Consider the following 56767-nt stretch of genomic DNA (forward strand, 5'->3'; position numbering starts at 1 on the left):
CCTGAGGCCCCGCCGCGCTACCCGGTGGCTGGTGAGCATCCCCGAGGACGAGCAGGTCTGAGACAGGTTCTCCGGTGATCGGGTGACACCGGGCAGCGGCACGTCATGCCGGACCTGCGGCGCGGTTAGGTATGCGGGCATGACATGTGACTTCCCACCGAAGAACACCGGATTTCTCCGTACCCAGCGCCTCCGTGCCGCCGGCGCCGCCGGCGTCCTCCTGGCCGCGGCCCTGCTCACGGGCTGCGGCCAGGACAGCGGCGACACCTCGACCGGCACGGCCACCTCGGAGGCCGCGCGCGCCGTACCGGAGCGGACCGTGACCCCCTCGTACAGCGCGAGCAAGAGCGCGTCGCCGAGCGCCGCGCTGACCGAGGACCAGAAGGACCGCAAAGCACTCCTCGGCTCCACCAAGATCACCTTCGACAAGGCCGTCACGACGGCCGAGGGCGCCGTCAGCGGCGGCAAGGTGATCGAACTCGACCTGCGGGGTCCGGGGGAGTCGGACGACGACACCGACAAGGAGAGCGCGTCGCCCACTGCGAGCGCCTCACCGTCGGGCAACAGCGCCTCACCGTCCGGGAGTGCGAGCCCCTCCCCGACCGGCACCGCTGCCTCGCCCAGCGGCGCGAGTGCCTCGCCCGCAGCCACCGGCCCGGAATGGGTCGCGACGGTCGCGGTGAAGGACGGGACCGAGCACTTCGTGCGCATCGACGCCGTCTCCGGCAAGGTGGTCAAGTCCACCGAGGACTCCGAGCAGGACGCCGAGGAGAAGAGCCGTACGGCCGACTGGATCGCCAAGGCCAAGCAGACCCCGCAGCAGGCGGCCAAGGCGGCGACGGACAAGAAGAAGGGCACCGTCACGTCCCTGGAGCTGGACGCGAACGACAAGAACGTCCTCGTCTGGTCGGTGGACGTCGTCGACAAGGGATGGAACGAGACCACGGTCGACATCGACGCTGCCACCGGCTCCGTCACCGCGGAGGAGACCGACACCGACTGACCCGGGTACGCCCGGCCCCCGCCGTACGCACGCCTGCCCCCGGTTCGCACGGACCGGGGGCAGTCTCGTTGCGCCGGATACCGGGCTCAGCCCCCGATCATGCTCGGGTTGTCCGCCGAACTCACCGTGTGCCCGGCATACTTCTGAGCCGTCGCCGAACCCGCGCTGCGTTGCGGCCGCGAAAGCTCAAGGCCCGCTCACCCCTCACCCACTGGTCGGCCCGCACCTCAGCGGTCGTGAACGGACAACGCCGTCGAGCACGGCGTGAACACCTCCGGCACCGGCGGACTCGTCGCACTCGGCTGGATGGAGCAGAGCCGCGCGCAGCTTGCGGACCGACGGGCGAAGCTGGACGTTCCACGTGCTCACGTCTCAGGAGTCCTTCCGTGCTGCTTCCCGGCTTCCCGCAGGTCCGCCTGCCCCTCGTCGCCCTGTTGGCCGCTGCCTGCGTGGCCGGGCCGGTGCACGCCCCGGCCCATGCCGAGGAGGCCCCCGCCGACCACGACCGCGCACTGCGACGGCAGTTGCAGGAACTGACCACCGCGCCCGGAGGCCCGCCCGGAGCGATCGCCGTCCTCAAGCGAGGCTCCCGCACCGAGGTCATCCGGGCCGGAGTGGCCGAGACGGGCACCGGCCGTGCGATCGCTGCCACGGACCACATGCGCATCGCCAGTACGGCCAAGGCGTACAGCGGCGCGGTCTCCCTCCAACTCGTCGACCGCGGGAGGCTGCGCCTGAACGACACCATCGGCCACGTGCTTCCCCGGCTGCCGCGCGCCTGGCACCGGGTCACGCTGCGCCAGCTCCTGAACCACACCAGCGGACTGCCGGACTACACCGAGGACCCGGAGTTCCTGGACCTGCTGACCGCGAACCCGCGCCGCCACTTCGACTCCCGCCGACTGCTGGACTTCGTCGCCGCCGAGCCGCTCGCGTTCCGCCCGGGGGCCAAGTACGCCTACTCCAACTCCGACAACATCGCCGTGGCACTGATGGCGGAGGCGGTGACGGGCCGCCGCTACGAGGATCTGCTCGCCCAGCTCGTGTATCGCCCGCTGGGCCTGCGCAGCACCACCTTGCCGCAGGGCTACCGGATGCCCGAGCCGTACATGCACGGATACGACGTCACCCCGCCGGACCCGCCCGAGGACATCAGCGAGGCGCTGAGCGCCTCGGGCGTGTGGGCGTCGGGCGGGATCATCTCGACGCCGAAGGACATGACGGCTTTCATCCGCGGCTACGCCGGCGGGAGGCTGATCTCCGACCGGACACGCCGACAGCAGCTGAACTGGGTGGACGGCGCGTCCGAGCCCGCAGGCCCGGGCGAGAACAAGGCCGGTCTGGCGATCTTCCGCTACACCACCCGCTGCGGTGTGGTGTACGGACACACGGGCAACTTCCCCGGCTACACACAACTGGTCGCGGCCACCCCGGACGGCAAGCGGTCGCTGACCTTCTCCCTGACCACCCAGGTCAACAAGACGAACAAGCCTGAACTGCTGGGGCGAGTGCGGGCCGTGGAGGAGAACTTCGTCTGCGCGCTGTTGCGCAAGCAGTAGCACGGATGTGGGCGGGACCCCCGTTTCCGCCCCGGCCTTGTCCCGCCCCTGCCAGGAGAACGTGCCCATGGGCGCCACGGGACCTGCCCTCACCCGGCGATCCGTCGCGCATCGCTCGGTCCGATCGCGTCATGCACGGGCTCCACGACACCTCTGGGCGCGCCGTGTACAACCATCCGCGCCGCCCGTGGGTCACAACAAGTGGGAGTATTCCGCTCTCAAAGACACAAGGGGGATAAATGGGAAGCATGCGTAATATCGCAGTCGCCGGGGCGTTGAGCACACTGGTCGTGGGCGCCACGGTCGTGTGCAGCACGGCCGCCTCCGCCGCACCGAACGTCACGCCGCAGGGCGTCTGCGGCAAGGCCTACAAGACCGTGAACTCGGTGCCCGTCGGTTCGCTGGGCACCGTCTACCTGACCTACAACTCCTCGAACGGGAAGAACTGCGTCGCGACCATCCGTGCCAACCCGGGCACGGCCAAGGAGGTGTCCACGTACATCTACGTGCCGGACACCGACGAGTGGGCCGGGGACTCCGGGAACTACACCTCGTATGCGGGGCCGGCCTACGTCTACGGAAAGGGCCACTGCGTGAGTTGGGGTGGCAGCATCGCCAACGTGTACGTGTCGGTGGAGAACTCCAACTGCGCGGCACGCATCGAACGCCGGGTCACCGAAATCCGCTGATCCGGGCGTCCCGAGGCGGTCCGCCGACCCTGTGGGAGGTGGGACGACGCCGGTCTTCCAGGAGGCCGGCGGGCCGCCGTAGCCGGGGTCACGGCCGCCGCCGGATCCCTCCCGGTCGACGAGGTGCGGGGCGGTGGTGACGATGCCCGTGGCCCGGCGGCCCCTTCTTCGAGGACCGTCCGCTACAGCTCATCACCGAAGGCCTCGGCCAGAGCGCGCCATTGGGCTCGCGGCAGGCCGGCGCCGCCCTCGTCGGCGGTGAGCACCTGAAGCGCGACGTGATCGGCGCCGGCGTCGAGGTACTGCCGGGTCCTGGCCCTCACCTGCTCGGCGTCGCCCAGGGCGAAGAGGGCGTCGAGGAGACGAATGCTGCCGCCGCCTTCGAAGTCGCTCTCCGTGAATCCCAGGCGCAGCAGGTTGTCGGTGTAGTTGGGCAGGCGGAGGTACATCGCCAGCATGTTCCGCGCGGTGGTGCGGGCCCGGTCGAGGTCGGTGTCGAGCACGACGGACAGTTCCGGGGCGAGCAGCGCTTCGGGGCCGAGCGCCTCGCGGGCTTCCGCGGTGTGCTCAGTGGTGACGAGATAGGGGTGGGCGCCGAGCGCCCGACCGGTCGCGAGCTTCAGCATCTTCGGACCGAGCGCCGCCAGTACACGATGTCCGGAGTCCACGGGCGGGGTGGCGGAATCCAGCGCATCGAGGTAGGCGACCATCGCGCTGTACGGTTTCGCGTACTGCGGGACCATCGGGCCGTGGCTGACCCCCAGACCGAGGACGAATCGCCCGCGGGCGCTCGCGTCGAGCGTCGCGATCCGGGCCGCCACCTCCGCCGCGGTGTGGTCCCAGATACTCAGGATGCCCGTGGCCACCGTGACCGAACGGGTGGCGGCGACGACAGCGGCCGCGTCGTCGGGCGAGGGGCTGCCCCCGATCCAGAGCGTGCCGTATCCCAGGTCTTCGAGCTCGGCGACCGCCTCCGCGATCGCCGCCCTCCCCGCGTCGTCCGCCCGTGACCAGTGCAGGGCGCTGCTCCAGATGCCGACCTGTCCGAACGTCTCACGTGTCTCAGAAGTCATAGTGTGATCAACAGCGACGCGCGCCCACTATTCCTGCCGCAGCGCAGCGGTGCCGACCGTCCGGCCTCCGCATGCTGCTGGGCTGCCCTGCTGCCCGCGTGGGCGGCGTGGCCTTCGGGCCTGGGTGGGGGACGGACGGGGTTCGAGCGGTGGATCAGGCAGCTCCTGCCCGGGCCTTGCGGGCGAGCAGTTGAACCTCCTGGAACTGCCGCCGGTCGGTGGGCTGCGGCTCGCGGACCATCCGGCCCACCTCGGTCAATCCGCACGTGTGCAGCATCGCGGCGAGGTGATCGGGCCACCACCGATAGGCGGGCGCGACGGTGTGATCGAAGACCTGCGCCGGCTGAGACGGATCGTCGCTCGCCGAGAAGCCGATCAGGAGGTGGCCGCCAGGTGCCAGTACACGATGGAACTCATCGAGGACGAGGGGGAGCTCCTGCGGCGGAGTGTGGATGATGGACCAGCGCGCGAGTACGCCGCCCAGCGCGCCGTCAGCGATGCTCAGACTGAACATCGAGCCTACTTCGAACCGCAGGTGAGGATAGGCCTGCCGAGCCAACTCGATCATCGCTGGAGAGGCGTCAACGCCGAATGCCTTCAGGCTCAACTCGTGCAGATGGGCGGTGATATGACCCGGTCCACACCCCAGATCCGCGACCTGGTCATCCCCACTCGCACTGACGAGTTCGGCGAAGGCGCCCAGGATCGCACGGTCCAGGGGGCTGTCGTTCAGCGTGTCGCGGAACAGTTGCGCATAGGTGAGCGCGACGGCGTCGTAAGCCTCGCGGGTGGCACTGAGGGCATTGTGTTCGACCATGCACGCGACAGTAGTTCCTGCCCCGGAGACGAAGCAGGGTGAACCGCGGTCTTCCCTCCGCTCCAGGCGGACCGGCTGCTGAAGACCGAGGTCCGTACCCACTGGTGCTTCGGAGGGGCAGTAGGAGGCGGCAGGCCCCGGAGAAGCCGAAAAACAGCCGGGGCATTCGGATTCCGGACCCGGTGACGCTGCCGGCCGAGCGGAGTCTAATTCCCGTATTCCAGAGGGAGAAACGCTTGATTTCGAGTGCATGAAGGGCGCCGGTCAGGGCACACGATGTTCTGGAGGTTGATAACTATGGTTCCCCTGCTTCTCGTTCTGTTGCTCGCTCTCGTCCTTTTCGGTGCCGGATTCGCTCTGAAGGCTTTGTGGATCGTGGCAGTGATCGTGCTGGCCGTCTGGCTGCTCGGCTTTGTCATGCGTTCCGCCGGAGTGGGTGGCCGCCGTGGCCGTTGGTACCGCTGGTAGGAGTTGGCCGCCGGTCAGCAGCGCGGGGTGGCCCCGACATTCAGTCGGGGCCACCCCGCGCGCGGGCGTCCGGGGGCGCTTGTACGTGGTCCGGCCCGCACAGGGATGGGATTGACGGCGGATGTCCCGCCTCGGCATCGGTAAGTCCCTGCATGAATTTCCGCAAAGAGCGTAGATGCGCTGTCGTCCGGTCCGCATCCCGTCGGAGACGGGTGCATTGCAGGACGTGTCCACGCGATGCGGTTTCCGCCGGAGGGCTTCAGGAATTTGACCGTCCTGTCCGAATCCTGGCTCAGATCTGGTGGTCGTTGCTGTGGCGGCCGAGGCCTCGGCCGAAGCGTTCGGCAATGGCCGGCATCAGGCTCTCGCCGTCGGCTGGACGGTCCAGGCCGAAGACGTAGCCGGGGAAGTCCAGGGTCTTCTGCACCGCCCAGATTTCCTCGTGGTCCGCCGGTGAAAGGATGCGCACCGGGTCACCGACGGCGACCCATCCGATGGGCACCATCGAGTCGGCGGGCAGCACGGTGCGCAGATGCACGATGCCGTTGATACGCACCTCGGAGCGGGCCCCGATCAATGCCCCGTTGAAGACGCGGCTCCCGGTGGCCAGGAAGACCTCGTCCTCGACCCGGCAGCCGGTCAGGTAGGCCGTGGGGCCCACCAGCACCTGTCGTCCGAGAAGCAGCGGATCCTGCCGGGTTCCACGCAGCACCGCGTTCTCCATCACGATGCTGCCCTCGTCCAGCACCACGGGGCCGCCCTCGGCGGTGAGCACCGCACCGAACAGCACCCGGCAACCCGCCCCCACACGTACGTCCCCGCACAACGTGGCGGTCGGAGCGACATAGGCCGTGGGGTGGACGGTCGGCGAACAACCCTCATGAGCGATCAGCATGACCGCGATCATGCCGGGCGCTGGGCCTCGGCGCACGCCGTTCCACCAGGCAGGACCGGTGCCGCCTTCGGTGTGCGCTCCCTCGTCCGCCTTCTGCGCATGACAACCGGGTGGGGGCGAGGAGCCCGCGTACCTGCTGGGTACCGGCCGCTTCGGGTCAGCCCGCCGGATGTCCCGGGGTGATGCCGAGGCCGTCAGACAGTGACAGGAGACGGAGACCGTCGTCCGCGGGGTGTTCCGCCGCCTCCGGGACAAGCAGGAACCCGACGTGGTCGCCGCCGGCGACGCGGCTCTCGACGCGGCCGACGAACCAGGCGGGCGCGTCGTCCAGGACCGGGGCTCCGCCCGGGCCCGGGTGCCAGGCGGTCCGGGCGAACTTGTCGGTACTGTCACCGGTCTCGCCGCCGAAGAGGCGGGCCAGGTCCCCCTGTTCATGGCCGAGCAGGTGTACCGCAAGCCGGTCGGCACGGGCGGCGACGCGGTAGGTGTGGTTGGCCTTCGACAGCCACACGATGAACCGGACGGGCCGGATCGAGCACTGCGATGCGAAGCCGACCAGGCAGCCGGCCCGTTCACCGTCTACTTGCGTGGTCACGACATACAGCGGGTAGTCGAGGGCGTCGGTGAACGGATCCAGGTCGGCCACGGTTCTGGGCTCCTTGTCCACGAGATCTGGTCACGGGGTCACGTTCAAGGGCTGCGACGGGCAGACGGTTCAGATCGAGGAGCTCCATCCTGGGCCGTCACGGGCGAGGGGGCCACCGGTGTCACCCGCACACTGCGGAAGCGGTGCGGCCCCGGGCTCACGGAACGGCTGCCGGCGGCATGGAACAGCGCTTGCCCGTGGCGGCACGGGCGGGTCGCGAGGGTTTGCTCGCGAGGCCGGGTCCGGGCTCCGTCTCGCCCGAACAGCGGACGAGCACGTGGAGGAGCGGGTGGAGTGGGGGATCGTCTCCCGCAGCCGCCGCCTCACCCCAGCGGGCAGTGCGCCGACAGCACTGCCCGCTGGGTCCAGACTCTGCGCCCCGCCCCGCGTATGTCGGCTGATTCGGGACAAGCGGGGGCTGTACGGCGGCGCGCCTTGCGCTGAGGAGTCGGGCAGAATGACGAAATATTCCTTTCGTCTATGTTTGACATCATTCAATCCGGGCTAATCGAGCTAGCGCGGCGCCGTTCCGCCCCCTCTGGTGTGACCGGTGATGCACTCACAGCAACTGATGGAGGGCAGCCTGATGACCGACGCTTCACGTGAGCCGACCACCACCGATTCCGGGGCCCCGGTGGAGAGCGACGAACACTCGCTCACCGTCGGACCGGGCGGCCCGATCCTGCTGCAGGACGCCTACCTGATCGAGCAGATGGCGCAGTTCAATCGCGAACGGATCCCGGAACGCCAGCCCCACGCCAAGGGCAGCGGGGCCTTTGGGCACTTCTCGGTCACCGGTGACGTCAGCGCCTTCACCAAGGCGGCCGTGTTCCAGCCCGGGACCAGGACCGAGCTGGTGACCCGGTTCTCCACGGTCGCCGGCGAGCGAGGCAGCCCGGACACCTGGCGTGACCCCCGGGGCTTCGCGGTGAAGTTCTACACGAGCGAAGGCAACTACGACATGGTGGGTAACAACACCCCCGTGTTCTTCGTCAAGGATCCGATGAAGTTCCAGCACTTCATCCGGTCTCAGAAGCGGCGCGCGGACAACAACCTGCGCGACCACGACATGCAATGGGACTTCTGGACCCTCTCGCCCGAGTCGGCCCACCAGGTCGCGTGGCTGATGGGCGATCGCGGGATCCCCCGCAGCTGGCGCCATATGAACGGGTACACCTCCCACACCTACATGTGGATCAATGCGCAGGGTGAGCGCTTCTGGGTCAAGTACCACTTCAAGACCGACCAGGGCATCGAGTTCTTCACCCAGCACGAGGGCGACCAGATGGCCTCGGTGGACACGGATTACCACACCCGTGACCTGTTCGAGCACATCCGCGACGGCGACTTCCCGAGCTGGACCCTGCACGTACAGGTCATGCCGTACGAGGACGCCGCGGAGTACCGGTTCAACCCCTTCGACCTGACCAAGGTGTGGCCGCACAGCGACTATCCGCTGATCGAGGTCGGCCGGATGACCCTGGACCGCAACCCCACCGACAACCACGCCGAGATCGAGCAGGCGGCCTTCCAGCCGAACAACCTGGTCCCCGGCATCGGCCCCAGCCCGGACCGTATGCTGCTGGCCCGGTTGTTCGCGTACGCGGACGCCCACCGCTACCGGATCGGGGGCAACTACCAGCAGCTTCCCGTCAACGCGCCCGTCGTCCCGGTGAACACGTACTCGAAGGACGGGGCGATGGCGTACCGCAAGACGACCGACCCCGTCTACGCGCCGAACTCCAAGGGCGGGCCCGCGGCCGACACCGACCGTTACGGCAGCCCGCCCAGTTGGTACGCCGACGGAGACATCACCCGGGCCGCCTACGTATCCCACTCCGAGGACGACGACTGGGGCCAGGCCGGCACCATGGTGCGCGAGGTCCTCGACGACGCGGCCCGGGAGCGTCTGGTGGACAACGTCGTGGGCCACCTCCTCAACGGGGTTACGGAGCCCGTTCTGCGACGAGCCTTTGAGTACTGGTCCAACGTCGACAAGTCGATCGGCGAACGGATCGAGCAAGGGGTACGCGCCAAGGCGGGCGAGAAGGACCCGAAGGCAGCGGAGCAGAGCAACCCCGCACGACGGAACATGCAGGCCAAAGCCTGACGGCAGGTGCGCAGAGTGAGGGCCTTCCGGGGCCGGTGCGGATGGGGACACCTCCACCGACCGGCGGAAGGCCCTCAGGCCCCGCCGTCGATCGCCCCCTCCGGGGAAGGCGCAGCAAGCCACTGTGCTTCGAGCGGCGCCGGGGCCCCGGCGGTGCAGAAGACGCACGCTTCCCAGAACGGCAGCGCATCCAGCACCCGGTGACGTACGCACGATGCCATCGCTGCTTCCTGCGGGCCGGGCAGGACGCCCATGCCGGTCCTCGCGGTCGCAGGGTCGAACTCCTCCACCATCGCCCGGTAGCTGCGCAGGTAGCCCTCGGCCCGGGGCGGCTCGTACGTCAGCTCCTCCCATCGGTGGCGGGACAGCGCCAGATCGAGGACGCGGAGCAGGAAGTCCTTGGCCGCGGCCTGCTCGTGCGGTGTGTCCCCCCAGTCGAGCTCCGCAAGTCCGAAGCCGACTACGCCGCGCCCCATCACGTTCTGGTCCTGAAGTGTCAGCAGGGCGGCGAAGCGGAAGTCCCACGGCTCGTGGGCCAGCGCGGATACGGCGAGCATCAGCACATCCACGAACACCGCGGTGCCGCCGTTGGTCAACCTCAGATGCCGGCCGTCACCGCCGTCGAACACGTTCATGTCCCAAGAGTAGGGAGCGGGGGCGATGACACCCTTCGTTCCCGTTCTTGCACAGCCCCGGCGGAACACGGATCTCCGCCCAACCGCACCGTCCAGACAGAAGAGTTGGCCGGCGCCCGGCCACGACGGCAGTTCGTTCCGCGCTCAGGCTCCGTACCGGAGCAGGCCGTCCTCGACGCCGCCCGCTGGAGTGCCGGGGTAGGGATGATCGTGCTGGGGAACATGGCCAGGTCCGCTGCCCCCTCCGGCGTACGGTGAAATGTCCGGGACCGCCTGCCCCCGGGCCGCGTGAACGGCACTCCTGAGAGACACGTCACCGCGTGTCGCGTAGCTGAAGAAGGTAGGCCGCGGTCAGCGCGACGGCACGGTCCTCGTCATGCGACAGCTCTGCGAGTGCACGTGACGCTGTTGTCCCCGGGACAGCGGCCAGCGCCTGGGTCAGCCGTCCACGTGCAGGCGCTTTCGCGGTGTCCTGGGCGAGGCGCTCGACGACCCTGGCCGCGATCTGGTCCGCCGTCGCGGTGTCGATCGCCAGGAGGCTCAGTGCATCGGCGGCATCGGTGTCGTTCTCTCCTTCCGCGATCATGTCGATGAGCGTCGGGACCGCATCGGCTGTTCCGCGTGACCCGAGCGCCAGAGCCGCATACCTGCGGACCACGATGTCGGGGTTCGCAAGGGCCTGCCGCAGCTGTGCACCTGCCTCGTCGCCGGGCATCTCGGCGAGGGACCGAACGGCACGTTCCCGCACCGCGGCCACCGGTGCCGCGAGGCCCTCCGCCAGCAGCGCCGAGCCGTCGTCCCCCGATTGGGCCAGGGCCCATCTGAGGGCTCCGGCGACGTTCGGCTCCGTCTCGCTCAGTGCTGCCTCCACCAGAGCCTCCACGGGCACCGGAGTCTCGTACCCGGAGGAAAGGGCCGCGCGTTGGCGCACGCCGGCGCTCTTCGAGCCCAGTGCCTGGAGGAGCGCAACGACCTGGAGGACATCCTCCCAGCGGGCAGGGTCCGCCGCGTCGATCCGCCGCAGCCGCGTGAGCAGATCGGTTTCGGCCTCGATGCGTTCGCCGGTCTGACGGATGAGGTCGTTGACGAGCTCCGAGGGGATGAATCCGGGATCGTCGAGCGCGCGCCCGATCTCACGCAGTGACAATCCAAGCGACCGCAGGCTCTCGATATGGAAGATCCGCCGGATGTCCTCCCCGGAGTACTCCCGATATCCGGAGCCCGTACGCCCGGAAGGCCGTACCAGGCCGAGCGACTCGTAATGCCGGAGCATGCGGGCACTGACCCCGGACCGTCGCGCCACCTCACCGATCAACACGTCCTATTGTCCCTCCCGGCCGGCCCCGCCGAGAGCCACGGCGCGCTTCGCCTCCTCGATCGCGAACTCGAACCCGGTGTCCGGGTCCCGCAGCAGTCGTTGTGTGGCCAGCGCGTGTACCCGCACGTGCGCGTCAGGGGCCGTCGTCGCCGCATGCAGAGCAGGCACAATCACTTCGCCCAGGGCGATCAGCGCGCGGCTGAGACTCAGCTGTGTCTCCCGCCCACCGCGCCCGAGCTGCGTCGCCAACACCGAGGCCAAGGCGGACTCCTCGCCTTCCGGCACGAGCACGACCGCGGCCCGCCAGGCGCTGCGCGCCACTTCCGTGTCGGCGTCGGACAACAGCGACCGTGTGATCGCCGGCCACGCCCGCCGGTCCCCGACTTTGGACAGTGTGTGCAGCGCCTGGCTCCGTGCCTGCGCACGCCCCGAGCGGATCTCGTGAACCAGCCGGGGGAGTGTGAGGGACACCGGGTGGCGGGTGAGCGCCCAGGTCAGCATGTCGCGGACGAAGAACTCGGGCTCGATCGCGCAACGCTCGACGAGCGAGTCGACAAAGCGTGGGTCGGGCGTCGTGCCGAGCTCCAGAGCAGCCCGCAGTCGCACGGACGAACGGCCGTCCTCCAGCCCCTGGAGCGCTCGGCCCGAATCCGTGTCCCGTTTCGTGATCGTCATCTGGACCACCTCCTCGGCAAGCAGTGAAAGCCCTGTCACTGTGTCAAGGTCAAGCATGGCCAGGTGCGCGACAACAGGGGCGTGCGGCACCGGCGAGAGGCCGGTCGTCACCCGTGGCCGTGGCCGTCACACCGTCTGAGAACGGAAGCCGTGGCCGAGCTCCGGGTGTCCCAGGCCGTAATAGTGCCGGAAGTTGTAGATCAGGGGGCTCCAGGCCGCGGGGTCGATGTGCTGGGTTCCTGGGATCACGACGGAGGCAGCGGCGTGCACGCGGACGACTTCGCACTCCACGATCCGGAAGTCCCGGTGGGGACCGGCCGGTGTGATGTCGCGCACCGTGGCCTCCAGTTGCAGGGGGCACTCGGCGACACGTGGCGGCCCGACGGCCTCCGAGGCCTGGGGGTGCAGCCCGGAGGCCGCGAATTTGTCCGGCTCGTGGCGGTAGACGCCGCGTTTTGCGGCAGGCACCGGGTCGGCGCCGGTGAGCGGGGCGAGGCGTTCCACGGATGCCCAGAGGTCGGGCGACGGAAGGTTGATGACCAGTTCCGGGCGGTCCGCGAGATTGGCGACCGTGCGCCCCTCCGCGCCCAGGCCGAGAACGACCGTGTGACCCAGTGCCCAGGCCGAGGAGATGGGCGCGAGATTCGCTGTGCCGTCAGGGTTCTCGGTGGTCAGCAGCGCTACGGGAGTTCCGAAATAGAGAATGCTCGGGGATATGGAGAGATGGCCGCCATCGGTGGCAGCGTCGGGCGTGGTGGCCTCGGAGTCCGAGACGTCGGTCCTTGCGGCGTCCTGAGCCGTGGTGCTGTTCATGAGGCAGAACGCTAGGGCGCGGAGACTTCGGTGACCGCCGAAGTGTTGTTCCGTCACCATGTCTTCCTGAGCCTGCCCTCCGCCACGTCCGTCGCCGAAAGGCGTCACCGCCACCCTGACGATTCTCAGGGTGTCCGTGACGCCGGGCACCTATGGCGAGGCCCGGATACCGCCACCCGTCTATGCGGGCTCTGGCGCCTCGTCGTCGGCGAGGATGCCCAGTTGGCCGGCCACGGTGGTGAGGGCCGTTCCCAGCGGGAGCGCGATGCGGGTGACGGCGTGCCGGTCGCCCCGGGTCAGGTCCCGGTTGATGATCAGCACCGCCTTTCCTGCCCGGTCCGCCTGGCGGACGAACCGGAGCCCGGACATCACCGTCAGTGAGGAGCCCAGGACCAGCAGCGAGGCTGCTCCATGGACCAGTTCGCGGCAGTGCTCGACCCGGGGCGGGGGCACGGCTTCGCCGAAGAACACCACGTCCGGTTTGAGGATGCCGCCGCAGACGCTGCAGGACACTACGCGGAAGTCCCCGACCTGCTCGTCGGTGAGGTCGGCGTCGCCGTCCGGGTTGATCGCGGCGGCCACCGGATCGAAGCCCGTATTCGCCTCCTCCAGCCGTCGGGCGAGTTCGCGGCGCGAGCTGAACGCGTGGCAGGAAAGACAGACGACCCGGTCCAGGCTTCCGTGGAGTTCCACGATGTCCTTGCTGCCGGCGGCCTGGTGCAGACCGTCGACGTTCTGGGTGATCACACCCGAGAGCAGGCCGTGCCGCTCGAACGCGGCCACGGCCCGGTGCCCGGCGTTGGGGCGGGCGCGGCCGAAGGTACGCCAGCCGAGGTGGCTGCGCGCCCAGTACCTGCGACGGGCCTGGGCGCTGCCGGTGAAGTCCTGGTAGGTCATCGGAGTGTGCCGGCTCAGGCTCCCGCCCTCGCCCCGGTAGTCGGGGATGCCCGACTCCGTGGAGATACCCGCCCCGCTGAGCACCAGCACACCGCCGGTGCTCAGTGCATCAGCGACCGGTTCCAGGTCCGTGGTGGCGGGGGGCATGTCTTCGGTGGGGGACCAGCTCAGAGTGGGGCGCATGCGCATGCGTCCAGGGTACGGAACAAGGCGGCCGTCACCTGCTCGCGCCGTCGATGGCTCGCTCTGGCTGTCCGCGGAAGCCGACAAGGAAGAGCCTTGGCATCTGCCGGTCCTTCACCAACCGTGGCATCGGCGGTCTTCAAGAACACTTCCGGCGGTGGGCCCTTCCGCAGGACGAGTACTCCGCGCGGCCGGACGTCAGCTCCGGGTGCTCTCGATGGCCGGGACGAGCAGCCGGAGCAGCTTCGTGCCGATGCCGCCCTGTTCGTACCTCGGGTAGTCCCCGTCGCGCGCCGGAATCACCTCCAGATGGTAAAACCGGTTCCCCGTTGTGAAGGCGAATCTCATGGGCTTGTCGTCATCCGCCGGGTAGACGGCGAAGGAGTCTCCTGTGCCGATGTTCTGGGGGACGAGAAGCACTCCGGGCGCTTTGATTCCCGCGCGGTAGTCTTCGTGGCTCACTTCTCCGACGCTCGCATAGGAGCTCCGGCTGCCCCACGTGCAGCCCCATGGCCGTTTCCCGCCAACGGGATCCGGCCGTGTTCCGGTGAAGGATTCCGTTGCACCGAAGGCTTGCCGGACATCCTCGGCGTTCAGTAACGAGCACGCACTCGCCTCCGCGGCAGCACTCGCACCTCCCTCACCGCTGTCGGCGGGCTCGGCTGCCGAGCAGCCAGCCACGGCGAGAAACCCTGCCAGGACCAGCACATGCCCGAGGCCGTGCCTGAGCCCCCACGCCGTCGCAGCCGCAGCCATCACGCCCTCCCGGTCACTGCCAGCCATTCAACAGTCGTGGCAGCAGGTATACGGTCAATGACCGTATGTGCGCAAGGGGTGGTCCGGACAGGGGCCACCGCACCGATCAGGACCGAGGAGTCACGCGGGCGACCTCATGGGAGGGGCGCGAGTGTCACGGTCTCCGGTGTTGCCGCCCGTCGCTCAACGCCCGTCGCTCACCGCTCAGGGGCGGACTCGTTCAGTTCGGGCTCCAGGCCCTCGGCCATCGCGCTGCGGCGACGGCCGGAATCGGCGCGCCAGGCTTCGAACGCCCAGGCAGTCGACGCCACCACGGCGAGACCGAGGAGCCAGCCGCCGACCACATCACTGAACCAGTGGACGCCGAGCGCGACCCGGGTGAAGCCCACACCCACCACCGAGAGCGCCGACACGCTCCAGCAGAGGGTTCTCAACCAGCCACGGGGCACCAGCGGCAGCAGCGCGAGCATCAGGATGGCGAACGAGGTGGTGGCGGTCATTGCATGACCCGAGGGGAAGGAGAAGCCCGGTGCCCGGGCCACCGGGTCCGCCAAAGAGGGCCTGGCCCGCTCGACCACGGTCTTGACCAGCAGCCCTGTCAGGGCCCCCGCCACCGCCGTCACACCGGACCAGGCGGCCAGCCGCCAGGCGCGGCGCCAGAGCAGCCAAGCGGTCAGCAGGGCGACCACGCAACGAAGCGTCGCCGGATCCCAGACCCAGTCGGACAGGAAACGGAGGGTACTTGTCCACGCAGGGTGCGTGAGCGCGGTCTCGTGCAGTCGCCGTGCCGCACCCGCGTCCATGACGCGCAGCGGGCGCCAACGGCCCTCGACGAGGACGAGAAGAAGACCGAAGGGCACCGCGGAGAGCGCGGCGACGGCGACAGCACCGAACAGCCGGACACCGAATCTGCGGTCGGCCGCTCGCGCACGGCGCTCACGAAACAGCAGGCCAGTCGCTCGTACAACCATTCACGCTCCCGGATCGGGGTGGATGGGGCCGGGCCGCCGGGCACGGGCGGCCTCCAACTGCGCGGCGAAGGACAGGCCGAGAAAGAGGGCGATGGAGGTCAGATAGGCCCAGAGGAGCAGCGACATGAAAGCACTCAGCGGGCCGTACACCGTGTCGAAGGACCCGCTGACCGAGAGATAGAGACTGAGCAGCCAGGTCAGCACGGTCCACAGCACCAGGTAGACGGCCGCTCCGAACGCCAGCCAGGTGTACCCGGGCTGCCTGCGACGAGGCGAACGGCGGAAGATCGCGCTCGCGGAGATGAGCGCGAGCAGCAGCCCGCACGGCCAGCGCAACAGGTCCCACGAGTTCCCGGCTCTGTCGCCGAGCCCGTAGACCGTCACAGCGGCTGCGGCCAGGTCGCCGCCCACCACCATCAGGATGAACCCGATACCCAGGGGGATCCCGGCAGCCAGCGCCATCACCAGGCCCCGGAAGTACTTCTGGTGGAAGGGGCGGTCACGTTCGACCCCGTAGATCCGGTTGGCACCGCGTTCGATCTGGCACATCGCCGTGGTGACGTTCACCAGCGAGAAGGCCAGGCCGAACCAGAGCGTGAGCTGAGAACCTTCCCCGGCGCGCTGCCGGCTGCGGTCGAGCGCATCGTCCACGACCTCGGCGCTCGGCCCCGCGGCGATGCGGTGGATTGTCAGTTCCATCAGCTTCCCCATGTTGTCCGTATGCAGTGAGGCCGACAGCCCGACGAAGGCGATAACGAGCGGTATGACGGCGAGAACGGTCTGCAGGGCGAGTGCTCGGGAGTGGCTGAAGCCGTCGGCGTAACGGAAGCGGATGAAGGAGTCACGCACCAGTGCCCAGCGGCCGTAGCGGCGCAGCGAGGCCAGCGCCTCGTCGGCGGAGAGCTCGTCGCCTGCCATGTCGCGGGTCTGCGGGACCCGGGTCGCGGTGCCCATTCACTTGCCCCCCGACGGCAGGAGTACGGTCAGGGCCCCGGGCTCGACTTCGGCGACGAGCAGCCGCCCCGGTCCTACCGGATCTCCGTCGATCTCGCGCGGCTGCACCGGGGCGAAGCGGAGTTCGGCGCGGCGGAAGGTGAAGTACTCCACCGGGGTGGAGGCGCCCTCGCTGCCGGCGGCCGGGAAGCTGCCCTGTGCGGAGGGGCGAGGTGGTTGCGAGCGGCCGCGCAGCAGTATGCCGACGGCGCGCAGCCAGCCGGTGGGCCCGTGCGGGTCGAAGACGGCCAGATCGAGGAGCCCGTCGTCGGGTTCGGCGGCCGGGACGAGGGCGGCGCCGCCCTGCACCCTGCCTATGTTGGCGAGGAGCACCATACGGGCGGTGCGGTGCAGGACCGGCCCGCGGTCCAGCCGGATCGATACGGACATCCGGGGGGCTCGCAGGCTGCTGACACCCGCCACCACGTAGGCGGGCCAGCCGATGACGGACTTCGCGCGGTCCCCGGTGTTCTCCAGCATCGCGGCGTCCAGTCCGGCGCCGGACATGGCGGTGAAATGAGTGGCCGGGAGGGAGTCGCCCTCGATCCGGCCGAGATCTATCCGGCGAGCGCCGCCCGACAGCGCGGCGGCCAGGGCGTCTGCGGGTTTCAGGGGCAGCCCCAGGTTCCGGGCGAGCAGATTGCCGGTGCCACACGGCACCACGGCCAGGCTGACTCCGGTGCCGGCCAGTGCGTCCGCCACCGTCCGGACCGTTCCGTCGCCGCCGCAGACCACGACCAGCGATGCGCCGGCGCGGACCGCGGCGGCCGCCTGGCCGCCGCCCGGGTCGTCCGCGGTGGTGGAGACGAACTCCACGGAGTGACGCCCGTGTTGCTCCAGGACCAGCCGCACGATCTCGCGTTCCGCATCGTCGGTCACGGTCGGGTTGATGATGACGACGGTGTGGCCTGCCACGCGTGCGGAGCGTTCCTCCGCGGCCTTCAGAGCGATCTCCATGGCGTTCGACGGCGCAGGGGTGGGGCTGTTGCCTTCGGTCAGCAGGGCGCGGCCGACGATCAGGAGCGACAGGCTGCCGTTCAGCAGTCCGCCGAGGACGTCGGTGGGGTGGTGCATCCCCCGGTAGAGGCGTGCGACCGCCACGAGCAGCGGTACGAGCAGCAGCAGCCCGCCGACCGCTTTCCGCCAGGGACCCCGGATACGGGAGAGCGCCAGAACGGCGAGGCCTGCATAGAGCGCCGTGGCGGCACCCGTGTGGCCGGAGGTGTAACTGGCAGTCGGTGGCGAGGCGTCGAGGCGGTCCACATCGGGCCGGTCGCGGTCCACGGACGCACTGATGACCAGGAACACCAGCGCCTGGAGCGAGACGGAGACGGCGAGGAACACCGCCTCCCGCCACTTCGGCAGCCGGGGTATCAGGATGAGTCCCAGACAGGCCAGAGCGGTGATGATGATCACCGTGGCGGTGTTGCCGGCCTCCGACGCCATGAGCGACGCGTCATTGCGGAGCCCGTTGCGCAGGTGCTCGAAACCCTCGTTGACACGGTCCTCACTGGTCAATGGCCATACTCGACCGGCGGGCCCGGTGATCAGGAGGCCGAGGCCCACCATCAGGGCGGCCTGGCAGACGGTCAGCGCGCCGATCCGGACGGCGGCCGGGCCACTGCCACTGGTCAGGGCGGGGGACCGCCCGGGCCGGGAGACGGCACTGGGCTCCGTGGACCTATGGACCGGTCTTTCCGGCAGGGCGGTAGGCATATAGCGCTCCCAGTGTTCGGCGCTGCGCGACAGCAGCGGTGGTCGGGCGCGGGCTCGGCCCTTCCGGTGCTCCGCCGTCTGCCCCGAAAACCGCCCGGCAGGCGTGCGCACAATGCCTCGCAGCGGGGCGCGCCCAGGACTTGTCCGGGCGATCAAGGTGCCGACGGCTGAGACACGGCGAAACTGGGGACGGTGGCTTCAGCTTGAGAACATCGCCGGCATATGACGTCGTGTGTCACGGTGGCGGGGCATGTACCGGTCCGGGCGGGGGAGGCCACGCATGTTCCGCCGAACTTGTCTCGGTTCCGGCTCCGGTTCGCTCATCGTCCGACGGGGGGCACACTCATCGCCAGGAGCGCGGTGTCGTCGTCGCGTCCTTCGCCGAACGAGTCCAGGAGCCCGGTGAGAGCCTCGACGACGTCAGTGGCCGAGGTGGGTGCGAGGGCCCGGGCGAAGTCCAGGAGCGCTTCGTCGCCATAGCGTTCACCTGCGTTCGGGGTCCGCGCCTCGGTCAGACCGTCGGTGTAGAGCAGCAGGGTGTCACCGGGACCCAAATCCATGGTGACCGTGGTGAACTGGGCGTCCGGAACCACTCCGGCCAACTGGCCGCCCGGTGTGGGCCGGTAGTCGGCACTGCCGTCGGCACGCAGCAGCACGGCAGGGGGGTGCCCGCCTCCGGCCAGGACGATGTGGAATTCAGTGCCGTTCTGGCCGGGTGTCAGCAGGCCGAAGATCACTGTGCAGAACCGCGGTTCGTCCTCCTGTGCCTGGTGGCTGAGCGCGGTGTTGAGGTTGGCCAGGACGGTAGCCGGTACCGGATCGGAGACCGCTGCGGCTCGCAGGGTGTACCGCGCCAACGACGTCACCACGGCCGCGTCGGCGCCCTTGCCGCGTACGTCCCCCATGAAGAACCCCCAGCGGCCGTCGGCCAGCGGGAACAGATCGTAGAAGTCCCCGCCCACTTCGTCGGAGGATGCAAAGTGGTAGTGCGCGGCAACGTCCAGACCCGGAACCGGTTCGAGAGCCGGTGGGATCAGGGTGCGCTGGAGAGTCGTGGCTAGGCGCTGCAGACGTTCGCGGTCGCGCTCGGCTTCCCGTCGGGAACGCAGGAGTTCACGCTCGTAGGCACGTCTGTCACGGGCGTCCAGGAGGGTGGTGCGGATCAGCAGCGGTTCGCCGTCGCGGTCCTGTTTGACGATGGAGGTGACCAGGACAGGCAGCCGGCTTCCGTCGGCGGCCTTGAGCTCCAGCGCGATGCCGCTGACCTCGCCCTGCAGGCGCAGCAGTGGTGAGAAGTGCGTCTCGTGATACAGCCTGCCCCCGATGGTCAGCAGATCGGGGAACTTCTTGTGGCCTATCAGTTCCTCTCGGCGGTAGCCGAGCCATTTCGACAGGGTTCCGTTGACCTTGGCGATCCGCCCGTCCATCAGTGTGGAGAGGTAGCCGCACGGCGCATTCTCGTACAGGTCCTCCGCACTGTCCTCCAGTAGAGCGGAGAACGACAACTGTTCCTGTTCACGGTCGCCCGCCGCCCACAATCCGCTGGTCTCCTCGCCGCCCGGGCGCACCGTTACGGCCCCTGCACGAAGGCGATTATGGCCTCGGTCGTCTCCTCGGGGGCGCTCAGCTGGGGGCAGTGGCCCGTCGAGTCCAGAGTGACCAGTTGGCTCCCGGGGATCTGCGCGTGGACGAAGGCACCCACCTCACGCGGGGCGATCGTGTCGCGTGCACTCTCGACGATGAGCGTCGCAACGGTCACGTCGGCGAGATCCGCGCGGTTGTCGGAGAGGAAGGTGGCTCGCGCGAATACCCGGGCGATCTCCGGATCCGTCCGGCAGAAGCTGTTGGTCAGCTCCTCACCCAGCTCGGGGCGCTCAGGGTTTCCCATGATCACCGGTGCCATCGTCGCGGACCAGCCGAGGTAGTTGCTTTCCAGCGACTCGAGCAGTTCGTCGATGTCCTGCTCGCTGAATCCGCCGTGGTAGTCACCGTCGTCGATGTAGGACGGTGACGGGGTGAGAAGGACCAGCTTGTGGAAGAGCCTGGGCTCCTGCACGGCGGCAAGGACACCGATCATGGAACTGACCGAGTGCCCGACGAAGGCCACGGGCCCGAGGCCGAGCTCCCGGCATATCTCGATGACATCCTGCGCATAGCCCTCCAGAGTGGAGTACCGCGCGGCGCTCCAGGCGGAGAGATCGGAGCGCCCAGCCCCCACATGATCGAAGAGGACCACTCGGAAGTGTTCCTCCAGTGCGGGCGCGACGAGACGCCACAAGGTCTGGTCACATCCGAAACCATGAGCCAGCATGACCACCGGGCCGCCCTCCCGGCCTGTCACCGATATGCGGTTCCTTGTCCGGACATCCATAGGAACATCCTGACACTCCCCGCACGTGACGGCCTGCTCAGCCGGAGCAGGGCGGCTCACCGGCACTGGCAGGGCCGGAGCCGCGCATGATTCTCCGGCCATGCGCGGCCAACCGCGCGGGTTCACGGAACGTTCTCTCAAGTCACAGAGAGCTCGTGTGGCCCGGGCCGCGACGTCCGCCGGTTCAGCCCTGCCGTCCTCGGCGGCAGGGCGAGTACTTCATGGAGGCCGGCCTTCAGTGCGCGCCGGCAGCCGAGGCACCATGGCCGGCAGGTACCGGGCGAGGGGTCAGAACCGGGAACGGGCGGAGGGACAGCGTGACTTCGGATCCGTGGAAGGCCGAAGCGGGTTCACCCTCCAGGTCCCGTTCCGGCAGATCCGTGATCCGCGCGGAGGCCACGGGGAAACCGGCCCTGAGGGTGGTCCGTACGCGTCCGCCTCCGGACTCGTGGAGGCGGACGATCGCGTCGCCCGAGCGGTCGTCCGCGAGCCTGAGCGCCTCGATGACGACGCCGTCCTCATCGATCCGCACCAGCGGTTCGACAGTCGCAGCGCCGGGGACGGCCTGTTCGGGCAGGTTGAAGTGCCATCGACGTGCCGACGCTGGGAACGCGGGCGGTGCTCCTGCGCCTCTGACCAGTCGAGAGTCCGGCGAGAGCGGCAGACTGCGTGAGGGGCATGACCTGACAGGGGTCCAGGTGGGCCGCCTGCGGACCGGCCCACGGATGTCCATGGGGCGGACCCCGGTGTCGGCCACGCAGGCTTGGCGTTCGAGGTGGGTCACCTCATGCTCGAACACATGGAAATCTGTGCCGGCGATCGTAGACATTGGGCGGCGGCGTGATTATGGTTTCTCTCGTAGCCAGAAAGACCGCAGGGCCGGGCAGATACGAACTGCCAGGCAGCAGCACGTGCGGTACAGGTGGCTGCAGTTCGCAGGACGGTTCGGTGGCGGAGTTCCGAAGCCAGGGTTGTCGCAGGACGGCGACGGGGCTGGCGACCGGACCGGGTGGCCCGCAGTGATCAGGGGCCGCCCTGCAGCAGAACCCGTAAATGCGTGCGCAGTACCCAGCAGTGAAGTCAGTGAGCAGCAACCTCGGTGAAGGCGTCGGCTGCGGACGCGCGCACCGGGAGGTTCGTCAGTGGGGTTCCAAGCCGGAGCAGACGCAGGACGGGCGACGGGGCTGGCTGGCGAAGAGTGGCGCTGTCACAGGCCACGGAGCAGTGAAGCGTCAGGTATGTGATCGATCCCAGAGGGAAGAACGGAGGAGCCGGGCGCCATCAGGATCGCCCGGGCCAAATGACTGGGCCCGGGTACCGCAGGACATCGATAGTGAGGTGGTCTCCGGTCAAGCAACCGCGATCCCCGCACCCCCGACAGCATCACGTCGGGGCATGCGGAAACAGAAGGCCGGCACAGCATTAAGGGCCGGCAGATGGTGTAGCAGTTCCTTCGGGGCCCTGGTGCCATATGGCACCAGGGCCCCTCCACGCGTTCCACAGAGAGGTGCAAATGACAGCAGATGACTCGTTCGGCCGTCTCGATGACGACGACTACCCCGCTTACACCATGGGCCGGGCCGCTGAAATGCTCGGCACTACGCAGGGTTTCCTCCGCGCCATCGGCGAAGCCCGCCTGATCACCCCGCTGCGCTCCTCGGGCGGCCATCGCCGCTACTCCCGCTACCAGCTGCGTATCGCCGCGCGCGCCCGGGAACTCGTCGACCAGGGCACCCCCATCGAGGCCGCCTGCCGCATCGTCATCCTTGAGGACCAGCTCGAAGAAGCCCAGCGCATCAACGCCGAATACCGCGAGGGTGTCAGGCCGTCCGGCACGGCAGATGCCTGACCGGTGAGCCGGTACGGTGCGCCCCGCGGTTCCTGAACACAGGGGAGAGGTACGGCGACGGCCGGCTGACGCAGGCGCGCGGGAAGGGCTCCGGCGCTGTGATCGCCGGAGCCCTTGACCAGTCAGGATCTGCCGGCTTCTGCTGCCGGCCCGCGTGTCTTCGCCCGGAACCGGTTACGTGGTCCGGGTGAGGTCCGCGCGGCCGAACAGCAGGCCATATCCGGCAGGGAGCCGGGCCAGGAGCGGTCCACGGGGTTGGAGTCGGCGAGGCGGTTCAGGGGGTTGGAGCAGGCGAGGTGTGCGACGACGGTGAGCACGGCTGCGGTGTCCCACCGCGTGGTGGCAGGCGTGGCGCCTGTGCGCGTGGCCAAATCCTTGACGAATCCCCAGCCGGTGAGGGGTTGCGGGTCGGGAGATCTGGCTGGTGAAGTCGAGGCGGCCCTCTGATTCTGTGAGTGGTCACGCCAGGAGTGCTCAGGTGTGCTGGGGGCTGCCACAGGCAAGGTCGTAGCGGCCTGGATGCCCCTTGCGATACGAATTGCAGTGGGAAACGGCTGTGAAGAAGTGCCGTCAGGTGCTGTCGTCGGCAGCGGGCTTCTGGACCCATGCAGAGGCGATCGTGTCCGCGGCGATGGTCGGGGGCAGACCCGTCAGCGCCTTCAGTTGAGCGGGTGGGTAGGGAGTTGGGCCGTGCCACTCGAGGAGCATCACGGTGGCGTCGTCGTTGAGGCGGTCGTGGTGGTACTCCAGGTGGTGCCCGATCAGTCGCCGTAGGGTTTCCGGGACCGGGAGGCCGTCGGAGTGGTGGCGGATGAGGAAGTCGGTCAGGCGGTCAAGGCCGAACTCCTGCCCCTTCTCGTTGCGGGCTTCGGTGATGCCGTCGGTGTAGAACAGGAGGCGGTCCCCGGGTTCGAGCTGGTCGCGGCGCACGGCACCGCGCATACCCAGCCCGGTTCCCAGCGGTGGGGCGGGTGGGCAGGACAGATGCACGACGGTGCGGTTGCCGCGGATAATCACCGGGGGATGATGACCGTAGTTCGTCCAGGTCAGTACACCCGTAGTCAGGTGAAGGTCGGCCATGATGCTCGTGGCATAGCGGTTGCCTGCGAATTGCTCGGTCAGTGCCGCACCGACTCCTTCGGCTGTCTGCAAGAGGTCGGCACCTTGGCAACGGTGGACGCGGGCAGCGGCCAACGCAAGATTGGCAGTCAGTCCGGCAGCAGTGTCATGCCCCATGGCGTCGAAGACGGAAAGATGCATGGTCTCCCCTGCCAGGGCGTAGTCGAAGGCATCTCCGCTGACTTGGTAAGCCGGTTCCATGACCGCACTGATCAAGAGCCGATCGGTCGCAAAGGTCCGAGGCGGCATCAGCCGCCATTCCATCTCGGCTGCCACTTTCATTTTCCGGCGGCGAACCAGCCTGGAGTACGAGTCGCTTGTTCCACGCTTGCTCTCCAGGAGAAGGGCGACAAGGCCGGCGAGCCTGTCCAGATCGTCATCCGCTTCGACCTGTGCGCCCGGCATACCGACCCGGAGCACCCCCAGACGCTCGGTGCCGTCCAGCAGGGGGACCCACCACTGCCCCGTCGTGGAAGCCGAGGCCGGCGAGATCTTTCCCAGTTGGAAGGCTCGCCCGGCCACGGTTCCTTCAACGGCCAAGTCATTCGGCACGTCAACCCCACCGGGGCTGGTGTCGACGTTGCCGGCGAGCAGGCACAACCGTTCCTGACGCAGGTCAGCCACATAGATGAGCACGTGAGGCCAGCCCGCCCGACCGGCATGTGACGCGACAGTGCCGGGCAACTGCTCCAGGGTCATCAGATGGCTCGCATCGATCAGCTCTCCCAGCACCCTGGCACGCGCCACTTCCGTGCCGCTCATCGATGACACCTTCCTGACGGCCCGGAGAACTACGTCACGATCAACAATAGCCGGGGGCGAGCACCCAGCTTGAGAAGCAGATGCAGATTCGAGCGAATGGAAAGGGCTGCGAGTGCGCATAAACAATGGTGTCCAGCGCAACCGATTCCAGCCCAAAGAGTTCCACGTCATGGACGACCAAGAATGCTAGGGCTTCGCGGACTCTTTTGGTCGTGGAGGGCGAACAGTGCGCAATATGTCCGCGTCGCAGGCCACCCCTCCGCCGGCGTGACGTACGTGCGGGGTACCCGTGTGCGTCCCCGCTCGACCGTGAGTAACGCGGTCTCGGGAGCCGGCACGCCGCGCTGTTCCCTCGAGCGTCGCTGCCGGCAGGAGCAGGGGCACCGTCGGCGATTCGGGAGAGGCGGAGAGGCCGCCTCTGCGACCAGAGCCACCCCACACGGTATGAGCGACTACACGGGCGGGCGTGGTGGGACCATGGCCCAGCGAATCGCGGCGGTCAGCGCTCGCCCGGTCGGGGTCACGCAGGCTTCGGCGATGCGGGACAGCCGGGGCAGCTCCAGTGACGTACGGGCCCACTGAGGGAGGGCGGCGACTGAGTTCGCGGCGAGGACGGCATAGGGGGCACGGGCAACCCAGGGCAGGGGCGGGTGCAGCAGAATGAAGCGTGCTGCCTCGCGTGCTTCCCTTGTCGGGCGCAGTTCGCCCCGGTAGGCCCCGAGGTGGGCAGCGAGTTCTCTGCGATTGCGGGGAGGGTCTGTGACGCCGAGTGCTTCCGCCACCCGTGCCGTGTCGGCGATGTAGCCGTCGCACCCAGCTGCGTCGAGCGGTTCGACTCCGTATCGCTGGTGGGCGAGCAGGAAACTCTCGACCTCGGCCACATGCACCCAGCCGAGAAGGTGTGGATCAGCGGCGTAGTAGGACTCTCCGCGCGAAGTCGTTCCGCGCACCTGGCTGTGTACGGCACGGACATGGTCGACCGCCTGCTGTGCGTCGTCCGCTGTTCCGTACGTGGTCACGGCGAGGAAGGTACTGGTGCGCTGGAGCCGGCCCCAGGGGTCGCCGCGGTAACCGGAATGAGCCTCCACGGCAGCCATGGCCAGCGGGTGCAAGGACTGGAGCAGCAGCGCCCGCAGTCCCCCGATGAACATGGACGCATCGCCGTGGACAGTGCGAATCGGCCGGTCCGGACCGAACCAGCGCGGGCCGGGCTCGCCGTGGATACGGGCGCGGTTCTTCGGCCCCGCGGGACCGGCGACCTGGGCAAAGATCGCGCTGCCCAGCCGCTCCCGCAGGCCGGATGCGGCACGTGTGGACGAGTCCATAAGGCCAGTATGCGCTCACGGCCATTGCGGGCGCCGTGCCCGCCGCTGGGCCGTGTTGTGGAAGCCGCTGACAGGCAGCGGCTCGGCGAGCCTCAGTGTCTGCGAGGTGTTCTCGGCCCATAGAGCACCACCCGTGCTTCGACGGCAGATCCCCGCCAAGAACACAGGTACGCACCCGCCACTGAATCCCGTCGATGAGCCTGTACCGGCCCAACGGCGGTTGCCCCAACACCGCAGCCGGCAACAACGGCCCCAGCGCCAGCCATTGCTCGTCAGGAAACTCCTCGCCCTCGACCCCGGAATCATCACGACGCGAGACAGGGGACGGAGCCACATCCAGAACATGGCCGACTGCTACCCAAAGGGCGACGTCGTCCCCCACGCCATGCTCGGCATTACCCGCCTGCGCAACCTCGCCCTGGCCGGATGGCCCACCGGGCCGCTTCCAATTCGGCAGGGACCGGGTGTGCGGCCCTTGGGGGCGGGTAGTCGGAACGACGTCCGGAGCCCGGATCCCGTGAAACAGGAGGATGGCCATGGCGGTGCCGAAGACGAGCGTGCTGGTTCTGGACTGCGCGGAGCCGAGGGAACTGGCTGAATTCTACGCCGTGTTGCTCAATGCGGAAGTCCACGTCGGTCGCGAGCCCGACATCGTGGAGGTCGTGGGTCACACCGGGGTGCATCTCGAGATCCGCAGGGACCACGGTTACGCGCCCCCCAGTTGGCCGCGCCCCGACGATTCCCAGCAGGCTCACCTGCGCATTCTGGTGGCACGAGAGGATATCGACGAGGCGGAGCGCGAGGCGGTCGGCCTCGGCGCGCGTCCTATGGACACGAAGAACAACGGGGGCGTCCGTGACACGCGCGTCTATTCCGATCCCGCAGGGCACCCGTTCACGCTGGCCACACCTGCCTGATATGCCGGACAGCCTTTAGCTGTCCCACGTGCGGGAGGGGCTCTGTGATCCCGCGAAGAACCTACTAAGGAGTCCTCATGTCCTCCTCGATAGTCGAGACCGTCGATATCAAGGCCCCGGTGGCCATCAGCTGGGCACTGTGGAGTGATGTGGCGCAGTGGCCCAGGTTCCTGAGCCATGTCCAGCGCGTCGATCCACTGGACGAGCGCCGTTTCGCTTGGCAGCTCGCCCTGCCGGGGGTCGACAAGAGCTTCGTCGCTGAACTCACCGAGGTAGTAGCGGAGAACCGGATCGCCTGGAAGACGACGGAGGGTGTGCATCACGCAGGCGTCGTCACCTTTCATCGATTGGATGACGAGTCGAGTCGTTTGACCCTGCAGATCGAATATGACCCCCAGGGATTTATCGAGCACGTGGGATCCCTCACCAATCTCGACTCGGTTCTGGCCAATTACGACCTCGGTGAGTTCCAGACGCTGGCCGAGCGGCTTGCCGCAGGCGACCTGCGCTGAAGGAACCTGTGACACGGCGATGATCCGAAACGAGGGCACGGCCAAGAGGCTTGAGTCAGCGCCACCGACACCTCGCCCACCCGCACACACCAGCCGTGAGGGCCTTTCCCCTGCTCCGGAGCCGTGTGCGCAGAGACTCGGAGGACACGGGCCCGGGTACCGCACGGTATCGATGCTGAGATGGTCTCCGGGCGAGCGACGGCGATCCCCGCACCCGCTCTCAACCCCCGTGAGCCGGTGCGGAACACGTAGGCCGACGCAGTAACAGCGCCGGCAGATGGTGTAACAGTTCCTTCGGGGCCCTGGTGCCAATGGCGCCAGGGCCCCTCCACGCGTTCCATGGAGAGGCGCAGGTGAGAGCCGACGGTTGGTTCGGCCGTCTCGATGACGACTGCACCGCCTGCACGATGGGCCGGACCGCCGAGACAATCGGGTCGTCCGTACCGTTTCGTCCGGGTACGGCGCGCTGAGAACCGGCCGGGACCTCCGCACGGCCGTCACCGTCTTCTTGTAACCAGGGCATCGCGCCGATGCGTTGAGGGAATTCCTGGCACGGCCGGAGGCGCTGTGCTGGAGATCGTGGTCCGGACGGCGGCTCCGGCCGCTCTGTTCTCCACCCACCTCTGCCACCTGGCCGTTCAACCGCCTCCTGCCAGCGGTACCAGCTCGCCTCGCTTGCCACCCGAGGCTGCCACCACCGTGTTCCACGGTTCCCACAAAACCTGGTGGAACCTAAGGGCTGTCCCGCAATTCCTGGCGGGCGCGCGACGTCAGCTACGGCACCTCGCCGCGTTGTCGGAACGCCCGAATACATCCAGTATTCGGGCGTCCCTCCGCCTTGCGATGCCCCGCATCTGACGCCGCGCGCTGATCCACCAGGAATTGCGGGACAGCCCTTAGCCGGCGCTGCCAGCCCATTTCCCCGGGGCTGTGCTGTCCACCGGCATGGGTATCGTGTCCGACCTCGACTTCACGTCCTGTGTCGGAGAATTCGCCGGACAACCGCCACTTGCCCGAGCCCCCGACGAACACCGTGTGCGTAGACCCGACCGCCCCTGGCTGCTCGTCGACGCGCTCGAACGCCCGAAGGGCGCCTCACAGGTGAAATCCCTGTTGAGGCGCCCTTCTTCGGCGTCTCGAAGAACCCCAGCTTCTGCGGGGAGGACACCAGGACGTTCGTCGTACTCGGGTGAACGCTTGGTGGCAGACGTCACCGTTCAGGCTCCGACCTCGCCACCGCAACCAGGGGAACTTCATGTGGGGGCGAGGACTTGCTCCCGCCCGTGCATGATCTATACGGCCAACTTCAAGCGCTGGACCGGTGCCTCAGACAGCGGCTGTGCCTGAATGCCTGGGTCGAACGGCCGCCGGCCGCTTTCCTCCCTTCGGCGCGATTGCCACCTGGGGGGCGCTCGCCCGAAGGAGTGCATCGGCCGCGTTCAGGGCCTGTTTCACATCGGTGACGCCCGTCATGACGCACAGTGTGTACGCCGTGTCCTCGCGTCGTCGGACGGTGCCCGGCGTTGAGTAACGCTCGTCCTCGACTACTGCGTCGGCGTGGCGGGACAACGCGGCACGCAGGTCACCGGGCGTGGGATGCAGCAAGGCCAGCTCCTCCTCGAATGGATTCGTCCTTCCGACCGATACAGCGGCACGGGTATCGCTCAGGACGATGTCCGGATGCCCCCCTTCGTGCAGAGCATTCCTGGGCTTTTCCGGGCGGTGAACCGCACCGCCGGACGCGGCAGTGGCGTCGGCGGCGCGAGGACGGCTCTCGGCTCTGCACAGTTCCCCCGGTCCCGAGGACATCATCGGGGGACTGGTCGAGCAGTCAGCTGAAGGCTCTCGAAGGGGCCTCGGCGAGGCGTTGCGTATGAGCGTGTCCTCGGCCCGGCCCACGCCGATCACGATCTGCTGGAGTGACCTCCGACGCCCGGGTGTGAGCGACGAGACCGTGGAGGCGCGGGGCGCCTGATCCAAGGCGCCGACCCGGGAAGGCCGACCCGGCCCAGGCATCTCTCGACGCCCTGTCATCGTCGCGAGCGAGACCTGCGGCCTGCCGCCCGAATGCGACGGCCACCGGTCGGAGAAGGGCCGTGAATATTGGCCTGCCCATGCGACCTTTGGCATGGTCCTGTCGTGTGATGCCTTGCGCGGTGCCGTGCGACGATCACCTCGGCCGGAGCGGCAGCGGGATCGCGGCCCTCAGAGCTCTGGCCGTGCGGACCGGTCCTCGCGTACGGGGGCCCGTCACCCCGTCGACTCATCCGGGGTGGGGTGCTCCGGGTGGATGCCCGCATTGCGTGCGGTGTTGCGGCCCGCGCCGGCCTCATCGGGATCGGGCTCATCGGGCTCCGGCTCGCCTGCGAGGTGTTCGGAACCCGGCGGGAGAATCACGTCGAGGGCGTCCTCACCGTCCTGGACCTGCTGGTCGGGTACATCGGCGGGTATCGGCGGCGGGCTGCCCTTCGCCCCGGTGTAGGCGGTGCCCTGGGGCCTGCGGTCGGTCATGTCACTGCTCCCGTCGGTGGTCCTCGCCCGCCCTGGTACGGGGCGGGCTGGTGTTGCACGTCGCGTACCCCCTGCGCCCGACGCGACGCACGGAGACCGGCCGTGCTGTCCCGGGGGCGGGGGACGACGTAACAGGCGTTGACAATTCCACGGCGTCCGCGCCTCGCGCGCAGCCGCTGACACGAATTCTTCCTGAGGTTTCGTCCGCCGCGCCCGCGAGCGTATCGAAACGACAGGTGCCCTGCGGCGGCACTCCGCCCGGCAGATAAGGCGCGTCGTAGCCTCGCGCCGGGGGCGCTCCATGATGCTCAGGGGCCGCTGGACAGCGGCCGGGCGCTCCGCAAACGGCGCCCGGCATCGCTGGTGGGAGTCGAACCACGTGCGGGAGGAGGTAGGTCGTGACGCACCGGGTAGACGGCGTCACGGGTGGCCGACCGCGCCGCCTCGTACGTGACGTGAGGAGAACCTGATGGACGGGATCGTGCTCCGCCCAGGCTCTGGTAGTGACCTGCACAGCCGGTCTCGCCTCGGTGCTGCCGGTGTGGGCGGCGGCCCTCATCGTCACGGCGTGACGGCTGTGGCCGCCGTGAGCGCCCTGGCAGGGAAGGGCCGAATCGCGGGGCCGGCGCCCCGCCCCCGAGCAGACCATCGCCAGCGTCAAGACTGATCTGGCCGAGAACGGAGAAGGCACCCCGATGACTGACGAATCCCGAAACAACTTCGGCAACCCCACCCCCGAGGAGCTGCGCGAAAGGGTCGAGCGCACCCGCGACGAACTCGGGCATACCGTCGAGGCGCTGGCGGCCAAGGCCGACATCAAGGCGCAGGCGAAGGAGAAGACGGCTGCTGTGAAGGAGCAGGCTGCTGAGAAGGCTGCCCTGGCCTCCGGAGAGATCCGGGAGAAGGCCGAGCAGGCCGTGCAGTTGGTGAAGGCCAAGACGCCCGATCCCGTCCTGAAGAAGACCGCGCAGGCCGCGGCACAGGTGCGCGAAAGCACAGCCCGCGCGGGGCAGTACGCGGCGGCCAAGGCTCCCGATCCGCTGCTCAAGGAGACCCGCCGTGCCGCGGCGGTCGTACGAGCCAACCGCACGCCGATCATCGCAGGCGGTGTGCTGCTTGCAGCCTTCCTGCTGGTGCGCCGCGGCCGGGGGAGCCGCTGATGAAGGCGCCCCACATCCCCTACAAGCCGCTCGGGATGGCTTTGGGCACTGCTGGTGGTTTGATCGCCGGGGCTGCCTTCAAGCAGGCGTGGAAGATCATCGAAGGTGAGGACGACGCCCCCGACGCCACGGACGAGGACCGGACGTGGCAGCAGATCCTGATCGCGGCTGCTCTCCAAGGCGTGATCTTCGCTGTGGCCAAGGCCGCGGTCCAGCGCTCGGGCGCCGTGGTCACACGACGCCTGACGGGCACCTGGCCCGGCTGATGTGCCGCGGCGCCTCTCGCCCGTGCCCGGACTCCACAGCGCCGGCCCGGGCCAGGGCGAGCAGCAGAATGGTGGTTCGACACCGTGCCCCTGTGCGGGTCGAGCGCCAAGGTGATCGGGCGGCGATGGGCCCGGGAGCCGCCGGGGCCGGTCGCCCGGGCCAGGTGAACCCTGGACCTCGCCCTCAGCAGGACCTCCACACCCTGGGAGCGGCCGGGGTCCCCGCAATTCAGCAGAGGCCGCCGTGCATGCACGGCAATTATCAGGCAACACGAAAGCCAACTGGCCTATGTCACAGGCTGGTCGACAACACCGAGCTAGGAGGCACCATGCCGCTCACATTTCGCAAGAGCTTCAGGATCCTCCCGGGCGTGACCCTCAACATCAACCGCAAGTCGTGGTCGATCACGACAGGCGGCAAGCACGGTCCGCGACGGACCCGTAGCAGCACCGGTCGGCGTACGACGTCGATGAACCTGCCGGGCCCCTTCGGCTGGCGCCGCACCACCCGTGCAAGCCGCCACTGAGCGATGCAGGCAAGTAGGCCCTTGACGCGGCGTGATGTCGTTCTCGCACCACCCTTGCCGCGGTCAGACAGTGTCCGCGGCGGGTGCCGCGTCGGCATGACGACCGACCCCCGTGCGGTGCAGCATGGCGAACGGGGCGGCAGGCCGGCTTTCCATGGGCTGTGCCCCACCGCCGTCCGGCGGAGAGTCGGCACCCGAGCGGGTGCAGTGCCGAGCCGACGCCGGTACCGTCCGGTGCGCTCGCACCCCTCGGGTCTCGCGGTGGTCGCAGGAAAGCTGTGACGGACCTCCGAGATCATCAGGGCACGCGTCGGCATGGGAAGCCCGTACTCGTCCGGCTCCCCGCCTCGTTGGCCCACGGTTCCAGCGGTGCCTGGAACCCATTGAGCGGAACGGCACCGTCGGTCGGCACCGGTGGCGGTGAGTGCATGTGATGGTTCTGTGGGGGTAGTGGGTCGTTGTCATCCGGACCGGGTGGCTTCCGACCAGGGAGTATCTCGTTGAAGTCAACAACGCGCCGCTTACGTACGAGACTTGGTGTCACGTTCGTCGCCTCCGTCACGCTGCTCACCTTCACCGGTTCACCACAGGCGGCGGCTCCGGTGCTGGGGCGGACCGCCACCGCGGCCGAGCTGACGGACGCGACGCTCGGCTACCGCGCTGACAGCCGGGCTGACGGATTCGTCGCGGGGGCCACAGCGGCCCCGCCGTACACAAAGCTGTGGTCCCGGGACTTCGGGACCGTGGTTTCGGCGCCCGTCGCCATCGGCGACAAGGTGTACGCGGTTGTCAACGCGGACGACGGCACCGAGGGCGGCCCGCGCATGATGCTCGTCGGGGTCCAGGCCGCCACTGGCAAGGACCTGTGGCCGGCCGTCTCCCTGGAGCAGAACGAGCCTCAGGCCGGGGTGTCGTACGGGGGCGGTCTGCTCTACACGCAGACGTCCCGCGGCACAATCGCCGCCTGGGATCCGGCCACCGGACTGCAGAAGTGGTCGGTGACCATCGGCTCGGCGTCCATGCAGTACCCGCCCGTCTGGTACGACGGGCTGCTCTACCTGCAGGACGGTCGCGGCACAGCGCTGGCGCTGCGCGCCGACACTGGCACCCGGGCGTGGACGGCTTCCCTCTCGGAGTGGTCCTGGGCCCCGACCGTCGTCGACGCCTCCGGAGTGTGGATCGGTTTCGACAGCATCGCCTGGCACCACCTCGACCTCAAGACCGGGGCGGAACTGCACCGCTTCCATGTGCCCGACGTATGGGGCGCGTACGGCAACCCGGTTGTTCTGGGCGCCGGCGCGGCCTGGGTGCGCAGCAGCGACAGCGACGACGAGACGGTTACCGCCTATAGCCAGAAGAGCGGCGTGGCAGTGCGAAAACTGCCCGCGGACGCGACCCCCGTCTTCGGCCCGGGCCGTGTGTACACCGCTCATCGCGGCAAGGTCAGCGCGCTCAGCACCAGCACGTACAAGGCAGCCTGGACCTACACCAGTTCCGTGAACGCGGCCACTGTGCGTCTCGTAGCCCATGGCTACGTGTACGTGGAGGATGCCGACGGACGCCTCGTGGTGCTCGACCAGACCACTGGCAAGGTGGCGTGGTCGTACCGGCGTTACCCCGCGCCTCCGCCGACGTCGAACTTCGTCGCCGAGGACGACGGGCGCGGCTTCGTCGTTCCCGGCATCGCCACGTCCAAGGCCCGGCTCTTCGTACCCGGCGCCGAAGGCACCCTGATCGCCTTCCGTAAGGGGTAGGGCGGCGCGCTTCACGTTGGCCAGGCGTAGCGTCGCTGTGAGCTGGGCACCTCGGCGACGTCGTAGTCGACAGGGCGTCGTGAACGGGCCTTGGGCAGGCGCTGTGAACGGCAGGCCCGTCGCCCCGCCCCGGCCGACGTTTGTCGGCCGGGGCGGAAGTGACCTGCCGTGTCAGGAGAGGGTGCAGCTGACTGTCGGAACGCCGCCCGAGCCCGGCGTTCCCTGGAAGCCGAAACTCGTGTGCGCACCGGGCGCGAGGCTGCCGTTGTAGGGGGTGCTCGTGACGCTGACCGCGGATCCGGTCTGGGTGTAGGCCGCGTTCCACATGTTCGTGACCTTCTGGCTTCCCGCCCAGGCCCAGCTCACCTTCCATGCAGCGGCGCTCGCGGTACCCGTGTTGGTCACGGTCACGTCCACGCCGAAGCCGTTCCCCCAGTCTCCGCTGACGGTGTAGGTCGCTGTGCACCCGCCGTTGCCGCTGGATGCTCCGGGGGTGGTGGCCGTCACGGAGGCGGAAGCCGCTGAGGTGTTGCCCGCCGCGTCGCGTGCCCGGACGGAGTACACGTACGACGTCCCGGCCGTCAGACCGGAGTCCGTGTAACTGGTTCCGGTGGCCGTGCCGACCTTGGTGGAACCGCGGTAGACGTCGTAGCCCGTGACCCCGGTGTCGTCGGACGCTGCCGTCCACGACAGCGAGACCGAGCCGCTGGTGGTTCCGGTGACAGTGAGGCCGGCCGGAACCGAGGGAGCCTGGGTTTCGCTGCCGTCACCTCCGTCACCTCCGTCGCCGAAACCCGGCGCCTTGATGCTCGCCAGGTAGCCGTCCTTCACGGTGTCGACGGTGGCCCAGTCGTCCTTGAGGATGCCGCCGGTGTCACCGGAGTTGGGGTTCCAGGACCAGAAGGTCCACGAGAAGCTGTCGCCGCCGTACTGGCCCGTCGGGCGCAGGTAGTCGGCCAGGGCCTTCAGCCATTTCTGGTCGGTGGCGGACTGGAGGGTGGTGCCGAACTCGCCCACCCATACCGGCGCGATGTTCTGCTTGAAGATGTAGCCCCAGTACTTGTCCCAGACGCCGGGCATGTTGCCAGGGAAGGCCGCGTCGCTGAACCAGGGCTGCTGGGCCACGCTGGTCGCGTAGTCGTGCGCCGAGTAGACCACCCGGTGCGCAACGCTGAGCTCCACCGGATACTGGCCGACACCCATGAGGTTCCCGCCCCACCAGCCGGACACCCCGTTGAAGGTCTGAACGCCCTCAACGAAGACCAGCAGATCGGGATTGACGGACAGTACGGCGTTGCCGCCGCGCTGTGCTGCCAGCCGCCAGTCCTTCGTGGTGTCCCCGCAGCCCCAGCAGGCCGGATCGTGCGGTTCGTTGTGCAGGTCGATGCCGATCACCGCGTCGTTGCCGGCGTAGCGGCCGGCCAGCGCCTTGAGGTTGGCAAGCCAGGTCGATTCCGGGACGGACGCGGTGTACCAGAGCGCCGACTGGCCGGCGGCGTCGGGCCGGTGCCGGTCCAGGATGACCTTCATGCCGATGCTGCCCGCATGCTCCACGATCCGGTCCATCACCTGGAGCGAGTCGAGGCCCTGCAGATCGCTGTTCATGCCCGCGGAGTAGTTGATGCTCGTGGGTGCCGTGCCGGTGAAGATGTCGTCGCTGTAAGGCAGCCGGATGGTGTTGTAGCCCAGCGACTGCATCTGGTCGATCATGCTCTTGTAGTCGCGGGACCACAGGCCGTGGGGCACGTAGTTGGACGTCTCGAAGCCGAACCAGTTGATTCCGGCGATGCGGACCGGCTGGTTGGCGGCGTCCAGGAGCTGACGGCCGCTGGTGTGCCAGTAGCCGGCACCCGGCGCGACATTGGCAGCGGTTGCCACCTGAGAAGCCGCGAGGGGGAGGAGCAGAGCGGCCGCGGTAACGGTGGCCGTTCTGACCGCTCGCCGGAGAAGACGGAGAGGGCGGAGAAGGCGGAGAGGGTGAAGCACGGTGCTGGTTCCTCTCTCGGGGGCAAGGTCCAGCGACATGATCATGGGAGCGCTCCCATTCTGTCGCGCACCGTGCCGCTGATGGCATGGGGGATGGTGGTGTCGCGGGCGATCGCCGTTCCCGATCCCGGGCTGAACTCCGTTGCCAGGGGTGGGAGTCGATGGCTTGCGACCCGGCGCCATAAAAGCGATAGAGCAATGGGCATGTCAATGGGGTGGGCAGTGTTCATCACTTGAAGGAGTGCTGCCCGACCGGGCGCCGACCCCGGCGGCGGCCGGCTTCGGCAACCGAGCGAGGTGATCACGGGACCGAGTCCCGCCCTCGCCGCCGAAGAGTCGCCCCGGCCGCGCTCTGATCCCTATCGGATGAAACGTCGCCGGATACCCGTGTGGCGGAGGAGACGATTCCCCACGCTGCTGCTGTGTACAGGATGATCAAGGATCAGGGCCGGCGCCGGAGCACGGACGGCGCCCGCGTGGGGAAGCAGAGACAGCCACGGAGCACACCGGCCCAAGTGCCGCGTCCGTCGCGGGGGACACCGCCACGGGCCCCGTTGTACGAGCGCGCCCGGTACTGGTTCGACAACACGCTGGCGAGGGGGGTGACCGCTCTCATCGGATGGCTTGCCGTCGCATGCCTGGCTGTCGTGGTCCCGGTGAGCGCACTTCTGGTGTGGACGGACGACCAGGCCCCGCACACGGCATGGGCGAAGACGGCGGCGGTGTGGCGGAGCGTCGGGCAGACCCTCAGGCTGGGAGGAGAGGTGGGCTCACCGCTGCGCGTCGTTCTGTCGGTCCTGCTGGCGTTGATGGCTCTCTTCTACGTCTCCACCGTCGTAGGCCTCATCACCACGGCCATCACCGAAGAGCTCATCGCCCTGCGGCGTGGCCACTCCACAGTGCTGGAGAGCGGTCACACCGTCGTGCTCGGCTGGTCGGACCAGATCTTCACCGTGGTGGCCGAGCTCGTCGCAGCCAACGCCAACCAGCGCCGAGGGGCCGTCGCGGTCCTGGCCGACCGGGACGTGACCGAGATGGAGGAGGAACTGCGCAGCGAGGTGGGGGACACCGGCCGGACGAGGATCGTCTGCCGCAACGGACGCCCCACCGATCCGGGCGCGCTCGCACGAGTCAGCCCGGCCACGGCGGACGTCGTCCTGGTCCTGCCGCGCGACCACCCGGACGAGGACGCGGAGATCGTCAAGAACCTGCTGGCCCTGCGGACAGCTGTCGACGACGACACCCGGGTGCGGACCGTGGCCGTGGTGCGAGATACCCGGTATCGCCTCGCCGCCGAACTTGCGGCCGGTCCGGACGCAGTCGTGCTCGAGATCGACGACGTCACCGCCCGGCTTGTGGCCCAGTGCGCCAGGCAGTCCGGGCTGTCGCGCGTGTACCAGGAGTTGCTCGACTTCGCCGGTGACGAGTTCTACGTCGTCGACGCACCGGCCCGGACCGGCAGTGTCTTCGCCGAGGTGCTGAGGGCATGTCCCACGTCCAGCGTGGTCGGGGTCGTACGAATGGACGGGACCCTCCACCTGAACCCGCCGGCCACCTCGGTTCTGCGCCCGGGCGACCGGCTTGTCGTGATCGCCCAGGACGACGACACCACGGTCACCACCGACGTACCCGCCGCATTCGACGAGTCGGTGATGGTGAACCGGGCACCGGCGGCAGCGCGCCCCGAACGGGTGCTGCTCCTGGGATGGAACCGCCGCGCCCGACACATCATCCGCCACCTCTCCGGCCATGTCGCGGCCGGTTCCGTCGTCCACGTAGTGGCCCACGGCGGCGAGAGCCTGGCAACAGAGGTACGGGAGGCCGCGGCGCAGGCCGCTCCCACGCTGACCGTCACTTTCCGTCCGGGCGACCCGACGCTTCCGGGGACGGTGAACGACCTGGACCTCGCCGATCACGACGGCGTCATCGTGCTCGGCCCCGACCGTGGGCCCGGTCCCGACTCACCGGACGACCGGACGCTGGTCACGCTGCTGCTCCTGCGTGATCGCGAGCGCACCTCGGGGGTCCCGGTCCGGGTGGTCACCGAGATGACGGACGACCGTAACAGGGCCCTCGCCCCCGCAGGCGTCGGCGCCGACTTCATCGTGAGCGGAAAACTGGTCGGTCTTCTGATGGCTCAGATCTCCCAGAACTGGCATCTCGCAGGCCTGTTCCGGGAACTACTGGCTCCGCAGGGCAACGCGATCCACCTCAAGCCCGGCGGCGACTACATCCGGGCAGGACAGCGGGCATCCTTCGCCACGGTCGTCGAGGCGGCCTCGCGCCGCGGGGAGTGCGCCATCGGATACCGCAGTCGCGGCCTCGCACGAGCAGGGATCGACCACGAGGTGCGGATCAACCCCGCCAAGGCCGAGGTCCGGTACTGGAGCGCGGATGACGAGGTGATCGTGATGGCCGGGCACTGACGTGACGGCGGGTCACTGTCAGGGAACCGGCCATTTCTTCCTCACTTCACTTCCCCCTTCTTCCGCTCGGCTTCTGCACGCAGAGCGCGACCTCGCTCGGCGGGGTCGTAGTTCGGTCCGACGCCTTCGATCAACAGCAGGTCGCCCTCGATGTGGTCGGCCCGCAGACGCAGAATGGCCCGGTAGGCAGGGGAGTCGTACCAGGCACGGGCTTCGGCCAGGCCCGGGAACTCGATCAGTACCATGCTGCCGGGCCACGTGCCCTCGACGACCTCGGCGGGCGGACCATGGATGACGAAGCGGCCGTCGAAGGGGTCGAGAGTCGACTGGATGCGATCCAGATACTCGATGACGTCGGAGTGATTCCGGCGGCTGCGGAGATGAGCGAAACCGTAAGCGGGCACGACGGGTTCCTTCCCTTCCGGGGGCGCGGGCGATATCCGGAACGTAGCTGAGGAAGGTGGGCGGCGCGATTACCTCTGAGGTCATGGGCGGCGCATCCGGAGTGCGCTGCTTGGGCTGCCGCTCGCGAGGTGGAGCGCATCGGTGCACTCGATTCCGATCTCTCGGTTTGGGGGCGGGGCTGCGAGCCGGCGCCGATGCCCGCCGGCGGCACCGGCACCGGCACCGGCTCGCGCGACCAGGGCCTCTCGTCTGGATCATGCCGGGCTCGAGGGCTCTGTGATTCGGCCTGATCCAAACGAAAAACCCTAGCCCAGCCCCGTCGGCCGACGGGACAGGCTTGTCGCCTGCCGCACGTCAGTGAGCGGACGCAGCCGGTAGGTGTACGCGTAGTCCCGGTCGGCGAGAAGTTTGTACGCGTCGTGTGTCTGCGCGCCCCAGCTGTTGTCGCCGCCGACGCCCATCTGCCGGTGGTTGACCCGCAGGATCACCTCGTCACGGGGCGTGAGCTGGTAGTCGTGGCGGGCCCCCACGGACAGGTCCTCCGGCGTGAAGTGCGAGGCGTTGACTTCCAGGAGCCCGTCGCCGCTGACGAGCAGGCCGCGACCGTGCCGGTCGGTGAGCGCCGCCCAGCGCACGTCGGTCTTGTTCCCGTTCTCCTGCGGCCGCAAGTACGGGTTCCACTGACCCGTGACGGTCCCGGACCAACGCCCCACATCCGTACCGTCCTTGCGGTCCCAGTGATTCTCCTCGGGGCCGCGGCCGTAGTAGTCGAGCCGTTCCAGGGCCGCGGGCAGGCGCAGGATCGTGCCGATCTCGGGGATGTACGGGAGAGTCGACGCGCCCGGAGCCAGGGTGTTGTCGACCCTGATCTCACCGTTGCCGAAGACGGTGAAGGTCGTGGTGTACGCCGAGGCGGTGCTCGTCGGCAGCGTCCCCTTGACCGCGATCTCGACCGCACGCCCGTCGAACCCGCGCACCGTCACGTCGGTCACCTCGCGCCGCGCGCCCGCGTCCCGCCAGGTCCGGTTACGGGTGTGCTGGCCGTTGCCGTGGTCGTTGTCGGTCGGGGCACGCCAGAAATTGGGGACCGGGCCGGAATCGAGGAGCTTTGTGCCGGCCGCCTCGTACGAGGTGATGAGCCCGGTCGGCTTGTCGATGATGACCTCGAATCCGCGGCCGGTGACGATGATCGAGGTGTCACCGTTCCGGTACGACAGTTTCGGTACCTCGGCGAAGGGAACCGGCTCGATCCCGGGGCTGTTCGCGTCGAGGGGCAGCTGCACCCGCGCCACTTCGAAACCGGCGTCGGCCCACGGCGTGCGTTCCCTCGTCGTGAAGGACAGCTGGAGGAAGTACTCGGTCCCGGGCGCAGGGTTGCCGGGCAGCTCCACGGGCAGTGTGATGGTTCTGTCGGCCATCGGCGGCACGTCGAGTTGTTCGCGGCCGATCCTGCCGCGCCGCACCGTCTCGCCGTCGGCCGAGAGTTCCCAGCTGCCGTTGTATGCACGCAGGTTGGTGAAGAGGTTCTCGTTCGTGAGGGTGATCTCGCCGGGCGCTGCACCGTCCGCGCGGGTCGCGCGGATCGTCTGGTAGATCTGTTTGACCTCGGCCGCCTTGCCGGTGTGGCGGCGGTCGGGCAGGACGATGCCGTCACCGGCGAACGCGCCGTCGTTGGGGTTGTCGCCCCAGTCGCCACCGTAGGCGTAGAAGGTCTTCGCTCGGGCATTCTTCTGTTCGTAGTGTGCTGTCCGTGCGTCGAACCAGAAGCGCACGCCGTCGTCTCCGGGACCGCGCCCGTCGTCGGCGAGCTCATCTGCCGTCAGGGCACGCGCGTACACCCGGCCCCGCCGGATCGTGCCGCTGAACTCCCGTGTCGGGTTCTCCACCTCACCCGCGAGGGAGAGCGGTGCGGTGTTGCTGCTGGGCCTCTGGGTGGTGCTCTTCGTGGCCTTGGCCTCACCGTCCACGTACAGGGTCAGCGTTCCGGCGTCCGCGTCGAAGACGCCCGCGACGTGGTGCTCCTCGCCGGTCCAGCCGTCGTCCGGGGTCGTCCAGGAGGCTGCGATCCACTGCCCGTTCGCGTAGATGTAGAACTCCAGGCCCTTGTCGGCCTGCTTCAGCGCGTACTGGGTGTCGCCCTTCGCCAGGATCGGCTGGTGGAAGCCGCGGACGTGCGGGGTCATCCAGGCTTCGAGGGTGAGCGAGCCGGTCAGGTCGAGCCGGTCGTCCCGCGCGAAGACGGTCGCGCCGCTCACGCCGTGTTCGTGGCCGAACGAGCCCGACGGATTGATGACCTCGCCCTTCAGCCCGGCGGGTCCGGTCTCGGTGAGCAGCTTGCGCGTCGGTGTCGGCCAGCTGAGTGCCTGGTCGACGAAGTCCCAGATCCAGCCGCCCTGCAGGACGTCGTAGCGGCGGATGACGTCCCAGTACTCCTTGAAGTTGCCTGTGGAATTACCCATCGAGTGGGCGTACTCGATCATCACGTAGGGCCTGGAGTCGGAGGTGTCCTTCGCCCGGGCCTCCACCCGGCTCGGTGACTCGTACATCTTGGAGCGGATGTCGCTGGTGGCGGGGCCGTCGTCGCCCTCGTACTGGATGACGCGGGTCGGATCGTAGGAGCGGATCCAGTCGTGCATGGCGCGGAAGGACGAACCGGAGCCGGCCTCGTTGCCCAGCGACCAGATGACGACGCATGCGTGGTTCTTGTCGCGGTGGACCATGTTCTGCGCACGGTCCACGCACGCCTGGGTCCAGTCGGCACGGCTGGCCGGGTACTGGTCGCGGATGCCGTGCGTCTCCAGATTGGTCTCGCCGACGAGATAGAGCCCGTATTCGTCGGCGAGCTCCAGCCAGAGCGGGTTGTTGGGGTAGTGCGAAGTGCGGACCGAGTTGATGTTCAGCCGCTTGATGAGCGCGATGTCGTCGACCAGATCGGCGCGGCTGAGAGCCGAACCACGTTCCGGGTGCATCTCGTGACGGTTGGTGCCGCGGAAGGTGACCGGCTGTCCGTTGATGCGCATCAGACCGTCCTTGAGCGCGAACTCACGCAGACCGACCCGGTGCGACAGCATCTCCACGACCTTGCCGGAGGGGTCGCGGAGCTGGAGGACGGCGGTGTACAGGTACGGGTCCTCGGCGGACCACAGCCGCGGTGAGGGAACGGACCTGGCACCCTTGACGGTCACCTCACCGCCGTTGGGGGTCGCGCGCTGGGCCAGCGGACGCGCCCACACCGCGTGGCCGTCGGCGTCGTACAGCTGCGTCTCGACCGTGTAGGCCGCTCCGTCGGCGCCGCCCGCACAGTCCCGGACCTGCGCGGTGACCGACAGCTCGGCGGTGGTGAACCCGTCCCCGAGCGGGGTGTCGAGCTTGAAGTCCCGCACATGGACGCCCGGCGTCGAGTACAGGTACACCGACCGGAAGATGCCGCTCAGGCGGATCATGTCCTGGTCCTGGAGCCAGTCGCCGTCGGAGTAGCGGTAGACCTCGACGGCGATGTGGTTGGTGCCGTCCTTCAGGTACGGGGTGATGTCGTACTCGGCGGGCGTGTACGAGTCCTCGTGGTAGCCGGTCAAGTGACCGTTGATCCAGACGTAGTGGGCGGACTTGACGCCCTCGAAGTGCAGGAACGTGCGCCGGTCGGCCCAGCCCCTCGGCAGGGTGAAGGTGCGCCGGTACTGGCCGACGGGGTTGTACCGGGTCGGAGCGGCGGGCGGCTGGGCATCCTCGCCGAGGCCGTTGGGTCCCCACCACGGGTAGGTGATGTTGATGTAGATCGGGTAGTCGTGGCCGTGCAGCTGCCAGGCCGAGGGGACCGGGGTGGTCTCCCAGCCCGAGTCGTCCAGGTCGGTGCGGTAGAAGTCCTGCTTCTTGTCGGCGGGCCGGTCCACGTACGCGAACTTCCATGTGCCGTCGAGGCTTTGACGCCACGGGGAGTTGGTGCGGTCGGCGGCGAGAGCCTGCCTGAGGTTCGCGTACGGCATGAGAGTGGCATGCGGCGCTTCGGTGCCGAGCCGGAAGACGTCGATGTGCCCGTTCCACTCGTCGCCGTCGGCCGGGACGCCGCCGCCGCCGGCGGCGGCGAAGGCGCGGGCACTCGGCAGGGCGCCGGACAGAGCGAGTCCGCCGAGCACGGCAGCACCCGCTTCGAGAAGACGGCGGCGGCTCACGTAGCCCGGGTGCGGGTTCGAGTGGGGGTGGGGGGTCGGGTTCGAGTGTGGCATGGCGGGGGCCTTCCTCGGGTGCCGAGATGTGCAACGGGTGTAGCGGATAACACCTGTTGAGACGCACCCACCCTAGAAAGGGAACACAATCACCACAATGCCAACGTCAGATTTTGTTGTTTTCTGGCGACTGGGCGGCTGGGTCGGACCGGACCACCTGGCACCGCTTCGACCGCTCCGGCCACGGTGGCAACGACGGCTCACTCAGCGCCCACAACCCGTCGTCCGTTGATCCACGGTCGATTGCCACGCCATGCGAATGACCGAATCGGCACATCGGCGATGCACGCCCAGGGCATCACGGCGGGGCCGGTGGGGACGGCGAAGACAAGCCGGTTGAGGCCGGACACGGGGACGGTGAGCCGGCTGACATCCGTACGCGTACTCAATCTGCCGGTGCCAGGACGCCCTCTGGTCCGTCATCTGAGTCGAGCGCGACCAACTAAGTGAGCGTTTTGTTCTCCGGTGTCTGTTTCATTTGGTCTAGGTGCCGCGCCAGTTGAGGGTGGTCTCGTGGGTGAGGCGGCGGGTCATGAGGTTGATGGCGGCCAGTTGGATCATGGCGGCTGATCGGTGGGGGTGGGTTTCGTAGTCGCGGGCCAGGCGGCGGTGGTGCATGAGCCAGCCGAGGGTGCGTTCGATGACCCATCGGCGTGGCTGGACGTGGAAGCCTCGGGTGGTGGGGTCGCGTTGGACGATCTCGAGGTCGATGCCGAGTCGGGCTGCGTGTTCGACGGCTTTGGTCTTGTAGCCGTTGTCGGCCCAGGCCTTGCTGATCGTCGGGTGGAGTGCGGCGACGTTGGTCATGAGCTGGGTGCCGGCCGCGGAGTCGTGGACGCTCGCGGCGGTGACGGCGACGGCCAGGAGGAGGCCGAGGGTGTCGGTGACGATGTGCCGTTTGCGTCCGATGATCTTCTTGGCCGGGTCGATGCCTTGGCTGGTCAGGGGGACGGTGGCGGAGGTCTTGATGCTCTGGCTGTCGATCAGGCAGGCGCTGGGCTGGCTCGCGCGGCCTTCGGCCTTGCGGACTTTGCCGCGGAGGATGTTGGTGAGCTGGTCGAAGATGCCGTCGGCTTCCCAGTGGGCGAAGTAGCCGTAGACGGTCTGGTGGGGTGGGAAGTCGTGGGGGAGGTAGCGCCAGGGTATGCCGGTGCGGTCGACGTAGAGGATGGCGTTCATCAGGGTGCGTAGGTCGTGGGTGGGCTTGCGGATGCCGGCGCGGGCTTGGCGCCAGGCTTCCAGGGTGGGGCGGATGAGTTCCCAGCGGGCGTCGGACGGGTCGCTGGGGTAGGACTGCGAGGGCTGCATGATGCCTGGGTACGTGGCTGCAGCCAACCTGGGCAGGGCGTGTGCCGAGGCATCCGGGGCACCGGGGCGCGGGTTCGCAGACCCGCATGAATCAGGTTGCTTCTGAATGAGACGGGATCTCTCATCGGAAACCCGGCGCATTACTGGTTCACGGATTGCCGCATAAGCTACTTCCCGGGCAAATCACCGCTCAGGCGACCACGCTTGACCGCTTAGAACCGCAGCCAAACACCTGATATGCGAACCAAACGCTCACTAAGAGGTCATCTCGATTGGCGGGTGGTTCGTCAAAGTGCCCTGCCGGTTAGGGTGCAAAGTGCGGGTGCGACGATGCGGGCATGCGTGAACTGAGCCAGCTGCTCGACGTTGAGGAACCGGCCTGGCCGGAACTCAGGCAGACACTCGAGGCCGGGCCGGTGTCCGTCGTGGTGCTTCCGGCCGACAGCGACCTGGGCAGGGCGTCCCTTCTCCAGTTGCAGGTTACGGCCAGGTCGTACCTGGGCGCGGTGGTACTGCACTGCGGCGGTCTGCTGGTGGATGACGGATGGCTGCGGGTCTTTGGCAGCCCCGTGGACGGAGCTGCGCATGGGGTGCCGGGTCTGGCTCGGGTCAATCAGTTCCCGGGAGCATTCGACTCCGAGTGGCGAGCGGATACGGGCCTGGTGGTGGCACATGACGTGCTGGGTGGCGTCTTCGCTCTCAACGGCGGAGATCCCGCCAGCGCCGGCCGCCCTGGACCCCCGGGAGAGATGGTCTACTTCGCCCCGGATTCGCTCCGCTGGGAGGCTCTGGGTGTCGGCCACTCGGCGTGGATGGCCTGGCTGGTGTCCGGGGCGCTTGATGAGTTCTACGCGGATCTTCGCTGGGCCAGCTGGCAGGACGATGTCCGGGCGCTGAACAGCGATCAGGGCTTGTCTACATTCCCGCCGTTGTGGTCTGCCGAGGCACGCCAGGCTCTCTCCGAGACCAGTCGTCGCGCCGTGCCCATGACGGAGCTGCCCGGCGTCGCCCGGGACTCGTGCCGACAGTTCGATGGGGTTGATCCGGGCTTTCTCGGTGCCGTGTGACCTGGTCGGCCGCTCCAGCCGGCGGTAGCAGATCAGGGCGGCGGCGATCCCCGCGAAAGCCAGGAAGTGTTCCGCCTTGCGCTCGTACCGGCGGTGCAGGCGGCGGCATCCGGCGAGCCACGCCACCGTGCGCTCCACGGTGCAACGGTGGCGGCCGAGCCGCTGGGAGGACTCGATGCCCCTGCGGGCGATGCGCGGAGTGATGTTCCGGGCGCGGAGTCACCGGCGCAGGTGATCGTAGTCGTAACCCTTGTCACCGTGGAGCTTGGCGGGCCGTCGCCGACGAGGTCCGCGCCGGACCGGATCGGCGGGATACCCGCACCAGAGCCTCCAGGCCCTGACTGTCGTGGGTGTTCGCGGCGGAGATGCCGATGGACAGGGGCAGACCGGTCCGCTCAGTGATCAAATGGGAGGGCGGGGGGCGGCCGCTCGTCTGGCCTCGGCGGCGGCTGATCGACGGCATACGGTTCCGGGTCCGGACCGGTGTTCCGTGGCGGGACGTGCCCGTCGAGTACGGGCCGTGGGGCCGGGTCTACGACTTGTTCCGACGGTGGCAGCGGAACGGCACCTGGCACCGGGTTCTCACCCGGCTCCAGTCCCTGGCCGACGCGAGGGGCGCGATTGTGTGGGATCTGAGCGTCGACTCCACAGTGTGCCGCGCTCATCAGCATGCGGCCGGGGCTCGCAAGCAGGGGGACCTGCAGAAGGAACCACCAGGTGGCCTCTTCACCGAGCCCGGTGATCACGGGCTGGGACGTTCGCGCGGTGGGTTCACCACCAAGGTGCACCTGGCCGTCGAGCAAGGGCAGAAGCCCATGTCGATCGTGGTCACGGCTGGGCAGCGCGGGGACTCGCCGCAGTTCCAGGTCGTCCTGGGCCGCATCCGCGTGCCTCGGCCCGGCCCGGGACGGCCGCGCAGTCGACCCGGCAAGGTGCGCGCGGACAAGGCGTATGGCTCCCGTGCGAACCGCGCCTACCCACGCAGACGCGGTATCCGCTGCACCATTCCGGAGAAGAAGAACCAGATCGCCAACCGCAAGAAGCGCGGCTCCCACGGAGGCCGGCCACCGACGTTCGACAAGGACGACTACCGGGCGCGCCACGCGGTGGAGTGCGGGGTCAATCGCCTAAAGCGCCATCGCGCGGTGGCCACGAGATACGACAAGCTCTCCGTCCGCTACGAGGCCACGGTGCTGATCGCGGCCATCAACGAGTGGCTGTGATCAGGGGTTCTCGCGGAGACTAGAGAAGAACGACGGCGTCCCCGACCTGCAACGGCCCGGGGATCATGATGATCGCCAGGGCGTCCAGGCGCGCCTCGTGCGCATCGGCGATGGCTCGCAATACCAGCGGCGAACGAGGCAGATCTTGCTGGGCCTCGTTGGTCATCACGCATCGCTCGCTGGATCGCAGGAACTCGACGCACAGGGCGTCACCGATCCACGCCTTGCTCCCGAACCACCTGTCCTCGACGAAGGGAGGGGTGCCGGGCGGAGTGCGAACCAGAAGATTCGGCCGGAAGCGCCGCTCATCGACGGGAACTCCGGGAACTGCCGAGCGCACCCAATCGAGGGTGGCAGTGGTCAAGACACTCAGCGGGAGTTGGTCGAAGTGCGAGACAGTTCCCTCACGCGCTACTTCGACGTCGTCGCGGCCGAGGTAGCCACGAAGATACGCCGTGGGGTCCGGGACAGCGACACCTCGTGGGTCCAACAGCTCTGGCTGGTCCATGCCGTTGGCGTAGCGGGAATGCAGATGCAGTAGGCCGGGCATCCTGCGGAAGCGGCGGGTGTTCTTCCCCGAGCCGAACTTACCCTCGGCATCACGCACCGCGAAGAGACGGTCCCCGAGCAGTCCCCTCGTGTCAACGCCCACCTGCTGCAGCAACTCACCGCCGGTTGATTTGATCGGATACCGCCAGATCCGTTCGATCATGCCCACGACGTCCGTCATCCGCTGAACGGTACAGGAGCCCAGTCGCACCCACTTTCGAAACAGGCCCTAGTGATCAAGCCAGTTGAGATGACCTCTAAGTGAGCGTTTGGTTCGCATATCAGGTGTTTGGCTGCGGTTCTAAGCGGTCAAGCGTGGTCGCCTGAGCGGTGATTTGCCCGGGAAGTAGCTTATGCGGCAATCCGTGAACCAGTAATGCGCCGGGTTTCCGATGAGAGATCCCGTCTCATTCAGAAGCAACCTGGTTCATGCGGGTCTGCGAACCCGCGCCCCGGTGCCCCGGATGCCTCGGCACACGCCCTGCCCAGGTTGGCTGCAGCCACGTACCCAGGCATCATGCAGCCCTCGCAGTCCTACCCCAGCGACCTGTCCGACGCCCGCTGGGAACTCATCCGCCCCACCCTGGAAGCCTGGCGCCAAGCCCGCGCCGGCATCCGCAAGCCCACCCACGACCTACGCACCCTGATGAACGCCATCCTCTACGTCGACCGCACCGGCATACCCTGGCGCTACCTCCCCCACGACTTCCCACCCCACCAGACCGTCTACGGCTACTTCGCCCACTGGGAAGCCGACGGCATCTTCGACCAGCTCACCAACATCCTCCGCGGCAAAGTCCGCAAGGCCGAAGGCCGCGCGAGCCAGCCCAGCGCCTGCCTGATCGACAGCCAGAGCATCAAGATCTCCGCCACCGTCCCCCTGACCAGCCAAGGCATCGACCCGGCCAAGAAGATCATCGGACGCAAACGGCACATCGTCACCGACACCCTCGGCCTCCTCCTGGCCGTCGCCGTCACCGCCGCGAGCGTCCACGACTCCGCGGCCGGCACCCAGCTCATGACCAACGTCGCCGCACTCCACCCGACGATCAGCAAGGCCTGGGCCGACAACGGCTACAAGACCAAAGCCGTCGAACACGCAGCCCGACTCGGCATCGACCTCGAGATCGTCCAACGCGACCCCACCACCCGAGGCTTCCACGTCCAGCCACGCCGATGGGTCATCGAACGCACCCTCGGCTGGCTCATGCACCACCGCCGCCTGGCCCGCGACTACGAAACCCACCCCCACCGATCAGCCGCCATGATCCAACTGGCCGCCATCAACCTCATGACCCGCCGCCTCACCCACGAGACCACCCTCAACTGGCGCGGCACCTAGACCAAATGAAACAGACACCGGAGAACAAAACGCCCACTAAGGGCTGGCTCGCAAGTCCTGAGGGCGCACGACGACAGCTATGGCACCTCGCCGTGGTGTCGGAACGCCCGAATACATCCAGTATTCGGGCGTCCCTCCGCCTTGCGATGCACCGCATCTGACGCCGCGCGCTGATCCATCAAAAATTGAGGGACAGCCCTTCAGTGTCCGGCCTGCCCGGCAGTGCGAGTCGTAAGGTCCTCGTCCGTGATGTGGCGGACCACCCGGCAAGGCGTGCCGAATGCCACGGTCATCGGGGGAATGCTGCGGCTGACGACGCTGCCTGCGCCGATGACCGATCCGTATCCGATACGGACGCCGGGCAGGACGACCACGTTGCTGCCGATCCACACCTTGTCCTCGATCACGATCGGCTCGGAGTAGCGTCCGAAGTCAGCCCGGCGCGCAGGATGCACCGGATGCCCCGTCGTGGTCAGCGTCACGCTGGGAGCGATCATGACCCCGTTACCTATGCGGATGTCCACGTCATCGACGAACGTCAGGTTCACGTTCCCGAAGAAGTCGTCGCCTATATGGACGTTACTGCCGAACCCGGCGTGGAACGGTGGCAACAGCACCGTGCGTTCACCGAGCGAGCCGAAGATCGCAACGAGAAGGGACTCACGCCTCTTCGCTTCGCTCGGCGGCGTCTGGTTGTACTCGAAAATCTCCTCTGTGCGCCGCCGAGAGTTCTGAAACGCCGCTTCCGACTCGGTGTAGACGAGCCCCTTGGCGATCCGGGCGAGCACTTCTTCGTCGCGTGCATCCGTCACAGCGGGACACTCCCTTGTCCGATTTGTCGGGCACCGGATTGACGCGCCCCTGATCGACTGCGCCCAGAGCCTATGCGTAGTAAGCGGCCACCGGCAGGGGCTGGTTGGTCTGGTGACGCGGCATCGCTTCCCGGTCAGACGGATGGGGGAATTTGCTCGCGCACCCACGCAGGGTCCGGGTTGACATGGGGCCGGCCCGCCACGACGACAGTCGGCACGGTCTCATTGCCGTCATTGGCTGCCCTCACCACTGCCGCTCCATCCGGGTCACGCCAGATGTTGACCCAGTGCATCCGGCGGGCGCTCCGGCCCAGCCGTATGCGCAGTCGCAGGCAGTACATGCAGCCCGACCGCCAGAAGACGACCGGCCGACCGTCGACCGCGCTGCGGCGTTGTGCCTCCAGCGCACCGACCGACCTCGGGAAGATCAGCGGCGAGTTCACGCCCGCGACCAGAGCGAACACCAGTAGCATTCCCGCGGCCTCACCTGAACTTCCCCGGAGGATCATCCCGGTTGCAACGGCTGAGCCACTGAGCACAAGCAGTATCGGCAGTATCCACGCGCGCATCATGATGACGCAGGCTATCGGCGATTCGGAACACTCCTTGCCCCCGGGCTCGGCCATGCGATTGCCGCGCACCCGGTCGCCGCCCTCACCGCCCCCGGTGGTGACGCGCGAGGGTGGCTGGGGCACATGGCCGGCGCACCTCACTCACGAAGCCGTGAGCGCCCGGGCGATGTCGGGCAGGCGGTTATCGGGGACGGATGCGGCGCACCGCCGTCGCGTCAGCTGTGGGCGGACTTGCGCTGGAGGGCCTCGCCCGCGCGCGCAGCTTGTTCTGCCGCCGGTGACTCTCCTTGCGGCGCTGTGCGCGTTCGCGAGCGGCCGGGCTGCGCAGTTCGGTGTGGTCGGGCGCCCGCGGGCGCTCGTCATCCCGAGCGCGATAGGTCACGTGCGTAACCGAGCTTGCTGCTCCGGCGTGGCGACGGGACCGGAACGTGCCGGGGCGCCACTGGTAAAATGGCGGAACGCTTCGAAACAGCCGGGGCCCGTACCGAGGGGTACGGGCCCCGGTGCGTTTCGGGCGCCAGACCGAGGAAGGTTCCCCCATGAACGCGAAGCCGCCTGCCCCGAACGGCGAACTCACAACGCCGAAGACGGCTGCCCCTGGGCTGCCGCCGGCCGAGTCCTTCGACGCACTCGGGCTGCCGTCGGAACTGACGGCGACGATGACCGGGCTGGGCGTGACGGAGCCCTTCCCGATCCAGGCAGCGACCCTGCCCAACGCGTTGGCCGGCCGTGATGTTCTCGGCCGCGCGCGGACCGGCTCCGGCAAGACGCTTGCCTTCGGGCTTGCGCTGCTGGCGCGGACGGCGGGCAGGCGAGCGGAGTCGAAGCGGCCGCTCGCACTGGTCCTGGTGCCGACCCGGGAGCTCGCACAGCAGGTGAGCGACGCGCTGGCGCCGTACGCGCAGGCGCTGAACGTGCGGCTGGCGACGGTGGTCGGCGGGCTGGCGATCAACCGGCAGGCGGCGCTGCTGCGGACCGGCGCCGAAGTGGTCGTCGCTACGCCGGGGCGGCTCGCCGACCTCGTATCGCGTCGGTCCTGTGATCTGCAGGAGGTGCGGATCACGGTGCTGGATGAGGCGGACCAGATGTGCGACCTGGGGTTCCTGCCGCAGGTCTCGGAAATCCTGGACCAGGTCCGCCCCGACGGACAGCGGCTGCTGTTCTCGGCCACGCTCGACCGCAATGTCGACCAGTTGGTGCGGAACTATCTGCACGAGCCGGTAGTGGCCTCGCTCGACCGTGTGGCGGGCTCGGTCACCACGATGGAACACCATGTGCTGAACGTCCACCCCGCCGACAAGTACGCGACCGCGACCGAGATCGCCGCGCGGGACGGCCGGGTCCTGATGTTCCTCGACACCAAGGCCGGCGTGGACCAGTTCACCCGGCACCTGCGGGCCAGCGGCGTACGGGCCGGCGCCCTGCACAGCGGGAAGTCACAGCCCCAGCGCACCCACACGCTCGGGCAGTTCAAGGACGGCGAGATCACCGTGCTGGTGGCCACCAACGTCGCGGCGCGAGGCATTCACATCGAGGCGCTCGACCTCGTCGTCAACGTCGACCCGCCGGCCGACGCGAAGGACTACCTGCACCGTGGCGGGCGTACGGCTCGCGCCGGGGAATCCGGGAACGTGGTCACCCTGGTCACCCCGAACCAGCGGCGGGACGTCAACCGGATCATGACCGAGGCCCGGATCCGGCCGACTGTCACCCAGGTGCGCTCCGGCGAGGAGAAGCTGACCGCCATCACCGGGGCGAAGCGCCCGCCGATCGAAGGGAAGGGCAGCGGCAACGTCCCGTTCCGTGGCATGGGCACGCGTCCGGGCCGCCCCAAGGAGTCCCGGAAGACGGCCGACGCCCGCAAGACAGCGGAAGCACGCGCGGCGGCCAGGGTGCGCAAGGGCCGCTGACCCGGACGACTTGCCTGAGGTGAGGGACGGCCCGTCGGACCGGACCGCGATGGTGCGCCTGACCGGCGGCACATTCCTGATGGGAACCGACGCGGCGACGGATAGCCCGCCGACGGGGCAGGGCCCGTCGGCGGGCTATCCGGCTCGATCCCTTCTGGCTCGACGTCGCCACGGTGACGAATGCGGCCTTCGCCGCGCTCGTCGAGGCCACGGCACGGGGGACGGTGGCCGAGCGGCTGGGCACGTCGTCCGTCTTCGGCGGCCTGCTAGGCGCGAGGCTCCGATCCGCTCCCGCCGTGTCCGCGACGCCCTGGTGGCGAGATGCCCCCGGCACCCACCGGCGCAACCCGGAAGGCCCCGGATCGGACATCGCCGACCGGATGAACCACTCGGTGGTGCACGTCACCTGGCGCGATGGCCGTGCCTGAGCGAAGTGGGCGGGAAGAGCTGCCGACCGAGGCCGAGTGGGAGTACGCGGCGCGTGGCGGCCCGGTCCGGGCCGCGTATCCCTGAGGCAACGAGCGAGAACCCGCGGGCGCGCACCGGATGAACGTGTGGCAGGGCGAGTTCCCCACCTGCGCGTCCGGACGGAATATGCAGCGCACCGGTGTGACGCGGGTTCCGCAGTCGCAGCCCCCGAGGTCCGGTCTCCCCTGGAAGCGTGCGGGACGCCACGCCACTCCACCCTCGAAGGGCTGTACGCCGCCGGCTCAGGCCTCTGAACGATCGCTGGATGCGCCCGCCGGATCCTCCGCCATGAACTCCGCCACCAGCGCGGCCGGATTGGCGGCCGAGGTCAGCTCGAACATCGCGTCCGGTTCGAACATGTCGTAGAGAACGACCGGCACCGGCCTTCCCAACGCCTCCACGATCCGGCCGCTCCCGTGGAGCCGGCGAGCCGCCGCGACACAGACCTCGTAGAACCACTCGACCAGCAGCTCGTCCCGCCCGTCCGGCTCCTCGTCGTCCGCGTACCGGAGCCCCCGGGACTCCGCCTCCCGCCGGTGCGCCTCCGCGCCCTCCGGGTCACGCCCGACGGCCCGCACCCCTTCGAGCCCCGTTTCGGGGAAGTACGCGTAACTCCAGCGCGTCTCCCAGTCGTCCGACGCCGTCCGCGCCTGTTGTGCCGACCTCGCGGCGTCGGCCTCGGTCGTGTAGCCGACCGCCACGTACGGAAACCGCGGATCCTGGTCGATACTGTCGATCCGGAACGTCACGGCGTAGATGCCGACGTCCGCCGGAAACCCGCCGACCACCTCATCGGTAACCCGTTCCACGTAGTGCGCGAATGACATGTGCCCCTCCTGGATCAGGCCACAGGATGCCAGGCGGGGCCCTTTCCCGCAGCGCCCGCGCGAACAGCCGGCGGTCAAAGAGGCCTGCATCGAGCCTGCAGGCCCGCATGTACGGGGAAGTCCTCTGTCCGCCCCACGGACCGCACGCGGTTCCGTGGGGCGGACGTCGTCCCGCCCGGGCGGGCGCGGGGACGGGGAGCGGTCAGTGAGGCAGCCCGACAGCCCTCTCGCCGCTGCGCCGCTGCTGGATGACGACGGCGATGACGAGCAGCGCGCCCTGGGCGACGTTCTGCCAGAAGGTGTTGATGCCCTGGACGGTGAGGCCGTTCTCCAGGCAGCCGAGCAGCGCCACGGCGAGCAGGGTGCCGCCGATCCCTCCCTTGCCCCCCTTGAGAGCGGCGCCGCCCAGGGCGGCCGCGGTGATCGCCTTGAGTTCGAGGCCCTCGCTGCCGGACACGGGCTGGCCCGAGCCGGTGCGGGCGGTCAGCAGAATGCCCGCGATGGCGGCGACCACGCCGATGAGGACGTAGACGCAGATCAGGTACTTGTTGATGTTGATGCCGGCGAGGCGGGCGGCGGTGTCGTTGCCGCCGATGGCGTACAGATTGCGCCCGATGTCGGTGTACTTCAGCAGCAGGTGGACGGTGACGGCCACCACGATCAGGATCCAGACCATGACCGGCAGACCGGCTATCTTGCCGCGCCCGAGAAAGATGAAGACATCGTTGTTGAGGACGTAGCCCTGGGCCCGCCCGTCGGACAGGAGCTGGGCGAGTCCCTTGTAGGCGGCGAGGCCGGCCAGGGTGGCGATGGTGGGGTTGACCCGGCCGTAGACGATCACGAGGCCGTTCAACGCGCCGACCAGGATGCCGACGCCGACGGCCGCGGCCACGCCGAGGAAGGCGTTCGAGCCGGCTGAGGTGAACGCCATGGCGCTGACGACCGAGGCCACGCCCACCTGCGAGCCGACGGAGATGTCCAGACCGCCACAGATGATGACCACGGTCTGCACGATCGCGAGCAGCCCGGTGATGGTCGCCGCTTCGGCGATGACCTGCATGTTCGACAGGCTCAGATAGTTGTCGTTCAGGACACCGAACAGGACGAGAACGACGGCGAGCGCGCCGATCAGGCTGACGTTCTGGCCGCCCATGCCGGAAAGCAGGTTCGACCGGCGCGGGGCGGGGCTGTCGCCGGCGGATCCCTTCACGGACGGGGAGGGGGAACTGGTGAGGGTCATGAGGAGGCTCCGGGGGCGGCGCCGACGATGTCATCGGCCATGGCGAGCTGGAGAATGGATTCTTCGGTGGCTTCACCGCGGTCGAGTTCGCCCGTGATGCGGCCGTTCTGCATGACGACGACACGGTCGGCGAGGCCGAGGAGTTCGGGGAGCTCGGAGGAGATGACCAGCAACGCCACGCCTTCGGCGGCGAGATCGGCGATGATCTGGTAGATCTCGGCCTTGGCTCCAACGTCGATGCCGCGGGTCGGCTCGTCGAGGACGAGGACCTTGGGCTTTCGTGCCAGCCAACGGGCCAGGACCACCTTCTGCTGGTTGCCGCCCGAAAGTTTGCGCACCTCGTGGTCGATCGACGGGGCACGGACCCGGAGCCGGTCGGTGTACTCCTGAGCGAGGCGGCGTTCGGCCGCGCGCCGGACGAAGCGGAAGCGCCGCAGTCGGTCCAGCACCACGAGCGAGGTGTTGTCCTTGATCGACTGCTGGAGGAACAGGGCCTGGGCCTTGCGTTCCTCGGGCGCCAGTCCGAGTCCCGCGCTGATCACCTCGCCCGGCCGGCCGCTGCGCAGCGGCGCGCCGTCGAGGGTGACCGTGCCGCTGCGGACGGGCAGGTCGCCCGCGAGCGCGAGGGCGAGCTCCGAGCGGCCGGCCCCGATCAGGCCGGCGAGGCCGACGACCTCGCCGGCACGCACCTGTAGCGAGATGTCGGTGACGTCATCGGTCGTGAGGTGCTGGACGTCGAGGACCAGCCGGTCGACGGCAACGCGCCGGCGCACGAATGCGGCGGACAGGTCGCGGCCGACCATCTGGCGTACGAGCTCGCCCTCGTTCGTGGTCTGGGCGTCCTGGACGCCGACCAGGCTGCCGTCGCGCAGGACGGCTATGCGGTCGGAGAGCTGGAAGATCTCCTGCATGCGGTGCGAGACGTAGACGATGGCGATGCCCTCGTCGCGCAGCCGCCGGATGAGCGTGAACAGGGCGTCCACCTCGTGCTCCGACAGCGACGACGTCGGTTCGTCGAAGGCGATCAGCTTCGCGGTCGTGCCACCGGTCAGCGCACGCATGATCTCCACCAACTGGCGTTGGGCGGGCGTGAGCTGAGAGCCGAGCAGGGCGGGGTCGAGGACGTGGGCGAAGCCCAGCCGGTCCAGGTCGGCCTTGATGCGCCGGTTGAGTTCGGCCCGGTCCAGCACCCGCCCGCGCTTGCGGGGGAGGGCGCCGGCGTAGACGTTCTCCGCCACGGAGATGTGGGGGATGATCTCGGGCTCCTGAGGAATGATCCTGATACCGGCAGCCCGTGCGCGGGCGGGGGAGTCGAGTGCGATGCGCTCCCCGTTCACGACCACGCTCCCCTCGGTGGGCTGGTGGTCCCCGGTGAGGATCTTCAGGAGCGTGGACTTGCCGGCGCCGTTCTCACCCATCAGCGCGGTGATCTGGCCGGCGGGGAAGTCGAGCGTGATGCCGCCGAGCGCCTGCACCGTACCGAAGCGCTTGGTGATGCCCGACACGGCGACGGGGGAGGGCTGGGACGCCGCCGGGTCGCCGGGGGGTTCCGGGGCGGCGGCCGGGTGTTGCGCTGGGATCATGGGTCGGTTCACCTCGATGGCATGGTGCAGGCAAGGTCGGGGGGCGCGGTCACCGGCGGGCGGCGGTATGTCGCGGCCGCCCGCCGGGAGTACTCAGCTGCAGGTGACTCCGGCGCTCTTCCACGAGGTGTGGTCGACCATGGTGGTGGGGGCGAAGGCCTCGGCAGGGAACTTCTTGCCGTTCTTGAGCTTGTCGTACATGGTCTGGACGGCCAGGGCGCCGACGTCCTTGCCGTTGATGAAGAGGGCCGCCTTCATCCCGGTCGGCTTGTCGGACTGCCATTCCTTGCAGGCCAGGTAGGCACCGAGCCCGACACCGATAACGTTGTCCGGGCTGATGCCCGCGTTGGCGAGCGCGGTCACACCACCCATGACGTTCTCGTCGTTGCAGCCCCAGACGACCCAGTTCTTCACCTTGGAGTTCGCGGTGATCGTCGCGGCGATCTTGTCCTGGGCGCCGGTGGGCGTGTTGTCGGTGGGGACGTCGATGGTCTTCACACCGGGAACGGCGGCCTGGAACGCCTTCTTGGCTCCGGCCACCCGGTCACCGCAGACGGTGACGTCCTGCTTCCAGGCCGAGATGATGCGGGTGTCGGCGGCCTTCCAGCCGGCCTTCTCGTACTCCGCCGCGGCGCGCTTCCCGACCTCCCCGCCCATCTGGGAACCGCTGAAGCCGATCCGCGGGACGAGATCGTCCTTCCCGCATTTGGCCGGGTCGGGTCCCGTGGCGCAGATCTGGTCGTCGGACGTCAGGAGCGCGACCTTGCCGTCCTTCGTGGTCTGCACGACCTGCGGGCCGACGGCCGGGTCCGGAACGACGATGATGATCCCGCTCGTCTTCTGCGCGATCGCCGACTGCACTTCGCTGACGGTCTTGTTGGCGTCGTTGCCCAGGTTCGCCACCTTGAGGTCGATGCCGAGTTCCTTCGCCTTCGCCTTCGCGCCCGCGGCCTCTCCGATGAAGTACTCCTGGTCACCCTGCTTCTGAAGATACGTGAGCGAGATCGCGCCCTCGACCTTGCCGGCCTGGTCGTCGGTCGTGGCCTCCTTGCCCGAGGAGCACGCGGTGGTCAGGCCGAGGGCCAGGAGAAGACCGGTGGCGGCGGCCGCACGGCTGGGGGTGGAACGGAACATCGGGGGCTCCTTTGTGCTGACAGCGGCCGCCGCTGCACAGTCGCGCGGAGGCCGGTTCGAGAAAGCGAGAAAGAGGCTGCGGGCTGAGAGCGCTTTGACAGGGAACCGAATCGTCGAAATCAAACACATTCAAACGATTAACTACATAACACAACGCACCGTCTTCGACGTCAAGAGGCGTGACGTGACGAAATGCGTCTGTGATGTTCGATCGGTTATATCTGTGAACAGCCAACAAAAAGCCCTCAGTTCGCCTGACGCGCCATCGATGCCGATGGCGCGCTCAGGCGTACTGAGGGCCCAGAACAAACAGCTGGAATCGCGGCCGGACTAGTTCACGGTGAAGCCCTGGTCCTTGCCGTACTTGATGCTCGCGTCCTGCCAGGCCTTCAGCCCGTCGGA

Annotated in this window: 52 protein-coding genes and 1 pseudogene (2 of these 53 only partly in view); 20 read left to right on the plus strand and 33 right to left on the minus strand. The window is 68.5% G+C overall.

The genetic code is table 11. The features are described from left to right. The 4 genes from SH922_RS39205 to SH922_RS39220 all read left to right on the plus strand — a co-directional run. Nucleotides 1–61: the 3' portion of an APC family permease gene (locus tag SH922_RS39205; RefSeq protein WP_393063262.1), read on the plus strand. 1337 nt of this gene lie to the left of the window's left edge; the window shows 61 of its 1398 coding nt (coding positions 1338–1398); its start codon lies off the left edge, out of view; the stop codon is at nt 59–61. Nucleotides 62–139: 78 nt separating this feature from the next. Further along, entirely contained in the window at nt 140–1003 is an 864-nt protein-coding gene (locus tag SH922_RS39210) for a PepSY domain-containing protein (protein WP_393063263.1), read from the plus strand. A gap of 386 nt (nt 1004–1389) precedes the next feature. Next, nucleotides 1390–2562, plus strand: coding sequence for a serine hydrolase domain-containing protein (locus SH922_RS39215; protein ID WP_393063264.1), 1173 nt, complete (start codon nt 1390–1392; stop codon nt 2560–2562). A gap of 239 nt (nt 2563–2801) precedes the next feature. Further along, entirely contained in the window at nt 2802–3251 is a 450-nt protein-coding gene (locus tag SH922_RS39220; protein WP_393063265.1) for a spore-associated protein, read from the plus strand. 182 nt (nt 3252–3433) lie between these two features. On the opposite strand, the gene SH922_RS39225 is transcribed toward SH922_RS39220, so the two are convergent. Both SH922_RS39225 and SH922_RS39230 read right to left on the minus strand, forming a co-directional pair. After that, complete coding sequence (locus SH922_RS39225) at nt 3434–4324, minus strand: LLM class F420-dependent oxidoreductase (RefSeq protein ID WP_393063266.1); 891 nt, start codon at nt 4322–4324, stop codon at nt 3434–3436. Between the two features lie 154 nt (nt 4325–4478). Next, entirely contained in the window at nt 4479–5141 is a 663-nt protein-coding gene (locus SH922_RS39230) for a class I SAM-dependent methyltransferase (protein WP_393063267.1), read from the minus strand. A gap of 297 nt (nt 5142–5438) precedes the next feature. On the opposite strand from SH922_RS39230, the gene SH922_RS39235 reads away from it, so the two are divergent. Further along, on the plus strand, nt 5439–5609 hold the full coding sequence (locus SH922_RS39235) for a hydrophobic protein (protein WP_326734156.1): 171 nt from the start codon (nt 5439–5441) through the stop codon (nt 5607–5609). A gap of 292 nt (nt 5610–5901) precedes the next feature. On the opposite strand, the gene SH922_RS39240 is transcribed toward SH922_RS39235, so the two are convergent. Both SH922_RS39240 and SH922_RS39245 read right to left on the minus strand, forming a co-directional pair. Then, nucleotides 5902–6504 (minus strand): gamma carbonic anhydrase family protein, encoded by a 603-nt coding sequence (locus SH922_RS39240; protein ID WP_393063268.1) that lies wholly within the window; start codon nt 6502–6504, stop codon nt 5902–5904. A 157-nt stretch (nt 6505–6661) separates the two neighbouring features. Continuing rightward, nucleotides 6662–7150: a flavin reductase family protein gene (locus tag SH922_RS39245; RefSeq protein WP_393063269.1), complete on the minus strand. Its 489-nt coding sequence runs from the start codon at nt 7148–7150 to the stop codon at nt 6662–6664. 586 nt (nt 7151–7736) lie between these two features. Here SH922_RS39245 and SH922_RS39250 point away from each other — a divergent pair. Beyond that, on the plus strand, nt 7737–9260 hold the full coding sequence (locus SH922_RS39250; RefSeq protein ID WP_393063270.1) for a catalase: 1524 nt from the start codon (nt 7737–7739) through the stop codon (nt 9258–9260). A 74-nt stretch (nt 9261–9334) separates the two neighbouring features. Here the strand turns inward: SH922_RS39250 and SH922_RS39255 are convergent, their stop codons facing one another. The 12 genes from SH922_RS39255 to SH922_RS39310 all read right to left on the minus strand — a co-directional run bounded on the left by SH922_RS39255 (nt 9335) and on the right by SH922_RS39310 (nt 21120). Beyond that, the gene (locus tag SH922_RS39255; protein WP_393063271.1) at nt 9335–9895 is read right to left on the minus strand and encodes a hypothetical protein; all 561 of its coding nucleotides are present in this window, start codon (nt 9893–9895) and stop codon (nt 9335–9337) included. Between the two features lie 313 nt (nt 9896–10208). Beyond that, nucleotides 10209–11213 (minus strand): MerR family transcriptional regulator, encoded by a 1005-nt coding sequence (locus SH922_RS39260; RefSeq protein ID WP_393063272.1) that lies wholly within the window; start codon nt 11211–11213, stop codon nt 10209–10211. Nucleotides 11214–11216: 3 nt separating this feature from the next. Further along, nucleotides 11217–11888 (minus strand): HEAT repeat domain-containing protein, encoded by a 672-nt coding sequence (locus tag SH922_RS39265; RefSeq protein ID WP_393063273.1) that lies wholly within the window; start codon nt 11886–11888, stop codon nt 11217–11219. A gap of 126 nt (nt 11889–12014) precedes the next feature. Beyond that, on the minus strand, nt 12015–12701 hold the full coding sequence (locus tag SH922_RS39270) for a flavin reductase family protein (RefSeq protein ID WP_393063274.1): 687 nt from the start codon (nt 12699–12701) through the stop codon (nt 12015–12017). Nucleotides 12702–12881: 180 nt separating this feature from the next. After that, the gene (locus SH922_RS39275) at nt 12882–13787 is read right to left on the minus strand and encodes an NAD-dependent protein deacetylase (RefSeq protein ID WP_393063275.1); all 906 of its coding nucleotides are present in this window, start codon (nt 13785–13787) and stop codon (nt 12882–12884) included. A gap of 192 nt (nt 13788–13979) precedes the next feature. Then, a complete protein-coding gene (locus SH922_RS39280; protein ID WP_393063276.1) occupies nt 13980–14564 on the minus strand; it encodes a hypothetical protein in 585 nt (194 codons plus the stop codon). A gap of 170 nt (nt 14565–14734) precedes the next feature. After that, nucleotides 14735–15508, minus strand: coding sequence for a phosphatase PAP2 family protein (locus SH922_RS39285; RefSeq protein ID WP_393063277.1), 774 nt, complete (start codon nt 15506–15508; stop codon nt 14735–14737). Then, entirely contained in the window at nt 15509–16462 is a 954-nt protein-coding gene (locus SH922_RS39290) for a YihY/virulence factor BrkB family protein (RefSeq protein ID WP_393063278.1), read from the minus strand. Further along, nucleotides 16463–18217: a diacylglycerol kinase family protein gene (locus SH922_RS39295; protein WP_393063279.1), complete on the minus strand. Its 1755-nt coding sequence runs from the start codon at nt 18215–18217 to the stop codon at nt 16463–16465. It abuts the gene before it with no gap. A gap of 320 nt (nt 18218–18537) precedes the next feature. Further along, on the minus strand, nt 18538–19785 hold the full coding sequence (locus SH922_RS39300) for a SpoIIE family protein phosphatase (protein WP_393063280.1): 1248 nt from the start codon (nt 19783–19785) through the stop codon (nt 18538–18540). Between the two features lie 2 nt (nt 19786–19787). Beyond that, nucleotides 19788–20588, minus strand: a complete 801-nt coding sequence (locus tag SH922_RS39305) for an alpha/beta fold hydrolase (RefSeq protein ID WP_393063281.1) — start codon at nt 20586–20588, stop codon at nt 19788–19790. Nucleotides 20589–20823: 235 nt separating this feature from the next. Beyond that, nucleotides 20824–21120: a glycosyl hydrolase-related protein gene (locus SH922_RS39310; protein ID WP_393063282.1), complete on the minus strand. Its 297-nt coding sequence runs from the start codon at nt 21118–21120 to the stop codon at nt 20824–20826. Between the two features lie 981 nt (nt 21121–22101). On the opposite strand from SH922_RS39310, the gene SH922_RS39315 reads away from it, so the two are divergent. Next, a complete protein-coding gene (locus tag SH922_RS39315) occupies nt 22102–22437 on the plus strand; it encodes a MerR family transcriptional regulator (RefSeq protein ID WP_393063283.1) in 336 nt (111 codons plus the stop codon). Nucleotides 22438–23007: 570 nt separating this feature from the next. Here SH922_RS39315 and SH922_RS39320 read toward each other — a convergent pair. Together SH922_RS39320 and SH922_RS39325 are read right to left on the minus strand one after the other, a co-directional pair. Then, on the minus strand, nt 23008–24318 hold the full coding sequence (locus SH922_RS39320) for a PP2C family protein-serine/threonine phosphatase (RefSeq protein ID WP_393063284.1): 1311 nt from the start codon (nt 24316–24318) through the stop codon (nt 23008–23010). Between the two features lie 452 nt (nt 24319–24770). Next, on the minus strand, nt 24771–25643 hold the full coding sequence (locus SH922_RS39325; RefSeq protein WP_393063285.1) for an oxygenase MpaB family protein: 873 nt from the start codon (nt 25641–25643) through the stop codon (nt 24771–24773). Nucleotides 25644–26179: 536 nt separating this feature from the next. On the opposite strand from SH922_RS39325, the gene SH922_RS39330 reads away from it, so the two are divergent. Both SH922_RS39330 and SH922_RS39335 read left to right on the plus strand, forming a co-directional pair. Further along, entirely contained in the window at nt 26180–26560 is a 381-nt protein-coding gene (locus SH922_RS39330; RefSeq protein WP_393063286.1) for a VOC family protein, read from the plus strand. A 77-nt stretch (nt 26561–26637) separates the two neighbouring features. Beyond that, on the plus strand, nt 26638–27072 hold the full coding sequence (locus tag SH922_RS39335; RefSeq protein ID WP_393063287.1) for an SRPBCC family protein: 435 nt from the start codon (nt 26638–26640) through the stop codon (nt 27070–27072). A 1326-nt stretch (nt 27073–28398) separates the two neighbouring features. Here the strand turns inward: SH922_RS39335 and SH922_RS39340 are convergent. Both SH922_RS39340 and SH922_RS39345 read right to left on the minus strand, forming a co-directional pair. Then, entirely contained in the window at nt 28399–29202 is an 804-nt protein-coding gene (locus tag SH922_RS39340; protein ID WP_393063288.1) for a DUF5133 domain-containing protein, read from the minus strand. 120 nt (nt 29203–29322) lie between these two features. Next, the gene (locus SH922_RS39345) at nt 29323–29583 is read right to left on the minus strand and encodes a hypothetical protein (RefSeq protein ID WP_393063289.1); all 261 of its coding nucleotides are present in this window, start codon (nt 29581–29583) and stop codon (nt 29323–29325) included. A 695-nt stretch (nt 29584–30278) separates the two neighbouring features. Between SH922_RS39345 and SH922_RS39350 the strand changes: the two genes are divergently transcribed. From SH922_RS39350 to SH922_RS39365, 4 genes are all read left to right on the plus strand, one after another. After that, entirely contained in the window at nt 30279–30743 is a 465-nt protein-coding gene (locus SH922_RS39350) for a DUF3618 domain-containing protein (protein WP_393063290.1), read from the plus strand. Beyond that, entirely contained in the window at nt 30743–31009 is a 267-nt protein-coding gene (locus SH922_RS39355; protein ID WP_393063291.1) for a DUF4235 domain-containing protein, read from the plus strand. Before SH922_RS39350 ends, SH922_RS39355 begins: the two co-directional genes overlap by 1 nt. A gap of 329 nt (nt 31010–31338) precedes the next feature. Then, entirely contained in the window at nt 31339–31536 is a 198-nt protein-coding gene (locus tag SH922_RS39360; protein ID WP_219572337.1) for a DUF4236 domain-containing protein, read from the plus strand. Nucleotides 31537–32036: 500 nt separating this feature from the next. Further along, complete coding sequence (locus SH922_RS39365; RefSeq protein WP_393063292.1) at nt 32037–33290, plus strand: PQQ-binding-like beta-propeller repeat protein; 1254 nt, start codon at nt 32037–32039, stop codon at nt 33288–33290. 171 nt (nt 33291–33461) lie between these two features. Here the strand turns inward: SH922_RS39365 and SH922_RS39370 are convergent, their stop codons facing one another. Next, entirely contained in the window at nt 33462–35315 is a 1854-nt protein-coding gene (locus SH922_RS39370) for a cellulase family glycosylhydrolase (RefSeq protein WP_393063816.1), read from the minus strand. Nucleotides 35316–35932: 617 nt separating this feature from the next. On the opposite strand from SH922_RS39370, the gene SH922_RS39375 reads away from it, so the two are divergent. Continuing rightward, nucleotides 35933–37702: an NAD-binding lipoprotein gene (locus SH922_RS39375; RefSeq protein WP_393063293.1), complete on the plus strand. Its 1770-nt coding sequence runs from the start codon at nt 35933–35935 to the stop codon at nt 37700–37702. Between the two features lie 41 nt (nt 37703–37743). Here the strand turns inward: SH922_RS39375 and SH922_RS39380 are convergent, their stop codons facing one another. The 3 genes from SH922_RS39380 to SH922_RS39390 all read right to left on the minus strand — a co-directional run bounded on the left by SH922_RS39380 (nt 37744) and on the right by SH922_RS39390 (nt 43638). Then, nucleotides 37744–38106: a DUF1330 domain-containing protein gene (locus SH922_RS39380; protein ID WP_393063294.1), complete on the minus strand. Its 363-nt coding sequence runs from the start codon at nt 38104–38106 to the stop codon at nt 37744–37746. A gap of 306 nt (nt 38107–38412) precedes the next feature. Further along, nucleotides 38413–42330, minus strand: a complete 3918-nt coding sequence (locus SH922_RS39385) for a glycoside hydrolase family 2 TIM barrel-domain containing protein (protein ID WP_393063295.1) — start codon at nt 42328–42330, stop codon at nt 38413–38415. Nucleotides 42331–42813: 483 nt separating this feature from the next. Further along, nucleotides 42814–43638, minus strand: a complete 825-nt coding sequence (locus SH922_RS39390; RefSeq protein WP_393063296.1) for an IS5 family transposase — start codon at nt 43636–43638, stop codon at nt 42814–42816. Between the two features lie 338 nt (nt 43639–43976). Between SH922_RS39390 and SH922_RS39395 the strand changes: the two genes are divergently transcribed. After that, complete coding sequence (locus SH922_RS39395) at nt 43977–44705, plus strand: DUF2625 domain-containing protein (RefSeq protein ID WP_393063297.1); 729 nt, start codon at nt 43977–43979, stop codon at nt 44703–44705. A gap of 15 nt (nt 44706–44720) precedes the next feature. On the opposite strand, the pseudogene SH922_RS39400 reads toward SH922_RS39395, so the two are convergent. After that, a pseudogene (locus SH922_RS39400) lies at nt 44721–45162 on the minus strand (IS5 family transposase); the annotation flags it as partial. On the opposite strand from SH922_RS39400, the gene SH922_RS39405 reads away from it, so the two are divergent. Beyond that, nucleotides 45071–45928: an IS5 family transposase gene (locus tag SH922_RS39405; RefSeq protein ID WP_393063298.1), complete on the plus strand. Its 858-nt coding sequence runs from the start codon at nt 45071–45073 to the stop codon at nt 45926–45928. The pseudogene SH922_RS39400 and the gene SH922_RS39405 overlap by 92 nt on opposite strands. A gap of 19 nt (nt 45929–45947) precedes the next feature. Here the strand turns inward: SH922_RS39405 and SH922_RS39410 are convergent, their stop codons facing one another. Next, a complete protein-coding gene (locus SH922_RS39410; RefSeq protein WP_393063299.1) occupies nt 45948–46658 on the minus strand; it encodes an MOSC domain-containing protein in 711 nt (236 codons plus the stop codon). A gap of 336 nt (nt 46659–46994) precedes the next feature. Here SH922_RS39410 and SH922_RS39415 point away from each other — a divergent pair, with 336 nt between their 5' ends. Beyond that, nucleotides 46995–47819 (plus strand): IS5 family transposase, encoded by an 825-nt coding sequence (locus SH922_RS39415; RefSeq protein ID WP_393063300.1) that lies wholly within the window; start codon nt 46995–46997, stop codon nt 47817–47819. Between the two features lie 200 nt (nt 47820–48019). On the opposite strand, the gene SH922_RS39420 is transcribed toward SH922_RS39415, so the two are convergent. Together SH922_RS39420 and SH922_RS39425 are read right to left on the minus strand one after the other, a co-directional pair. Next, nucleotides 48020–48631, minus strand: a complete 612-nt coding sequence (locus tag SH922_RS39420) for a sugar O-acetyltransferase (protein ID WP_393063301.1) — start codon at nt 48629–48631, stop codon at nt 48020–48022. Nucleotides 48632–48765: 134 nt separating this feature from the next. Next, nucleotides 48766–49203, minus strand: coding sequence for a glutaredoxin domain-containing protein (locus tag SH922_RS39425; RefSeq protein WP_393063817.1), 438 nt, complete (start codon nt 49201–49203; stop codon nt 48766–48768). Between the two features lie 539 nt (nt 49204–49742). Between SH922_RS39425 and SH922_RS39430 the strand changes: the two genes are divergently transcribed. From SH922_RS39430 to SH922_RS39440, 3 genes are all read left to right on the plus strand, one after another. Continuing rightward, the gene (locus SH922_RS39430) at nt 49743–51113 is read left to right on the plus strand and encodes a DEAD/DEAH box helicase (RefSeq protein ID WP_393063302.1); all 1371 of its coding nucleotides are present in this window, start codon (nt 49743–49745) and stop codon (nt 51111–51113) included. A gap of 137 nt (nt 51114–51250) precedes the next feature. Next, nucleotides 51251–51541, plus strand: a complete 291-nt coding sequence (locus SH922_RS39435) for an SUMF1/EgtB/PvdO family nonheme iron enzyme (protein WP_393063818.1) — start codon at nt 51251–51253, stop codon at nt 51539–51541. Next, nucleotides 51528–51626, plus strand: coding sequence for an SUMF1/EgtB/PvdO family nonheme iron enzyme (locus tag SH922_RS39440; RefSeq protein WP_393063303.1), 99 nt, complete (start codon nt 51528–51530; stop codon nt 51624–51626). Before SH922_RS39435 ends, SH922_RS39440 begins: the two co-directional genes overlap by 14 nt. Before the next feature lie 197 nt (nt 51627–51823). Here SH922_RS39440 and SH922_RS39445 read toward each other — a convergent pair whose 3' ends face one another. From SH922_RS39445 to SH922_RS39465, 5 genes are all read right to left on the minus strand, one after another. Beyond that, nucleotides 51824–52408, minus strand: a complete 585-nt coding sequence (locus SH922_RS39445) for a hypothetical protein (protein ID WP_393063304.1) — start codon at nt 52406–52408, stop codon at nt 51824–51826. Between the two features lie 202 nt (nt 52409–52610). Further along, the gene (locus SH922_RS39450) at nt 52611–53648 is read right to left on the minus strand and encodes an ABC transporter permease (protein WP_393063305.1); all 1038 of its coding nucleotides are present in this window, start codon (nt 53646–53648) and stop codon (nt 52611–52613) included. After that, nucleotides 53645–55231, minus strand: a complete 1587-nt coding sequence (locus SH922_RS39455; RefSeq protein ID WP_393063306.1) for a sugar ABC transporter ATP-binding protein — start codon at nt 55229–55231, stop codon at nt 53645–53647. The genes SH922_RS39450 and SH922_RS39455 overlap by 4 nt, the downstream gene beginning before the upstream one ends. Nucleotides 55232–55324: 93 nt before the next feature. Beyond that, nucleotides 55325–56365 (minus strand): substrate-binding domain-containing protein, encoded by a 1041-nt coding sequence (locus tag SH922_RS39460; protein WP_393063307.1) that lies wholly within the window; start codon nt 56363–56365, stop codon nt 55325–55327. A gap of 330 nt (nt 56366–56695) precedes the next feature. Beyond that, a protein-coding gene (locus tag SH922_RS39465; RefSeq protein ID WP_393063308.1) for an ABC transporter substrate-binding protein crosses the window boundary here: on the minus strand, nt 56696–56767 show its final stretch. It continues 1260 nt past the right edge of the window; the window shows 72 of its 1332 coding nt (coding positions 1261–1332); its start codon lies beyond the right edge, outside the window — the gene reads right to left on this strand; its stop codon occupies nt 56696–56698.

This window comes from Streptomyces sp. LN549, from assembly GCF_043203805.1.
Taxonomy (GTDB): Bacteria; Actinomycetota; Actinomycetes; order Streptomycetales; family Streptomycetaceae; genus Streptomyces.

Excerpts from the sequence above, each read along its gene's own strand:
- SH922_RS39210 (WP_393063263.1), top strand. The coding sequence starts at position 140 with ATGACATGTGACTTCCCACCGAAGAACACCGGATTTCTCCGTACCCAG.
- SH922_RS39220 (WP_393063265.1), top strand. The coding sequence starts at position 2,802 with ATGGGAAGCATGCGTAATATCGCAGTCGCCGGGGCGTTGAGCACACTG.
- SH922_RS39225 (WP_393063266.1), bottom strand. The coding sequence starts at position 4,324 with ATGACTTCTGAGACACGTGAGACGTTCGGACAGGTCGGCATCTGGAGC.
- SH922_RS39230 (WP_393063267.1), bottom strand. The coding sequence starts at position 5,141 with ATGGTCGAACACAATGCCCTCAGTGCCACCCGCGAGGCTTACGACGCC.
- SH922_RS39235 (WP_326734156.1), top strand. The coding sequence starts at position 5,439 with ATGGTTCCCCTGCTTCTCGTTCTGTTGCTCGCTCTCGTCCTTTTCGGT.
- SH922_RS39240 (WP_393063268.1), bottom strand. The coding sequence starts at position 6,504 with ATGCTGATCGCTCATGAGGGTTGTTCGCCGACCGTCCACCCCACGGCC.
- SH922_RS39250 (WP_393063270.1), top strand. The coding sequence starts at position 7,737 with ATGACCGACGCTTCACGTGAGCCGACCACCACCGATTCCGGGGCCCCG.
- SH922_RS39255 (WP_393063271.1), bottom strand. The coding sequence starts at position 9,895 with ATGAACGTGTTCGACGGCGGTGACGGCCGGCATCTGAGGTTGACCAAC.
- SH922_RS39265 (WP_393063273.1), bottom strand. The coding sequence starts at position 11,888 with ATGACGATCACGAAACGGGACACGGATTCGGGCCGAGCGCTCCAGGGG.
- SH922_RS39270 (WP_393063274.1), bottom strand. The coding sequence starts at position 12,701 with ATGAACAGCACCACGGCTCAGGACGCCGCAAGGACCGACGTCTCGGAC.
- SH922_RS39275 (WP_393063275.1), bottom strand. The coding sequence starts at position 13,787 with ATGCGCATGCGCCCCACTCTGAGCTGGTCCCCCACCGAAGACATGCCC.
- SH922_RS39280 (WP_393063276.1), bottom strand. The coding sequence starts at position 14,564 with ATGGCTGGCAGTGACCGGGAGGGCGTGATGGCTGCGGCTGCGACGGCG.
- SH922_RS39285 (WP_393063277.1), bottom strand. The coding sequence starts at position 15,508 with ATGGTTGTACGAGCGACTGGCCTGCTGTTTCGTGAGCGCCGTGCGCGA.
- SH922_RS39290 (WP_393063278.1), bottom strand. The coding sequence starts at position 16,462 with ATGGGCACCGCGACCCGGGTCCCGCAGACCCGCGACATGGCAGGCGAC.
- SH922_RS39295 (WP_393063279.1), bottom strand. The coding sequence starts at position 18,217 with ATGCCTACCGCCCTGCCGGAAAGACCGGTCCATAGGTCCACGGAGCCC.
- SH922_RS39305 (WP_393063281.1), bottom strand. The coding sequence starts at position 20,588 with ATGGATGTCCGGACAAGGAACCGCATATCGGTGACAGGCCGGGAGGGC.
- SH922_RS39315 (WP_393063283.1), top strand. The coding sequence starts at position 22,102 with ATGACAGCAGATGACTCGTTCGGCCGTCTCGATGACGACGACTACCCC.
- SH922_RS39320 (WP_393063284.1), bottom strand. The coding sequence starts at position 24,318 with ATGAGCGGCACGGAAGTGGCGCGTGCCAGGGTGCTGGGAGAGCTGATC.
- SH922_RS39325 (WP_393063285.1), bottom strand. The coding sequence starts at position 25,643 with ATGGACTCGTCCACACGTGCCGCATCCGGCCTGCGGGAGCGGCTGGGC.
- SH922_RS39330 (WP_393063286.1), top strand. The coding sequence starts at position 26,180 with ATGGCGGTGCCGAAGACGAGCGTGCTGGTTCTGGACTGCGCGGAGCCG.
- SH922_RS39335 (WP_393063287.1), top strand. The coding sequence starts at position 26,638 with ATGTCCTCCTCGATAGTCGAGACCGTCGATATCAAGGCCCCGGTGGCC.
- SH922_RS39340 (WP_393063288.1), bottom strand. The coding sequence starts at position 29,202 with ATGCCAAAGGTCGCATGGGCAGGCCAATATTCACGGCCCTTCTCCGAC.
- SH922_RS39345 (WP_393063289.1), bottom strand. The coding sequence starts at position 29,583 with ATGACCGACCGCAGGCCCCAGGGCACCGCCTACACCGGGGCGAAGGGC.
- SH922_RS39350 (WP_393063290.1), top strand. The coding sequence starts at position 30,279 with ATGACTGACGAATCCCGAAACAACTTCGGCAACCCCACCCCCGAGGAG.
- SH922_RS39355 (WP_393063291.1), top strand. The coding sequence starts at position 30,743 with ATGAAGGCGCCCCACATCCCCTACAAGCCGCTCGGGATGGCTTTGGGC.
- SH922_RS39360 (WP_219572337.1), top strand. The coding sequence starts at position 31,339 with ATGCCGCTCACATTTCGCAAGAGCTTCAGGATCCTCCCGGGCGTGACC.
- SH922_RS39370 (WP_393063816.1), bottom strand. The coding sequence starts at position 35,315 with ATGTCGCTGGACCTTGCCCCCGAGAGAGGAACCAGCACCGTGCTTCAC.
- SH922_RS39385 (WP_393063295.1), bottom strand. The coding sequence starts at position 42,330 with ATGCCACACTCGAACCCGACCCCCCACCCCCACTCGAACCCGCACCCG.
- SH922_RS39390 (WP_393063296.1), bottom strand. The coding sequence starts at position 43,638 with ATGCAGCCCTCGCAGTCCTACCCCAGCGACCCGTCCGACGCCCGCTGG.
- SH922_RS39395 (WP_393063297.1), top strand. The coding sequence starts at position 43,977 with ATGCGTGAACTGAGCCAGCTGCTCGACGTTGAGGAACCGGCCTGGCCG.
- SH922_RS39405 (WP_393063298.1), top strand. The coding sequence starts at position 45,071 with ATGCCGATGGACAGGGGCAGACCGGTCCGCTCAGTGATCAAATGGGAG.
- SH922_RS39410 (WP_393063299.1), bottom strand. The coding sequence starts at position 46,658 with ATGACGGACGTCGTGGGCATGATCGAACGGATCTGGCGGTATCCGATC.
- SH922_RS39415 (WP_393063300.1), top strand. The coding sequence starts at position 46,995 with ATGCAGCCCTCGCAGTCCTACCCCAGCGACCTGTCCGACGCCCGCTGG.
- SH922_RS39425 (WP_393063817.1), bottom strand. The coding sequence starts at position 49,203 with ATGATGCGCGCGTGGATACTGCCGATACTGCTTGTGCTCAGTGGCTCA.
- SH922_RS39430 (WP_393063302.1), top strand. The coding sequence starts at position 49,743 with ATGAACGCGAAGCCGCCTGCCCCGAACGGCGAACTCACAACGCCGAAG.
- SH922_RS39440 (WP_393063303.1), top strand. The coding sequence starts at position 51,528 with ATGGCCGTGCCTGAGCGAAGTGGGCGGGAAGAGCTGCCGACCGAGGCC.
- SH922_RS39445 (WP_393063304.1), bottom strand. The coding sequence starts at position 52,408 with ATGTCATTCGCGCACTACGTGGAACGGGTTACCGATGAGGTGGTCGGC.
- SH922_RS39450 (WP_393063305.1), bottom strand. The coding sequence starts at position 53,648 with ATGACCCTCACCAGTTCCCCCTCCCCGTCCGTGAAGGGATCCGCCGGC.
- SH922_RS39455 (WP_393063306.1), bottom strand. The coding sequence starts at position 55,231 with ATGATCCCAGCGCAACACCCGGCCGCCGCCCCGGAACCCCCCGGCGAC.
- SH922_RS39460 (WP_393063307.1), bottom strand. The coding sequence starts at position 56,365 with ATGTTCCGTTCCACCCCCAGCCGTGCGGCCGCCGCCACCGGTCTTCTC.